The 47,192-nt window shown below is 37.3% G+C and carries 41 protein-coding genes, 2 rRNA genes, 2 pseudogenes and 1 riboswitch; of the genes and pseudogenes, 7 read left to right on the top strand and 38 right to left on the bottom strand.

The genetic code is table 11. The annotated features are described in order from the left end of the window. Positions 1-863 precede the first annotated feature (863 nt). Together QQZ16_RS12080 and QQZ16_RS12085 are read left to right on the top strand one after the other, a co-directional pair. Positions 864-1,163, top strand: a complete 300-nt coding sequence (locus QQZ16_RS12080) for a type II toxin-antitoxin system RelB/DinJ family antitoxin (protein ID WP_031537205.1) — start codon at positions 864-866, stop codon at positions 1,161-1,163. Between the two features lie 3 nt (positions 1,164-1,166). Further along, positions 1,167-1,502 (top strand): type II toxin-antitoxin system RelE/ParE family toxin, encoded by a 336-nt coding sequence (locus tag QQZ16_RS12085; RefSeq protein WP_251627763.1) that lies wholly within the window; start codon positions 1,167-1,169, stop codon positions 1,500-1,502. A gap of 377 nt (positions 1,503-1,879) precedes the next feature. On the opposite strand, the gene rlmD is transcribed toward QQZ16_RS12085, so the two are convergent. From rlmD to QQZ16_RS12115, 6 genes are all read right to left on the bottom strand, one after another. Next, the gene (gene rlmD / locus QQZ16_RS12090) at positions 1,880-3,247 is read right to left on the bottom strand and encodes a 23S rRNA (uracil(1939)-C(5))-methyltransferase RlmD (protein ID WP_284561366.1); all 1,368 of its coding nucleotides are present in this window, start codon (positions 3,245-3,247) and stop codon (positions 1,880-1,882) included. A 140-nt stretch (positions 3,248-3,387) separates the two neighbouring features. Next, positions 3,388-4,347, bottom strand: a complete 960-nt coding sequence (locus tag QQZ16_RS12095; RefSeq protein ID WP_048718937.1) for a diacylglycerol kinase — start codon at positions 4,345-4,347, stop codon at positions 3,388-3,390. Between the two features lie 425 nt (positions 4,348-4,772). Then, complete coding sequence (locus QQZ16_RS12100; protein ID WP_051640972.1) at positions 4,773-5,690, bottom strand: hypothetical protein; 918 nt, start codon at positions 5,688-5,690, stop codon at positions 4,773-4,775. Between the two features lie 89 nt (positions 5,691-5,779). Continuing rightward, positions 5,780-6,865 carry a hypothetical protein gene (locus tag QQZ16_RS12105; RefSeq protein WP_031538067.1) on the bottom strand — a complete coding sequence of 362 codons (1,086 nt, stop codon included), beginning with the start codon at positions 6,863-6,865 and terminating at the stop codon, positions 5,780-5,782. Beyond that, a complete protein-coding gene (locus QQZ16_RS12110) occupies positions 6,862-7,332 on the bottom strand; it encodes a hypothetical protein (RefSeq protein ID WP_031538068.1) in 471 nt (156 codons plus the stop codon). Before QQZ16_RS12110 ends, QQZ16_RS12105 begins: the two co-directional genes overlap by 4 nt. Further along, positions 7,329-7,910, bottom strand: coding sequence for an RNA polymerase sigma factor (locus QQZ16_RS12115; RefSeq protein WP_331280227.1), 582 nt, complete (start codon positions 7,908-7,910; stop codon positions 7,329-7,331). The genes QQZ16_RS12110 and QQZ16_RS12115 overlap by 4 nt, the downstream gene beginning before the upstream one ends. Positions 7,911-8,073: 163 nt before the next feature. Between QQZ16_RS12115 and QQZ16_RS12120 the strand changes: the two genes are divergently transcribed. Both QQZ16_RS12120 and plsY read left to right on the top strand, forming a co-directional pair. Continuing rightward, on the top strand, positions 8,074-9,753 hold the full coding sequence (locus QQZ16_RS12120) for a hypothetical protein (RefSeq protein WP_031538071.1): 1,680 nt from the start codon (positions 8,074-8,076) through the stop codon (positions 9,751-9,753). A gap of 164 nt (positions 9,754-9,917) precedes the next feature. Continuing rightward, entirely contained in the window at positions 9,918-10,538 is a 621-nt protein-coding gene (plsY, locus tag QQZ16_RS12125) for a glycerol-3-phosphate 1-O-acyltransferase PlsY (RefSeq protein WP_031538072.1), read from the top strand. Between the two features lie 245 nt (positions 10,539-10,783). Here the strand turns inward: plsY and QQZ16_RS12130 are convergent, their stop codons facing one another. From QQZ16_RS12130 to QQZ16_RS12150, 5 genes are all read right to left on the bottom strand, one after another. After that, positions 10,784-10,918, bottom strand: coding sequence for a hypothetical protein (locus QQZ16_RS12130; protein WP_284561367.1), 135 nt, complete (start codon positions 10,916-10,918; stop codon positions 10,784-10,786). A 34-nt stretch (positions 10,919-10,952) separates the two neighbouring features. Beyond that, on the bottom strand, positions 10,953-12,380 hold the full coding sequence (gatB, locus tag QQZ16_RS12135; protein ID WP_031538074.1) for an Asp-tRNA(Asn)/Glu-tRNA(Gln) amidotransferase subunit GatB: 1,428 nt from the start codon (positions 12,378-12,380) through the stop codon (positions 10,953-10,955). Positions 12,381-12,392: 12 nt separating this feature from the next. Then, the gene (gene gatA, locus QQZ16_RS12140) at positions 12,393-13,850 is read right to left on the bottom strand and encodes an Asp-tRNA(Asn)/Glu-tRNA(Gln) amidotransferase subunit GatA (protein WP_031538076.1); all 1,458 of its coding nucleotides are present in this window, start codon (positions 13,848-13,850) and stop codon (positions 12,393-12,395) included. A 14-nt stretch (positions 13,851-13,864) separates the two neighbouring features. Then, positions 13,865-14,155, bottom strand: a complete 291-nt coding sequence (gene gatC / locus QQZ16_RS12145; RefSeq protein ID WP_031538078.1) for an Asp-tRNA(Asn)/Glu-tRNA(Gln) amidotransferase subunit GatC — start codon at positions 14,153-14,155, stop codon at positions 13,865-13,867. Between the two features lie 249 nt (positions 14,156-14,404). Further along, positions 14,405-15,232: a VanW family protein gene (locus tag QQZ16_RS12150; protein WP_031538080.1), complete on the bottom strand. Its 828-nt coding sequence runs from the start codon at positions 15,230-15,232 to the stop codon at positions 14,405-14,407. Positions 15,233-15,448: 216 nt separating this feature from the next. Between QQZ16_RS12150 and QQZ16_RS12155 the strand changes: the two genes are divergently transcribed. Beyond that, positions 15,449-15,880, top strand: coding sequence for a MarR family winged helix-turn-helix transcriptional regulator (locus tag QQZ16_RS12155; RefSeq protein WP_031538081.1), 432 nt, complete (start codon positions 15,449-15,451; stop codon positions 15,878-15,880). An 84-nt stretch (positions 15,881-15,964) separates the two neighbouring features. Here the strand turns inward: QQZ16_RS12155 and QQZ16_RS12160 are convergent, their stop codons facing one another. The 11 genes and pseudogenes from QQZ16_RS12160 to QQZ16_RS12210 all read right to left on the bottom strand — a co-directional run bounded on the left by QQZ16_RS12160 (position 15,965) and on the right by QQZ16_RS12210 (position 29,965). Beyond that, on the bottom strand, positions 15,965-16,393 hold the full coding sequence (locus tag QQZ16_RS12160; protein WP_031538082.1) for an organic hydroperoxide resistance protein: 429 nt from the start codon (positions 16,391-16,393) through the stop codon (positions 15,965-15,967). Positions 16,394-16,571: 178 nt separating this feature from the next. Further along, on the bottom strand, positions 16,572-17,030 hold the full coding sequence (locus tag QQZ16_RS12165) for a YueI family protein (protein WP_031538084.1): 459 nt from the start codon (positions 17,028-17,030) through the stop codon (positions 16,572-16,574). Positions 17,031-17,306: 276 nt separating this feature from the next. Continuing rightward, a complete protein-coding gene (locus tag QQZ16_RS12170) occupies positions 17,307-18,422 on the bottom strand; it encodes a CamS family sex pheromone protein (protein ID WP_235252053.1) in 1,116 nt (371 codons plus the stop codon). Next, complete coding sequence (ligA, locus tag QQZ16_RS12175; protein WP_031538087.1) at positions 18,419-20,443, bottom strand: NAD-dependent DNA ligase LigA; 2,025 nt, start codon at positions 20,441-20,443, stop codon at positions 18,419-18,421. The genes QQZ16_RS12170 and ligA overlap by 4 nt, the downstream gene beginning before the upstream one ends. A 17-nt stretch (positions 20,444-20,460) precedes the next feature. After that, a pseudogene (locus QQZ16_RS12180) lies at positions 20,461-22,008 on the bottom strand (3'-5' exonuclease); the annotation flags it as partial. A 96-nt stretch (positions 22,009-22,104) separates the two neighbouring features. Next, positions 22,105-23,907, bottom strand: coding sequence for a group II intron reverse transcriptase/maturase (gene ltrA, locus QQZ16_RS12185; RefSeq protein ID WP_081836656.1), 1,803 nt, complete (start codon positions 23,905-23,907; stop codon positions 22,105-22,107). Positions 23,908-24,731: 824 nt separating this feature from the next. Next, a pseudogene (locus QQZ16_RS12190) lies at positions 24,732-25,415 on the bottom strand (UvrD-helicase domain-containing protein); the annotation flags it as partial. 54 nt (positions 25,416-25,469) lie between these two features. Beyond that, on the bottom strand, positions 25,470-26,162 hold the full coding sequence (locus QQZ16_RS12195) for a heptaprenylglyceryl phosphate synthase (RefSeq protein WP_284561368.1): 693 nt from the start codon (positions 26,160-26,162) through the stop codon (positions 25,470-25,472). 487 nt (positions 26,163-26,649) lie between these two features. Further along, positions 26,650-26,964 carry a YerC/YecD family TrpR-related protein gene (locus tag QQZ16_RS12200; RefSeq protein ID WP_031540068.1) on the bottom strand — a complete coding sequence of 105 codons (315 nt, stop codon included), beginning with the start codon at positions 26,962-26,964 and terminating at the stop codon, positions 26,650-26,652. A 76-nt stretch (positions 26,965-27,040) separates the two neighbouring features. Further along, entirely contained in the window at positions 27,041-28,081 is a 1,041-nt protein-coding gene (locus QQZ16_RS12205) for a DUF3048 domain-containing protein (RefSeq protein ID WP_284561369.1), read from the bottom strand. Positions 28,082-28,219: 138 nt separating this feature from the next. Next, positions 28,220-29,965 (bottom strand): adenine deaminase C-terminal domain-containing protein, encoded by a 1,746-nt coding sequence (locus QQZ16_RS12210; protein WP_048718924.1) that lies wholly within the window; start codon positions 29,963-29,965, stop codon positions 28,220-28,222. A gap of 171 nt (positions 29,966-30,136) precedes the next feature. Here QQZ16_RS12210 and QQZ16_RS12215 point away from each other — a divergent pair, with 171 nt between their 5' ends. Next, the gene (locus QQZ16_RS12215; protein WP_081836731.1) at positions 30,137-30,514 is read left to right on the top strand and encodes a YgaP-like transmembrane domain; all 378 of its coding nucleotides are present in this window, start codon (positions 30,137-30,139) and stop codon (positions 30,512-30,514) included. 111 nt (positions 30,515-30,625) lie between these two features. Continuing rightward, entirely contained in the window at positions 30,626-31,510 is an 885-nt protein-coding gene (locus QQZ16_RS12220; protein ID WP_031540073.1) for an SDR family oxidoreductase, read from the top strand. Between the two features lie 891 nt (positions 31,511-32,401). Here the strand turns inward: QQZ16_RS12220 and purD are convergent. From purD to QQZ16_RS12300, 16 genes are all read right to left on the bottom strand, one after another. After that, the gene (purD, locus tag QQZ16_RS12225; protein ID WP_048718347.1) at positions 32,402-33,658 is read right to left on the bottom strand and encodes a phosphoribosylamine--glycine ligase; all 1,257 of its coding nucleotides are present in this window, start codon (positions 33,656-33,658) and stop codon (positions 32,402-32,404) included. A 28-nt stretch (positions 33,659-33,686) separates the two neighbouring features. Next, positions 33,687-35,225 carry a bifunctional phosphoribosylaminoimidazolecarboxamide formyltransferase/IMP cyclohydrolase gene (purH, locus tag QQZ16_RS12230; protein ID WP_031539685.1) on the bottom strand — a complete coding sequence of 513 codons (1,539 nt, stop codon included), beginning with the start codon at positions 35,223-35,225 and terminating at the stop codon, positions 33,687-33,689. 68 nt (positions 35,226-35,293) lie between these two features. Further along, positions 35,294-35,878: a phosphoribosylglycinamide formyltransferase gene (gene purN / locus QQZ16_RS12235; protein ID WP_031539688.1), complete on the bottom strand. Its 585-nt coding sequence runs from the start codon at positions 35,876-35,878 to the stop codon at positions 35,294-35,296. A gap of 16 nt (positions 35,879-35,894) precedes the next feature. Next, positions 35,895-36,926: a phosphoribosylformylglycinamidine cyclo-ligase gene (purM, locus tag QQZ16_RS12240; protein ID WP_031539691.1), complete on the bottom strand. Its 1,032-nt coding sequence runs from the start codon at positions 36,924-36,926 to the stop codon at positions 35,895-35,897. A 139-nt stretch (positions 36,927-37,065) separates the two neighbouring features. Continuing rightward, a complete protein-coding gene (gene purF / locus QQZ16_RS12245; protein WP_048718351.1) occupies positions 37,066-38,478 on the bottom strand; it encodes an amidophosphoribosyltransferase in 1,413 nt (470 codons plus the stop codon). After that, positions 38,463-40,679 carry a phosphoribosylformylglycinamidine synthase subunit PurL gene (gene purL / locus QQZ16_RS12250; protein WP_284561370.1) on the bottom strand — a complete coding sequence of 739 codons (2,217 nt, stop codon included), beginning with the start codon at positions 40,677-40,679 and terminating at the stop codon, positions 38,463-38,465. Before purL ends, purF begins: the two co-directional genes overlap by 16 nt. Beyond that, on the bottom strand, positions 40,663-41,349 hold the full coding sequence (gene purQ, locus QQZ16_RS12255) for a phosphoribosylformylglycinamidine synthase subunit PurQ (RefSeq protein ID WP_284561371.1): 687 nt from the start codon (positions 41,347-41,349) through the stop codon (positions 40,663-40,665). The genes purL and purQ overlap by 17 nt, the downstream gene beginning before the upstream one ends. Then, a complete protein-coding gene (purS, locus tag QQZ16_RS12260; RefSeq protein ID WP_016205034.1) occupies positions 41,346-41,600 on the bottom strand; it encodes a phosphoribosylformylglycinamidine synthase subunit PurS in 255 nt (84 codons plus the stop codon). The genes purQ and purS overlap by 4 nt, the downstream gene beginning before the upstream one ends. After that, complete coding sequence (gene purC / locus QQZ16_RS12265; RefSeq protein WP_284561372.1) at positions 41,593-42,312, bottom strand: phosphoribosylaminoimidazolesuccinocarboxamide synthase; 720 nt, start codon at positions 42,310-42,312, stop codon at positions 41,593-41,595. The genes purS and purC overlap by 8 nt, the downstream gene beginning before the upstream one ends. Positions 42,313-42,449: 137 nt before the next feature. Then, entirely contained in the window at positions 42,450-43,742 is a 1,293-nt protein-coding gene (gene purB / locus QQZ16_RS12270) for an adenylosuccinate lyase (RefSeq protein WP_048718358.1), read from the bottom strand. Positions 43,743-43,745: 3 nt separating this feature from the next. Then, the gene (gene purK / locus QQZ16_RS12275; protein ID WP_284561373.1) at positions 43,746-44,900 is read right to left on the bottom strand and encodes a 5-(carboxyamino)imidazole ribonucleotide synthase; all 1,155 of its coding nucleotides are present in this window, start codon (positions 44,898-44,900) and stop codon (positions 43,746-43,748) included. Further along, positions 44,887-45,375 (bottom strand): 5-(carboxyamino)imidazole ribonucleotide mutase, encoded by a 489-nt coding sequence (purE, locus tag QQZ16_RS12280; protein ID WP_048718360.1) that lies wholly within the window; start codon positions 45,373-45,375, stop codon positions 44,887-44,889. Before purE ends, purK begins: the two co-directional genes overlap by 14 nt. Positions 45,376-45,499: 124 nt before the next feature. Beyond that, positions 45,500-45,601, bottom strand: a riboswitch (purine riboswitch). Positions 45,602-45,708: 107 nt separating this feature from the next. Continuing rightward, a complete protein-coding gene (locus tag QQZ16_RS12285) occupies positions 45,709-45,906 on the bottom strand; it encodes an NETI motif-containing protein (RefSeq protein ID WP_048718362.1) in 198 nt (65 codons plus the stop codon). Beyond that, positions 45,899-46,444, bottom strand: coding sequence for a DUF2179 domain-containing protein (locus QQZ16_RS12290; protein WP_048718364.1), 546 nt, complete (start codon positions 46,442-46,444; stop codon positions 45,899-45,901). The genes QQZ16_RS12285 and QQZ16_RS12290 overlap by 8 nt, the downstream gene beginning before the upstream one ends. Positions 46,445-46,857: 413 nt before the next feature. Then, a 5S ribosomal RNA gene (gene rrf / locus QQZ16_RS12295) occupies positions 46,858-46,975 on the bottom strand. A gap of 92 nt (positions 46,976-47,067) precedes the next feature. Beyond that, positions 47,068-47,192: ribosomal RNA gene (locus tag QQZ16_RS12300) — 23S ribosomal RNA — on the bottom strand; the annotation flags it as partial.

Raw genomic sequence — 47,192 nt, forward strand, 5'->3', positions numbered from 1 at the left:
GTCAAATACAAAAACTCCAGATTGAGTAGCTTAACTTGGTTTTACCAACTGAAAAAAATTTAAATTTCAGTTAAGGGGAGAAGTCTGCCTAAAAATAGGACATTTCCAATGGGAAATAAATTAATTAGATTTTAAAGGTTAGAAAATGTTCAATCTTATAAAAAGATAGAAAACTCTCACCTGCATTTTAGAAAAACGTGCATCTTTTAAAGTGCTATGAATATTTCAGGTTTTAATACATTAAAAACAGAATCTGGTATATCCCCTTTTTGTTTTAGAAAAACTTCTGCAAATCCGACTGTCCTATCATTAAAAACGATTTAATCATTTTTTTCATCCTTTCTTGCTATTTATATTTAATCATTGCCTTCCATTCTTTTGATTCAGCATTTGATTAATTCTTTAATAGTATGGTTGTTTGAAACTAGATTTTGTAGACATTCCGTGAATGCAAAGTCTACCAAAAAACGATTAGTCTAATTAGACAGCGAAGTGTATTCTGGCTGCGGGTCATAGCAACAAACTTTACGAAAACAGCCAAGAAAAAAGACTGCAAACTCCTGTATTTGAGCAAGGTTTTTACAGTCTTTTCTGCAATCATTCGGCAAAAGTACTGTTAGAAGTGAAAGGTAAACTTCCCAATCCAATACTACTTTCGTTACTTTTTTCATTCTAATTTTTGTTTTTTGGGTATGCCCCTTTTATTTCTGCAATTTTCCGCACGAAATGGGGCGCCGGTCTTTGGGGTTTTGGCTTGTAGAGATTCAGACCGCCCCTACTCTTTCTTGTGGAAGTTTTGGTTTTGTATTGCTAACCGTTATACAAAAGCATACAATAAAGAAAAAAGAAAGGTGGAATGATTTATGGCAGCTAAAACTGCAAATGTCCTCGCTCGTGTTGAACCAGAAATAAAAGAAAAAGCTGAAGCAATCATGTCACAATTAGGAGTGCCTGCTTCTGTTGTCATCAATATGCTTTACAAACAAATCATCATGACAAAGAGCATCCCATTCTCTCTCTCCATTCCCACTGCACCTATTGCTCTCGATGAAATGGATGCAAAAGAATTCAATGCCATGATGCATGCTGGGTTTGAAGATGCAAAAGCGAACCGTTCTCGTCCTGTAGCCGATGTATTTAATGACTTAAGACGGGAATTATAATCGATGGCTGAAACCTACGTTGTAAAAATCACAACACAGGCACAAGAACAGCTACAACAAATTACACACTACATTGCTTCTGAACTAAAAGCCCCAGATACAGCACTGCATCTATTGGATACGTTAGAGGATGCGATTTCCTCTCTCTCCGAATTTCCACAGCGAATTGCCCTCACTGAAGAAGAACCATGGCACAACTACGGAATTCGTAAAATGCCTGTTAAAAATTTTCTAGTCTATTTCTGGCTAGACGAGGATCATTTAATTGTTCAGGTAACCGCTGTTGTTTACGGAAAACGTGATCTGATTCGTCAGCTTTCACAAATGGATATGGAATAAAGTGAATATAAAAAACCCTTTCAACGCTAACTTGAAAGGGTTTCTATTTATTTCCTCATAAAGCATTCATAATCTACCTTGAAACAAGGTTTGACTCTTCATAATATCTTTTTTCGTGATGGGGAAGTGTTTTCAGTATTTGAACTCTTGGAATCTGTCCTCAGTCATTGTCTTTCTATCTTGGCACGACTTACATAACGGTTGCCAATTGGTTTCATCCCAAAACAATTCTTAGTAACCTAGATGGCGAACACTATGGTCGACACCCATGTAAAGTTCTTGTTCTTTTTTGTTCATAGCTACTTCGATACGATTACTTATTTTCTCTGACATCTTGAGAAAATCCACAGCTTTCATAGATATACAAATATCAGAAATCAGATCGACTCCAGCAGTGCCACTGCCTCCACATGCATTGTCTGCGGAAACATATCCACAGGCTGCACTTCTTCTGTTTTGTAGCCCCCGTCTTCTAATATCCGCAAATCGCGAGCTAAAGTTGCTGGATTACAGGACACATAGACAACTTTTTTCGGCTTCATATCAAGAATAGTCTGTAGTAATGCTTCATCACAGCCTTTTCGTGGTGGATCTACTACTAAAACGTCTGCTTCATTTCCTTCTTTATACCAGTTGGGGATAACTACTTCTGCCTCTCCTACTGCGAATTCCACATTGTGGATATCATTTAGGCGTGCATTGTTTCTAGCATCTTCAATCGCTTGTGGAACAATTTCAACACCGAATACTTGGCTAGCTTTTTTTGCTAAAAATAATGAAATGGTTCCAATTCCACAGTAAGCGTCTATTACTTTCTCTTCCCCATTCAAATTTGCATACTCCAATGCCTTCTCATAAAGCACTTTTGTTTGTTCTGGATTTACTTGGTAAAAAGAGCGGGCAGAAATAGCGAATTTCACATCGCCAATATAATCGGTAATGGTTTCTTCTCCCCAAATCGTACGCGTTATATCTCCCATTATTACATTCGTTTTTTTGTTATTCACATTGTGGATAATTGATTTGATATTTGGCACTTTTTGCACAATTTCATCAACAATTGCTTTGCGATTGGGGATATCCTGTGTACGAGTGATTAATACAACCATTACTTCCTTCGTAACGAGCCCTCTTCTCGCCATAATATGACGTAACTCTCCTTTATGGCGTGCTTCGTCATAGGCGCGAACTCCATATTTCGAGCAAATAGCTTTTACTGTATTGACGACATAATCATTTTCCTCTTGCTGAATCATGCACTGTTCCATATTAATGATTTGGTGGGAGCGCTGTTGATAGAATCCGCCAATAAGGCCACCCTCCTGCTCACCGATTGGAACCTGTGACTTGTTACGGTAACGCCAAGGATTTTCCATGCCTAGGGTTGGATGAACAGTCGTATCAATTTTGCCAATCCGCTCAAGAACATCTTTCACATGCTTATGCTTCGTTTTCAATTGCCCTTCATAGCTTAAATGCTGTAGTTGACAGCCCCCACATTCCTTGTAAATAAGGCATGGAGCTTCTACACGATAGGGACTTCTTTCTGTTATCTCCATTAAACGGCCGAAACCATAATTCTTATTTGTCTTAATTACTTTTACTTTTGCTTTTTCACCTGGCAATCCATTGGGGATAAATAGTGGATAACCATCTACTTTTGCTACACCTGAACCATCATGTGTTAAATCTTCAAAAACTATATCTATTATATCGTTCTTTTGAACGGGTAATGTTTTACTCATTATCGTCTTCCTTTACATCGATATTTCCGAAAAAAATAAGCGTGGTAATTGTACCATATTATCAGGAAAGCGCAAGCTTCTTCACTATGGAAAAATTAAAGGAACTAAAAAACAAAAAGTGAGGGGATTTCTTCTTCCTCTCACTCCTCGATATTGTCTGTTTGTGATGCTTCTTTATAATCCTTCAGTTCAGGTCGGTCTTCCTCTCGAATTTCTTCAATTGGCACAAATAACTCAAAATGGCGATATAAATTTATAAATTCGGCTGGTAATAAGCCGCCAAATTCTCCATCAAGATTTAATTGAACCTTATCGTCAGAGCTAACTTTAATATGATTCGCATTCGTATAAATGACGTTCGGGTCATTTATATGTTCCCCACGAAGAGCAAGTGTAGCGATTCGAATGAAATCTGCAAGGTTTGCCTTTTTTAATATTAGCAAGGAGAAAAGACCATCATTAATCGAAGCTCCAGGAGCTAACTTTTCAAATCCACCAACTGAATTGGTAAGGCCAACTAGAAATAACATAGCTTCCCCTTCAAATAGCTTCCCATCATATTCGATTTTGACATGCGTTGCTTTAATGAAAGGCAGCATTTCCACACCTTTTAAATAGTATGCAAGTTGTCCTAACATCGTCTTCAGTTTACTCGGAACCTCATAAGAGATTTCCGTTAAATGTCCACCACCACTTATGTTGATGAAATATTTATCATTCATTCTTCCAATATCAATTGGAATTGTATCGCCCTTTGCGATGACTTCCACCGCTCCCATAATATCTCTTGGAATATGCAGCGCTCTTGCGAAATCATTTGTCGTTCCTACTGGAATAATCCCAAGCTTGGGGCGATATTCCTGCTCAGCCATCCCATTTACCACTTCATTGATGGTTCCATCCCCACCAGCAGCAATAACAAGATCATATCGTCTTTCTACCGCGACTCTTGCTGCATAGGTTGCATCTTCCGGACCAGTTGTGGCATGACAGGAAGTTTCATATCCTGCCTCTTCTAATCTTTTTAGCACCTCTGGCAAATGTCTTTTAAAAGCTTCTCGACCTGAAGTAGGATTATATATTATCCTTGCCCTTTTCATTTTTCATCATCCTATAATCAAAATTCATTTTTTCCATAGCCACTAACATCATATACGATAGCACTTGCTTAGGCAATTTTTAACTCTAGCTACTACCATGTTATGTGACAACTTAGAGTAAGTGTCCAAGATTAGCATTTCTTCCCACATTATAACCCAATCTATTCGTTCACCATACTTTCCTTTCCACTATTGCTTGATTTTTTCTATTAATCAAACGTTTGATTAACTTTTTTCCGACAGCATGAGTCAATATTTTATGACTATTGGGAAAATCTGCAACAAAATGGGACATGGTTCGATAAGTTTAACTAAGGTTCCATAAAAGGATGATTTTCCTCAGAAATGCTTTATTCTTTGAGGCAAATCTATCCCTTTTATCTTCTTTAATGGTAAAAGCAAACATGGATAGATGTTTTACCTTGTTAATGATTTGTTAAATCTAATGATCCACTGTTAAAAACATGGATAGCAGGACTTCCTTTTCCCTTTTGTAAAATCGCAGTTGTCTCACTTTCCGCCTTTTCATCCTCTGTACTTGTATATTCCCATTTCTCTCGATCTCGATTGTTAATGATTGTATCATTGACAGAAACTTTAACATTTGCTGTTTCATCTAATATTAAATCAATTTGCGAAACATTGTTGACTGTCCAATTGCTTTTTAATTCACGGGGATTTAAGGTAATATCATTATTCAAATCAATAATATCTAACTTCTTATTTGTTGGCACAAGTATCGTGGTATGTATAGAAGAATAGTCTGTATAAAATTCAGACATTCGATAAGGCAGTTGTTTTATACGTACAAATAGAGTATCTCCCTTTTGAGACACATTTAGATAATCCTCTGGCTTCGAAACTTCCATTTCCTTCGATTCTACGGTACGAAAAGTTCCGAATAATGATAGAACATTTTCATTTGTTCCTTCTATTGTAATCGGATTTTGTTGACTTTCTGATTCTATAACAATTCTTTTGATGTTATCCTTCATTGCATAATTAAATTCTGGCAAATCTTTTGTTACTTCTTCTCTTTTTAACCCTTGTTCTACAATATCCAAAATACCTGTAGATTGCAGGAAGACCATCGATATTCCTGCAGTACCAATGATACCAACGATAATAATACTGAATAGATCAAAGCTTAAATAAGGTTTTTCTTGCTTGGAGGAAAACAAGTATAATAAAATTTCCATTCCAAGAATAACTAAAATAATTGGCCACCAAACTTTTAATACAGTGATAATCTGCCAATCAAAAAACTGTGTAAGTAATAGAAAAACTCCTAGAAATACTAAAGATAGGCCCATTGAAAAAGTGCCGACCCGCCATTGTCTCATTCTATTCTCTCCTTATGTAGCCATTGGCCATTTGATTGGAATAATCAAATGCCAATAGCATAATCTATCTTTTTATTTTCACGAGATTTTTACATTTTTTTCTTTTTTGTACCCTTTAATAAATGAATTCCACCTAATATAAGAACAAGACAAACAATTCCTGTCTGAAAATATTGGTAAAAAAAGAAACGTATATCAATATTTATTGTTTCTCTAATGATAGGCGAAAATATTGGTAAGATAATATTAATCAATAAATAATAGAGACCAATAACGAGTAGTCCAATTCCAAACCATTTCTGGTAGTTAATTAGATAGGCAATGACAGGTACATCCTCTAGCTCTTCTTCTCCTATCTTTGACGCTTTTTGCAATCCATCAAAGAAACTATAGAACCAAATAATCGGGATAACGAATAAGAAGAGACCTAATCGTAGTTCATTGAGAATAAAGATAGAGAACAAGAAAGCTGCCATTAGCTGAATCCCTCTTTGCTGCAGACCTAAATATAAATGACCCGCACCTGGAAATACAGATAAGAAGGTGGCGATAAATTTACTTTTCTTCCCTTCTTCCTGATTCTTTTCAAAATCTTGAAAAATAGTAATGTCCTCAAGCTTTTCCCCTTTCAGTTTCTTATTAAACTGCTGGGAAACATCATAAAATCCGTAAATCCAAATAACCGGTAAAATTGCCAAGAATAATAGAAATTCATTCGTATAGGTTAGAAATGTGATAAATAAAATCATAATTCCTAGACCTAGAAACGCCGTCAATAAAGTTATTCCACGGTATACTAATCCTAATTGAATATGCCCTAAACCAGGAATAAACGATAAAACAATCGTATAAAAACGCTCGGACTCGGTTGTTTTTACTAATACAGGTGCTGCCTCTCCAGCTTCCGTATGATTAGAAAAATTCACCCGCTCTTTTAAATAGCTACTGGTCGTTATTAATGTATCGAGAAAACTAATACAATAGATAATAAAGCCAATAACAATTACAATAAATGTCCACTGGCCGTAATACCATGAACTTTGAATGATGATGGACATAAATGCTAGTCCAAATACAGCAAGCCCATATAAAAAGCCTCGTAGCTTTTTCCCAATGTAGAAAAGACCTCCGCCTGGAAAAAATGCTAAGATTGTTGCAACAATCGGGTTTTTCATTTCTTAAAATCCTCCTTTTTACTACCATCGAATGAATCCATCCAAGCAAATGTCTTATCCACTAAACCGCCGGATTTTGGCTCTTCTTTCAAAGATACTTCCGCTTTTTGGATTGTTTCTGTATGTTTTATAATCGATTGAAAGAATCCTGCCGACATCAGTATCAATGTGAGACTCGCGGCAATGGCATAATGGAATATGGATGATTGATAAAAAGGACGTTTCTTTTTCGCGTCTTTTTTCCTATCCATATTTTCATTGGTTATTTGCTCCATAATATCATTCATAAAGGCTACTTCATCTGAAATTGAAGGAAGTTTCTCCTCTTTCATGTCTACTGCATCTATATATAATTCTAAGCATTGATCGCATGTATACAAATGATCTTCAAGTAGAATTCTTTCTGTCTCCTTTAATTCATCCCTTACATACTTCATCCAATAGTCTTTAGAATAATGTGTTGTCATAAAAAGTCTTCCTCCTTCCAATGCGTTTTGATCCAAAGCCTTGCGCGATATAGCTTCGTTTCAATCGTTTTCACTTGCACATTTTGTTCAGAAGCCATTTCTTGATAGCTTTTTTCTTGAATATAAAAACCGTAAATGACATCCCTATAATTAGCAGGTACTTCCTTAAGCCTTTGTTGGACAAGCTTTTGTCTTTCCCGCTTTATCACTTCTAATTCTACATCATCAGCAAGTGAGCCTCCTATGTGAGATTCCAATTCTTCTGCCATCTCTTCTTTTCTTCTTTGCTTCTTTCTTCTCATATCAATGGCATGATTGACAGCAATTCTTGTAATCCATGTTTTAAAACCTTGATTCTCATATTTGGGGAGAGAGGTATAGATTTTAATAAACACTTCCTGCGCCGCATCTTCCGCTTCTTTCTGATCCTTCAAAACACTGTATATGGAACGAAACAAATAGTCTCGATGCTTTTCTACTAACAGTCGAAATGCGTGATCATTTCCTGCCTTTACTTTATCAATTAATACTTGATCACTAATGGCCTCTCCCCCCTTTCTTAGCCATTCTATAATAATAGACGTAAACGGATTGTCATCCCCCTACACTCTTTTTATTATTTTTGCTTGCTTCTTCCTTTTATTTGGATTGCTCTCCTTTGTAATAGTACCATTATTACTTGAAACTTTTTACCACTTCTTTCGTATTTACTCTATAGCAAATTATTAAAGGAGAATGTGTATGCATTATTTATTTGCGTTACTGGCTTTAACACTAAATCCATTCCTATGGAAAAGCCATCTAAAAAAACAAAGATTTCTCATTTTTCAAGTTATACGATTGCTTGCTGGGCTTTTAATTATTTTTTGTCTTGATTATTTTCAGCTAATCGATCATTCCTTACAGGCTCTATTTAAATATGGTGCTATTTATATTGCTTTCTTCTTATTTTTAGATTTACTTTTTGGAAAAGTAAAGGGATATAAAATAACCGGAATTCTATTTTTATACTTTGTCTTATTTAGTCTTTACGTCCAATTTATCTATCCATTAACTATTACCGGCGATAAATATCGATTTGTACAAGAAAAAGCAACTGTTATCGACAAAGAAGCTGTATCTACAAATGAGAAGCATATCGTCGTTGTACCGGAAAGCTATGCACGTTATCGAAGTGAGAAAAAACTTGGGGAGCTTGCCCATCCTTCTTATTATGATTTAGGAAATTCCACTCTACAAAAGATCGATGATCATCTCTATTGGGTAACGCCGATTGAATACACAGGATTTTTCAAATGGGTAAAAGGAAGTGACGTTCCTGGCTTTATTAAAATGAGTGCAGAGGATGAAAACGAGGATGCCATCTTAGTTCAATCATCCATGAAGTATGTTCCGTCTGCATACTTTAACGAGGATTTAAAAAGGCTAGTCAGAAATAAGCATAAAGATATGATTCTGCTTGAGGCAAGCTTTGAACCCGATGATAACGATAAACCTTATTATGTTATTCCGTATGGTCAATATAATAAATTCCGAGAAATTATTGATATTAAAGGGATTTATATCATTGATCCAGCTACTGGAAAAATAGAGGACTATGCTATGAACAATATTCCTGATTTCATTGACCATGTCATTCCTACAAGTGTTGCTGAGGACTGGAATGAGTGGTATGGAAAATATATTCATGGTTTCTGGAACACTCTTTTTGCAAAAGAAGACATGAAATTGCCAACTGCTTGGGAAAATGTAGACGAAGTAAATGGTGTATTTAATGAAGACTTACAATTGCATTGGTTTACTGACTTCACTCGTCCGAAATCAGACAGTGGTAGTATGGTTGGTTATTCTATGATTAATGCTCGCACTGGTGCTCTTACTTTTTACACCGAAGCAAACGGCTCTTTAAATGGTAAATCTGCTATCAATGTAGCGGAAAAAACCTTCCGCGCCCAAAAATACGAAGCTGGCACTCCGCTGCTTTATACAATTTATGGGCAATTCACATGGGTTGTCCCGCTTATGGACAGCAATCATGTATTAAGAGAAATTATGTTGATTAATGCAAAGGATGAAAAGGTGTATAGTTATCATACTGAAAAAACAAAGCTTTTTAATGATTATAAATATGCTCTTGTCACCCTTTTAAAAAATGATAAAACTGTCCCTAATAATATTGCCGAACAAAAGACAGTAACGGGAACGGTCAGCTATGTATATAAATCTGAAGTAGAAAATAGCACGATTGTAAAATTCATGTTAGATGGAAATAAAACCATTTTCCAAGTTTCATCAAATGATTTTCCTTATAGTATTTTCCTAGAAAAAGGGATGCAGTTAACTATAGATTATGTGGATACAGAAGAAGTGATTGTTACGGTTGAAAAATTGGTAGTAAAAGAACAAGATTTAAATCCATAACATTTATTTATAAAATAGACTTTTAAAAATTAAATAAAAAACAGCATCTTTTATTTATAATATAGGGAGAAGGAAACAATCTTCTCCCTTTTGCTGCATAGAATAAAAGAAGAAAAAAAAATATTGTTTAATTCTAGTAAACTTAAGATTATGTCAAAGGAGAAATGCACTTGATTATTATTATCCTAGCTTCTTACTTAATCGGTTCTTTTCCAACTGCCTTAATTATCGGCAAGGTTTTTTATGGTATAGACATTCGTAAACATGGCAGTTTTAACCCAGGAGCTACTAATTCTATTCGCGTGTTAGGCAAAAAAGCTGGGATTGCCGTTTTACTACTTGATGTCGGAAAAGGAGCGCTAGCCACATGCTTACCATACTTGCTAATGGTAGATATAAATCCGTTATACACTGGATTAGTCGCTGTCATTGGTCATTGCTTTCCAATTTTCGCTAGATTCCGTGGTGGAAAAGCAATTGCAACTACAGCAGGGACCCTTCTCGTTGCCAATCCAGCTTTGTTTTTCATTACCTATTTTGCATTCTTCGCTGTTATTTTTATAACAAAATATGTATTCTTGGGTAGTATTTCAGTAGGAATAATCATTTTTTTATATGCGCTATTATCTCCTACCATCCAACATGACTGGCTCTTTTTCTTGTTTTTAATACTATTAATCTTTTTACATCGCTCTAATATTCTTAATTTTATTCATCATCAAGAACCTAAAATTAATGATAAAAACATAAAAAAGGATCGAATTAACCCGAAGAAAATAGGCTGATTCCCCTTAATTGGACAAGCTTTTCAGGAAATTGTTGATTACGGACTTTTCCTGGGAAATACTGTCGAATGAATGGAAATCAAAATAAAGAAGTTGCTCTTTTAAGAGTTGCTCCTTTATTTTGATTTTGGAGGTTGTGGAGGGAAGTGCTGGGATGGGGATGGTGGTTTGGCTGATTTATCGCTAGTTCGGCTGATTTCCTTCTTACTTTGGCTGATTTATCGCTGGTTTGGCTGATTTCCCTCCTACTTTGGCTGATTTATCGTTGGGTTGGCTGATTTCCACGTTCGACTAGAATATATACCACTATCCAAGCTAGTTTTGCCATCCTCCCCCTCTTTTCCCATTAAAAAAGCTGCCAGCAAAGTCGTTTTCAACATTTGCTGACAGCTAAAGGGGAGATAGATCCCCTTCTTATCTTTTATTCATTTCTTCGACTAATAATTTATTAACCATTTGTGGATTTGCTTGTCCCTTTGTCGCTTTCATCAATTGACCAACAAGAAACCCAATTGCTTTTTGTTTTCCATTTTTAAAGTCTTCAATGGATTGAGGATTGTTATCCAATACTTCGCCGATGATTTTCAGCAATGCACCTTCATCAGAGATTTGCACTAGCCCTTTCTCTTTAACAATCGCTTCCGCATCTCCGCCATTTTCAATCAACTCTTTAAAAACTTGTTTTGCAATCTTACTGGAGATTGTTCCATTTCCAATGAGCTTTATCATACCAGCAAGATTTTCTGGAGTTAGCTTTACTTCTGCTAGCTCCTTTTGCTCTGCGTTTAAATAGGCAGAAACATCGCCCATTACCCAGTTAGAAGCAAGCTTTGGCTCCGCTCCATTTGCAACAGTGCCTTCAAAGAAATCAGCCATTTCCTTCGTAACGGTTAATACTTTCGCATCGTACTCTGGTAAGCCCCATTCTTCCATATAACGCTTTTGTCTTGCATCTGGTAATTCTGGAATTTCCGCACGAATTCTTGCTTTCCAATCTTCGTCGATATACAAATCTGTTAAATCTGGTTCGGGGAAATAACGATAATCATCTGAACCTTCTTTAACACGCATTAGCAATGTTGTACTTGTTGCTTCATCAAAGCGGCGTGTTTCTTGATTAATGACACCACCTGAAGAAACAACCTCTCTTTGTCGTTGTTCTTCATACTCTAATCCTTTGCGAACAAAGTTAAAGGAGTTTAAGTTTTTCAGCTCCGTTTTTGTTCCAAATTCCTCTTGTCCTACAGGACGAATCGAAATGTTGGCATCACAGCGCAAAGAACCTTCTTCCATTTTACAATCAGATACGCCTGTATATTGAATGATGGATTTCAATTTTTCCAAGTAAGCATATGCTTCATTTGGTGTACGAATATCTGGCTCAGAAACGATTTCAATTAATGGCGTTCCTTGACGGTTGAAGTCCACTAATGAATATCCTTTCTCATGATTCAGTTTTCCTGCATCCTCTTCTAAATGCACACGGGTAATCCCAATTTTTTTCTTATAGCCATCTACTTCAATTTCAATCCAGCCATGCTCTCCAATCGGTTTATCGAATTGTGAGATTTGATAAGCTTTTGGATTATCTGGATAAAAATAGTTTTTACGGTCAAATTTCGTCTCCGTCGCTATTTCACAGTTTAATGCCATAGACGCTTTCATGCCATATTCTACAGCTTTTTTATTTAAAACAGGTAGTACGCCAGGATAGCCTAAATCGACTACTGTCGTATTTGTATTCGGCTCAGCACCGAAGTGATTGGGACTTGCTGAGAATATTTTTGATTGTGTTTTTAACTCTACATGGACCTCTAGCCCAATGACTGTTTCAAATTCCATCTTTTTCACCCCTTACAGCGTTGGTTTTTGTTTATGATAATCTGTAGCTTGTTCAAACGCATAAGCCACTTTATATACAGATGCTTCATCAAAGTGTTTACCGATAATTTGTAAACCAAGTGGCAAACCGTTAGAGAAGCCGCAAGGAACCGATATACCTGGTACGCCAGCTAAGTTCACTGGAATCGTTAATATATCGTTTGCATACATCGTTAATGGATCATCCACATTTTCTCCTAACTTAAAGGCTGGTGTTGGAGTAGTTGGTCCAATAATAACATCATACTTTTCAAATACATCTTCGAAATCTTTTTTAATTAATGTACGTACTTTTTGTGCTTTTTTATAATAAGCATCATAATAGCCAGAGCTTAAAGCAAAGGTTCCAAGCATAATTCTGCGCTTCACTTCATCGCCAAATCCTTCTGCACGTGAACGCTTATACAGATCGATTAATGTTTCCACATTATCCGCACGATAACCATATCGTACCCCATCAAAACGAGAAAGGTTTGCAGATGCTTCTGAAGAAGATAATAAATAATATGTAGCAAGGGCATATTTACTATGTGGCAAGGAAACTTCTTCCCATGTTGCGCCTAATTTTTCTAATACCTTTAATGCATCTAAAACAGATTGGCGAACTGTTTCGTTTACTCCTTCTGCTAGATACTCTTTCGGCACAGCTATTTTCATGCCCTTAATATCTCCCGTTAGGCCTTTCGTAAAATCAGGAACCTCTACATTTGCCGAAGTAGAATCCATTGGATCTAAACCAGAAATAGCATTAAGCAAGAAAGCATTGTCTTCTACCGTACGTGTAATTGGTCCAATTTGATCAAGTGAGGATGCGAACGCAACGAGACCAAAGCGAGAAATTCTTCCATATGTAGGTTTTAAGCCGACAACCCCACAGAAAGCTGCTGGTTGACGAATGGAGCCACCAGTATCTGATCCAAGGGAAAATAGTACTTCACCCGCTGCAACCGATGCAGCAGATCCACCTGATGATCCACCAGGAACTGTTTCAAGATTCCATGGATTTTTCGTTTTTTGGTAATAGGAATTTTCCGTGGAAGATCCCATAGCAAACTCATCCATGTTTAGCTTTCCGATTGTTATAGCTCCAGCTGCTTGCAGCTTGTCCATAACTGTTGCATTATAAATCGGTTGGAAATTCTCTAAGATTTTACTCGAACAAGTTGTTCTTAAATCCTTCGTAACAATATTATCCTTTATCCCAATCGGCATTCCGAATAGGCTCCCGGAATGTTCCCCATTTACAAGCTTGCTATCTAGTACGCTAGCTTGTGATAAAGCATTTTCTTCATCTAATGTTAAAAATGCTTGTACTTTCCCATCTACGTCTTTTATGCGATTATACGATTCTTTTACTAAATCTGTAACAGATATCTCTTTCTTATGTAATAGTTCCTGTAAATCCGTCATCTTTTGATCAAAAAGACTCATATGATTTCCCCTCCTTACTCAATGATAGATGGCACTTTAATTTGTCCATCCTGATGGTCTGGCGCATTGCGTAAAACTTCCTCAACAGGTAAGCCCTTTGTTGGTACATCTTCACGTAATACATTTTTCATATCTAATACATGGGAAGTTGGTTCAATTCCCTCTGTGTCTAATTCATTTAGTTCTTCTGCAAAAGAAATAATAGCATCCAATTGCTTTTGAAAATGCTCTGCTTCCTCATCCGATATCGCAAGTCTAGCTAGATTCGCAACATGCTTTACTTCTTCCTTTGTAATTCTTGACATATATATGTCACCTCCATCGTTATACGTACAATACAATAATCTGATAATAGCAAACAAATCATTAGGAAAGCAACCGAAAGTAAGATTATATCTTGTAAGAAAGCCGTTTCTTTATAAATGATTGTTTTTCCTTGAAAAATGTTTATCCATATTAAATGTACATAGTCTTTACAATTATACCATTTTGATTTAGTTGGTCGCTCCGTTCATTTCTATTTTAAAGTAAAAAATAGAGGGACCTCCCTCTTTTTATCGGTTATTCTCCAGCGAGGAAAGGAGTGGCTCATACATCATTAACGCATGATTTTCTGTAATATACTCTTCCTCCAATAATACACCTCTTCTATTAAATTTTTTTCGATAAATTTGATTATGGCGAATATAGCCGCCGAAATAGGCTGGTGTGATTTGATGCTCCTTTTCAAACACTTCATAATGAGATAAACTAGGTGCTGCCCCTAGCCATTCCCCTTTTAAATGGGTATCTGTTACTTCTAAGCATAATTGAAAAGTAGTATCTGTTTCATTTTTGATTTGTAGGTCTAAATAATTGTAGGAACAAGTCGCGCCACTACCGAATGGCTGTGTTCGGTTGGAATCAGGGAAAACATCATAACTATGGCGATGCCTTTCCACCACTGTTAACGGAGTATGTAATGTCATCCAATAAATCAGATTAGAAAGCTGGCACAGCCCTCCTCCAACTCCAGTACGATAGCTCCCAGAATACAGAACCATCCCGTCTACAAAACCCTTTTTATAAGTGGGCTTGCCTATTGTTCTCCAATAAGAAAAGGTTTCTCCTGGTTCTATGACTATCAAATTTATTTTTGAAACCGCCACTTTTAAATTAATAATTTTGTTATACTGCAGCCTCATATCAACATCCTTTAATTCTCTTAGTAGCATTGTTTTATGGGTAAAATAAGAATGGGGTAGTAATGCCTTTTGCTTTTTCTTTGCATAGTGTTTTCTCGCTATCATCCATTGCATATATCTCTTTGTGGTATAATATTTTTTCCCGAAATAAAGACGTAGGGCTGACCTTTTTTTGGGTCTTAACGCTGTAATATTCATAAATACGCTCTCCATTTTTTCCCTTTTCTCCTTTATTTCGCTAACTATTTCGTAAATCCTTCTTTTTTCTAAGAGGGTTGTTAAGCAGTAAAAATCCCTTATACCCGAGACAGAAATTGCTTTATTTTTCTCATTCTTGGCAAATAGATAGGAAATTCACGCAAAATCCGATACAATAGTTAATATTTAGAAGACTAAAAAGCTAGGTGACGAACAATGAATGAATTAGACTCTTTAAAATTAGAAAACCAACTTTGTTTTCTTTTATATGCAAGTTCACGGGAATTAACGAAAAAATATAAGCCCTTGTTAGAGGAGCTAGATGTAACCTATCCACAATACCTAGTTCTTTTACTTCTATGGGAGCATAAAAGTCTTAGTGTGAAGGAAATGGGAAATTACTTATACCTCGATTCTGGTACACTAACGCCAATGCTTAAGAGAATGGAACAGCAACAATTACTCCAACGTAAGCGATCCCTTGAGGATGAGCGTTCCGTACTCATTACCTTAACGGACAAAGGTGCTTCTCTACAGCAAAAAGCAGCATGTATTCCAACCGAAGTTTTCAAGCTTTTTGGAAAATCAGACGAAGAAATCACTGAATTAAAGCAATCACTATTAAAGCTTTTGCAAAACCTCACGTAATGCACCATGATTTAAAATAGGATAGACATAAAGAGAGCAGATAAAAGTTTAGGTACTTTCATCTGCTCTCTTTTTATGCTTCTATTAAGCTGTAACCACTTCTAATTGAACATCAATATTTCCTCTAGTTGCTTTAGAGTAGGGGCAGAAGTTATGCGCTTTGTGTACAAGCTCCTCTAAAACATCCTTTTCAATTCCAGTTCCTTTTACAGATAATTTTACAGCTAATTTAAAGCCTTGATCTGTTTCATCCTTTAGTAAGCTAACACTAGCTGTTGTTTCAGAGTCAAAGTTTACTTTTTCTCTTTGTGCCATTAATTGTAATGCACCATCAAAACATGCCGAATATCCAGCTGCAAATAATTGCTCAGGGTTTGTCGCATCCTCCAATTCCTTTGCTCTTTGAGTTCCTGGCATCGCTGTATCAAATTGAATAACATAGTCTTCTGACTCTACTCGACCTTCTCTTCCACCAGTTGCTGTAACAGATGTTGTAAGAATTGTATCGCTCATGATTATTCCTCCAATAATTTATTATTTTCCACATATACATTGTACGCAATATAATTTCACAAAACAAATATTTTGCACTTTCTTTTCATATTTACCCTTTTCAAAAAAAGTAAACATGCCTACAACAATTATTTTAAACAAAAAGGCCCAAAAAGATTTCTCCTTTTGAGCCCTTTTCTTACTTACTAAACCATTTTCCAATAGTCGTAAATAATCCCTTTTTCTGACTATCTTGCGAAGATTCCTCTTCTACTGTATCGTTTGTTTGTTCCCCGATATAAATATCTTCTTTATTAATCGCATGATCATAAGCAATTAATAAGCCAATTTCACTATCTGCCTCTTTATTGGTTACAATCGTGTATTCCATTTTGGCTTGATTAGCTTCCTTAATATATTTCGATAAGTATGAATAGTCTAAATGACCATTTAAATATAACTTCGCACCTGTATTCTTTTTCATCGCATCAAGTATTTCTTTGTAGGGCGATGGTTCAATTACTTGGGATTGATTTAGTGCAATCACAACTCTTTCTCTTAGAGTACCAAGAAATTTTCTTCGTTCCTCTGGCTTTGTTTCCTTTGCCCCATACATTCCCTTTTGCATATAATCATCTAAGTTAGGGTTTGATGACATGTTCACAACTCCTTCAAATAGATTCCTTTTCTCATACTATACTCTACTCTGCTGATAAAAAACCTTGTACCTTTTTGAAATTTTTTTGTCATGATACAAAAAGAGAGAGTTAGGCATCAGTTATTCCACTTTTCAAGGGAAGCATGATGATTAACTCTCTGACATTATCCTCTTAACCTTCAGTAAGTACACCGTTAGCTTATAAAATTCGAGGAAGAAGGTGTTCAACTAACCATAAACGAGAGATCAAGAGTTCCCATTTATGGAAGTATCCCTTTATTGATAAATATGAATAAATGGTTCTTCTGCATCAACATCACGAACAATTAATGCTTCAGGGCCATATACGGAGGTAATGCTAACCTGCACAGAAGAGGTATTATTTGGCGGAAAATGTTCCATAACCTTCCCTGCAACAAATTGAGTGAAGCCGAGTGCTTCTGCTTCTCCATAAAACTGAATCGGAATCTCAATGCTTAAATTCTGCATTTCATCATTCACATAGAAAGCTCTTCCGACAACTCCATTAAAGTTAGGAAAATAATTTTCAATGTCCTGCTTAAAATAAGAAAATGCATCCGCTTCTGACTTATATTGCGTATCTGAGCTTGGGAATAAAATATATTTTTCATTAATCTCTTCCCAGTCCCCTATACTTTTGCTATCACCTGCAACCTTAGCATATGAAATAAAGTTTCCAGGAACAACAGAGGAGCTTTCTTTCTGCTCAAAAAGAGAAATAATGATTGGAACCTTTTCAAGTCCTTCCACTTCTCTAATTCTTTTTACTACCTCTATTGCCATTTTTTTCCCTTCTTTTTCAAGCTTTGTTCGATCTATTTTCAGTTCTTTTGCCGCTCCCTTTTCTACATAGGAATAGACTGAATTCATAGCCAAACCAATTGAAATTCCACCAAGCTTTAAACTATTATCATCGGTTTTCACTAAATAATCATGTTCGAGGATATGAGCTAAATAAATGGGCTCTTTGCCATTTTCCTCGCCAGCTGGATTTAACCCCTTTGCATTCTTGCTAGACTTTCTCCCAAGCCAATTGGTGATTAAACTGCTATCTAAATACTGGCCTTCTTGGAAAAAGTATTGTTCTGGATCATATGCATTTTGTGCAATTCGCATTAATCCTGTTTCAAATTCAGCAATGTCATAGCGGGTATTTAAATTATTTACAACCAATCCCCTTGCTTCAGAAGCTTTGAATGGAACAACTACCTTATAATAATCGTCAGAGATTTTATAATTTGGTATAATCGCTGTTTCTGTTGTATTACTATCTACGTCTTCTGTCTTTACTTCTTCTTCTTTATTAAAGTTAGGTGCACAAGCTGATAGGACTAATATTAGTCCAAGCACCATCATTACGTGTTTTTTCATTCACCAAACACACCTTTGTTCTTCAATTCTTCCATAAGTTTTTCCTCATCCCATACTTCAAGACCTAACTGTTCCGCTTTTGTTAATTTACTTCCTGCATCATTTCCTGCAATGACTAAATCTGTTTTCTTGCTGACACTTCCTGTTATTTTACCACCTAATAATTCAATTTGTTCTTTAGCTTCATTACGAGAAAGTTGTTCTAACTTTCCTGTTAAAACAATGGTTTTTCCAGCAAATACGGAATCAGCATCTTCTGTCGTTACTGGTAATGGACCCGTATATTCCATGTTAACACCATAGGTTTTAAGTTCATTGATTAATTCCAGCACTTCTTCCTGTTCAAAAAAAGTGACAATGGAGTCAGCCATTTTTTCGCCAATTTCATTAATAGCCGTTAACTCTTCTTTTGATGCTTTAACAAGCTGGTCCATATGTTTGAATTCCATTGCAATTGTTTTTGCTGCTTTTGCTCCCACATGTCTAATTCCTAAGCCAAACAACAGCCTCTCAAGGGAATTTTGCTTTGAAGCTTCTATTGCGTGCAATAAATTATTCACAGACTTTTCGCCCATTCTTTCTAATTGAATGAGTTGCTCATAATCTAATGTGTATAAGTCCGCAACATCTTCAATTAGTTTTTCAGAAAATAATTGGCTCACTACTCGCTCACCAAGCCCGTCAATATTCATAGCATTTCTAGAAACAAAGTGAATTAAGCCTTCCCTAATTTGCGCAGGACATTTTGGATTAATACAGCGCAATGCTACCTCTTCCTCTAATCGAACAAGTTCACTATTACATTCAGGACAATGAGTAGGCATTAGAAATTCTTCTTCTTCACCGGTTCTTTTTTCCACTAAAACATTCACTACTTCTGGAATAATATCACCAGCTTTTTTGACAACAACCATATCGCCGAGTCTAATATCTTTCTCTCGTATTAAGTCCTCATTATGTAGTGATGCTCTTCTCACCGTTGTTCCAGCAACCTTTACGGGTTCTAATACAGCAGTTGGCGTCACAACACCTGTTCTCCCCACATTCAGTTCAATGGCAAGAAGCTTTGTCATTACTTCCTCTGCGGGAAATTTGTATGCTATCGCCCATCTCGGACTTTTTGCAGTTGTTCCAAGCTGCTCTTGCTGAGCTAAACCGTCTACTTTTATTACAATTCCATCTATTTCATAGGGCAAGTGTGGACGTTTTTCCTGCCAGCCTTCAATATACTGTAAAACATCCTCAATTGTTTGACATTTTTTTCTTTCTTTGTTTGTTTTGAATCCAAGTGTATCGAGTAAATCCAGTCCTTCACTATGGGATTGAACACCTGTCTGACCAACATCCCCAATGGCATAAAGGAAGATATCCAAGTTTCGAGATGCCGCAATGCGTGGATCTAATTGACGTAAAGAACCAGCTGCAGCATTTCTAGGATTGGCAAATGGCTCTTCCCCATTTTCATCCTTTATTTTATTAAGTGCCTCGAAGGATTTTTTCGGCATAAATGCTTCGCCACGAACCTCTAAACTGACCGGTTGATTTAAACGTAGGGGAATAGAGCGAATCGTTTTCAGATTCGCCGTAATATCCTCTCCAGTTGTTCCATCCCCTCGCGTTGCTCCTTGTTCAAATAAGCCATTCTCATATCGAAGGGAAACAGCAAGCCCATCTATCTTTAATTCACAGACGTATGAAAAGTCTTCCCCAATAGCCGCACGAACCTTTCGATCAAAATCGCGTAAATCCGCCTCATTAAATGCATTCCCTAAGCTCAGCATCGGTTTTTGATGCTGAACCTTTGAGAACATATCCAGTATTTCTCCGCCAATTCGCTGTGATGGAGAATCATTTGTTCTTAAGCTCGGAAATTGTTCTTCCAAACGGATTAATTCATTTAATAATGCGTCATATTCCGCATCAGGAACAGAAGGATTGTCCAGAACATAATATTCATACCCATACTGATTTAATAAATTATGCAGTTCTTTAACTCGCTTCTCTGCAAGAGTTTGTTCCATATATCCTTTTCCTTTCCTTATCCTTTTTGAATCGGTGCAAATTTAGCTAATAGTCGTTTAATGCCTACTGGGCTTGGAAAAGCAATGTCTAGCTCTTTTGAATCGCCTTCTCCTTTAACACTAACAACCGTCCCAGTACCCCATTTACCATGGACTGCTTTATCGCCTACACTCCATCCGATTCCTTCTCCACCTGTTGCGACTGTAGCAGGACGGATAACTGCCTTTCTCGTTGGCTGCTGTTGGGAATAAGAAGTTCGAGAGCCGCTTTGTGCTGGTGACATTCTTTGTCTATTCGAAACAGGATTCACACCTTCAAGCAAATCTTCCGGAATTTCTTTTACAAACCGAGAAGGTGGATTCATATTGGTACGTCCAAATAAAGTTCTCATCTGGGCATTTGTTAAATACAATTGCTTCTCTGCCCGTGTAATTCCTACGTATGCAAGACGGCGTTCCTCTTCCATCTCTCCTTCTTCCATTAATGAACGAGAATGTGGGAAAACTCCTTCTTCCAAACCAATTAAGAAAACAATTGGGAATTCTAAACCTTTTGCAGAGTGCAATGTCATTAAAACAACAGAATCTGCTTGGTTTCCATCATCATCCAATTTATCAATGTCGGCAACCAATGCTAAATCTGTTAGGAAAGCAATTAATGATTTATCGTCATTAGCATCTTCAAAGTTTTTCGACACAGACATAAATTCTTCTATGTTTTCTAATCTACTTTGAGCTTCAATGGACTTTTCCGCTTTTAACATGTCTACATAGCCGGATTTATCAATAACTTCTTCGACAAGTTCTGTCACAGATAAATATTCCTGCATTCTTGTATAATTTTGAATTAAATCACGGAATTCACTTGCAGCCTTCGTAATCTTTGGACTTAAGCCAATTAATTCAACGGCCTCTAATGCTTGATACATGGACATATCATGCATTGCTGCGAAATTAGCGATTTTATCAACTGAACTAGAGCCAATTCCACGCTTTGGAACGTTAATGACCCGTTGGAAGCTAATATCGTCATCCGGATTTGCAATCAGACGAAGATAAGCAAGTGTATCTTTAATTTCCTTTCGATCGTAGAACTTTATACCTCCAACAATCGAATATTCAATATTTGACTTAAGAAGCATTTCCTCCATTACACGTGATTGTGCGTTTGTTCGATAAAGGATAGCTATATCCGATAAGTTAAGAGATGTTTCTCTTCTTAATTCTTGAATTTTCCCAATAACAAATTGCGCTTCCCCTTGCTCACTATCAGCTCGGTAATAGTATATCTTGTTGCCATCTTCATTTTCTGTCCATAAATTTTTATCTTTACGACCAGAATTATTGGCAATGACCTGATTCGCGGCTTGCAGAATTCGTTTTGTGGAACGATAGTTTTGTTCCAGCATTACTACTTTTGCATTTGGATAATCCTTTTCAAAAGAAAGGATGTTGGATATATCTGCACCACGCCATGCATAAATAGACTGATCAGAGTCCCCAACTACACAGAGATTGCGGAATCGGCTTGCTAAAAGTTTTACTAGCATATATTGTGATCTATTCGGTTGCGATAGGTAAGACTTTGAAGTAATCTCCATCTTTTCCCCCGCTTAGCACCGTACGTGAGACTTTCACCTCATACGGCGCCCCATCAACTACTAGCTCGTTACATTATCAATTACACAGTTTCCCACTTTTTTACGAAGAGTGTTAACTTTACTCAGTTGTTCTTCATTAAGATTCAGTACATTAAGATACTTATTAATGGTGTTTTCTTTTACCGCATGGATTAACTTATGAATTTCCTTACATATAAATATAAGGTTTCGATAAGCGTCTGTTCCGCCTAAATTTCTTGGCTTCTTATGATGAAGTTCCATTTCCCCAATAATTAAGTCTTTACCAGTTATTGCACATTTACCTAACTGTGCAATGTACTTGGAGAGTCGATTGTCATTGTATTCCATACTCTCCGATTTTATTGGGTTTTCCATCAAATAATGTACCATGAATGGCGATACAGCTTCTTGGCTATTATGAACCAAGATTCGACCACTTTCGGTATAAGAGTTTTTCTCCTGAGTAAAGTTCAAAGGGCTTTTGTGTTTCACCCCATCTATCGGGAATAAAATCATGCCACACGCAAAGAATTTCTTTTTATTAAGATAATCTTTATATGCTTTTTGAAAGAATGGTGTGATAACTCCCTTTGAACTCTTTGCTTTTTTAAGCTTGTTATACAGGATTCGTTTGACTGAGTAAGAAATTTCACTGAAATCCTTTGTCGTATGTGTCGCATACCGATAATAATTGTGAATTCCCAAGATAGTTGAGTTAAATTTAGTTACTTCAGCCTTATTCGGTTTTCTTCGAATAAATTCAGCTTTTGTTTTTATTTTCTCAATTACCTTGCGTCGTGATTTATCTGTCATATGCGATTTAACAACACGCTTTTTGCCTTTTGGTACTACTTTGAACTTAAACCCTAGAAACTCAGAATAGTTCTTACGTAAATTGACTACTCTCGATTTCTCATTGCTGATTTCAAGGCCTAATCTTTCCTTTAACCACTGCTTAGAAGATTCAAATATAATAAATGCGGTTTTGTGGTCTCGACAAAAGATTTTAAAGTCATCTGCATATCTTACAATAAACATTTCCTTTAACTTGGTATACCTTTTAAGGGTGGCGTATTTTACCGTTTGGTCAAACCGCTGTTTTCCACCAATTACACGTATCTTTGTGTAATCCTTTCTCGTCTTAATTGTTTCCCACTGATTACTTATCCACCAGTCGAATTCATTCAATACTACATTTGAAAGTAACGGAGAAAGAATTCCTCCCTGTGGAGTTCCCTTAGTAGGTTTCCCAATTCCTTTAACCTCAGCTTTGAGCATCTTACTTATAATCGAAAGAATACGTTTATCCCTAATTCCAATCGTCCATAGTTGTTTAAGCAACTTCCCATGATCAACGTTATCGAAGAAACCTTTAATATCAACATCTACTACATAATGTAGTTTGTTTTTGTTTGCTAATGTTACAGCCCTTGAATATGCGTGGATTTGACTCCGATGAGGTCTGAATCCATAGCTATGTTTATGAAAGCGAGCCTCGCATATAGGTTCAAGAACTTGTAATAGGCATTGTTGAATAAGTCTATCTTCAATAGTAGGAATTCCTAAAGGACGAATGCCGCCATTTGGCTTTTGGATTTCCTTACGTTTCACTTTATGAGGTTTATAATCATCTAGGCGTTTTTTAACATATTGTACAAGCATATCAGGGCTTCTAAGTCCGATTTCGAATATAGTGTTTTGATTCACTCCCGCTGTCTTACTTCCCTTGTTTTTCTTGATGTTACGAAAAGCAAGTTTAACATTTGCAGGGTGTAGAACTAATTCATATAACTTATTAAAAGTTTTTCCTTCCGAACTTAGCTGATATAACTGGTCAAACATGTCTTGTGTGTTGTAATACTCATTGTTTCTCAGCTTTTGACTTTTTAACTTCTTCGGCTTCGCATGGGTTTCAGTCAATTACTCACCTCTTTACATTCCCAAATTGGGTTTGTAATTTCAGCTTTCATTTCTCTTAGTCATACTCGAACCTGAAATTTCTGTTTTAATAATGTCGTCTTCTAACAGTTGACTAATGGCTATCCCTCCACTGTTTGTTATAACAGTTTCTTTGGTACTGTGCCATTACCTTCACCGACATAAAAGAGGTTATACATATACACTTTCGACATATATGCTTTCCCTGCTACCGCTTCATAGAATGCAAACTCTCCACGTTATCGGCTTACCACGTTCCAAGAATCCTATCTGTTCATTCACAATCCGTAGGTGATTCCTCTAGCCCTGTTAGCTGGATGATGCCTGTAACATCATAAGGTATTTCATAAAGACAAATTTTACTCTACCTCACTAACCCCGACATGCGGGACTATCCGTTTCGAATAGCTATATCTCTAGAGCCGTACATTCGGAATTTCGTCAATAGATGGCTGTGACATCTAATTTCTCACCATAGATTGTCTTGTAGAACCCCGGTCTATCAGCCATACCCCCTGCCTCCAGAGAGCTTTCCTCGTCTTTCTCGTTAGGATGACCTTCAACCGACTTCACCGAGCTTATAACCCTCAAGTGTTTTGCACCACCTGAACGCTATTCGGAGGATTAGGCGAGCCTTTCAGGGCGTTACCCCATCATTCGACTCTTCAGATTCTTAGTTCTCCTAGCATTACGCTAGTGTCTAACCTTTTCAGTTAGAAACGTGTCGCACTATCCTGATACTCATCTACATGAATATATTGAAACTTACGTTGATAGTATTCTAAAACTTCTGGTACTCTTTGAAATAGATGGATTGTCTGCATGATTAAATCATCGAAATCCAAGGCTTGGTTTTTGCGCAAGCGCTTTTGATACTCTGTATATACATCACTAACAATTTGTGAAAAGTAATCGCCTGCAGTCTTCGCAAATTCTTCTGGAGTAACAAGCTCATTCTTTGAAGAACTAATACTTGCTAGAATAGCACGGGGATCATATTTCTTCGGATCAATGTTTCGGTCTTTCAGGATGCCTTTAATAACAGACTGCTGATCTGTTGTATCCAATATCGTAAAGTTTCGGTTATAGCCAATTCGATCAATATCTTTTCTTAATATCCGCACACACATCGAGTGAAAGGTTGATATCCATATATCCTCACTTGCTCCGCCTAAAACAGCTGCTATTCTCTGACGCATTTCCTTCGCCGCTTTATTTGTAAACGTAATTGCTAAGATATTGTATGGATTAACCCCCTTTTCCACCATAAGATAGGCAATTCTCTGTGTTAAAACTCGGGTTTTTCCACTTCCTGCACCTGCCATAATTAATAAAGGACCCTCTGTCGCTTTAACGGCTTCCTTCTGTTCAGGATTTAATCCATTTAGTATTTTATCTGTTAAAAATTGCATCTTTTCACCACCATAAGAACATATATTCTATTTTAACCTAGCTTCATTGATTATTCAACGATAGCTCTTTTTTATTTTGACCGTTCGCAATGCGGCAGATATGTCTGTGTAAATTATATTTCCGACAACAATTACATCTGCATAATTTGCCATTTCCTCAGCCTGTTCGACTGTTTCAATACCTCCACCATAGAACAGAATGGTTTCACTTAATTGACTCTTTGCAGCTTTTACAATCGAAGGTTCTCCATATGCTCCGCTATATTCCAAATAAAAAATGGGCAAATGAAACATCTTTTCTGCCATTAAGGCATATGCTGCGATATCTTCTTCGGATAATTCTGTCTGAGCATTTGTTAATTCCGCTACTTTACAGTCTTTATTTAACACACAGTAGCCTTGAATCAAAAATTCATCCCAATCCATAAGCTCGCCATATTCCTTCACTGCTTCATGGTGAAGACCAGTTATCCATTTTGTATCCCTGCTATTTAAAACAGTAGGAATAAAATATAAATCAAATCCGGGTGAAACCGAATCTATTGTTGACACTTCTAATATACAAGGAACAGTGTAGCGACGGACACGCGCCATTAGATTTAGGACATTATCTAATGTTATGCCATCCGTTCCTCCAATGATGATTGCATCTGTACCAGATTCACATAAACGATCTAGCGCTTCATCTGAAATTTCCTTATTCGGGTCTAATTTAAATACATGACGCCATTCGCGCACATCATACATGCAAACTTCCTCCATTCTAACCTTTACATCATTTCATTATAGCATTAGATATTCCATCAAAAAAGAAATCCTTCCGATTAACTGCTTGTAAATATTTCTTGGTGATTAGAAAAGCGGAGGACACCCGTTTAGGAGCGTGTGAGGTGGACCAACCTTTCCTGAGATATAGGAAAAAACATGGTCAACTCTAGTGAACCGATGTTAACTGATCGTAAGGAAAGGTTGTGAAGCCCATCAATCCTAGGTGCCCGGAGCTGGACACCAAATCAACTTCATAAACTTATGCTTTCTTAACTCTTAAAAGGAATGGAGGAAACCCCTCTCTTTTCTATTGGACGAAAAGGAGGAAGCAATTGTTTCATTTCTCACATAGTAAATTAATCATTGTTTTCATCAAAAACTGTCTAGAATTCAAAAATAAAAGGGTTGTCCCGAAAAAGAAAATCGTTCAGATTTAATCTTTTTTGGGACAATCCCTTTCGCAATCTTATTCTTCTATTTTAGTTGGATCTTCTTTCTTAATTCGTGCTAACGCTAATTCATATGCATCATTTCCATAATTCAGGCAGCGTTTAACGCGGGATATAGTTGCAGTGCTTGCACCTGTTTCTTTTTCAATTGTATGATACGTATTTCCTTCCCTTAGCATTCTTGCTACTTCTAACCGTTGGGAAAGGGATTGAATTTCATTGACTGTACATAAGTCATCAAAAAACTGATAGCATTCTTCCAATGATTCAAGGGAGAGAATGGATTCAAATAATTGATCCAACTCTCTTCCTCTTAATTTATCAATTTGCATAGGAAACCTCCATTTTTTATCCATTATTTTTATCAAAGGCAACATTTTTAGTAATCAGCCTTACCAATAGTCATCATTATTTCAACGTTACGGCGCTCTTTAGTCCAGGAGTCGAAGGGATTATATTAATCCACGTTTTCCCAGGTACAAAACCTAGCTGTTTATCTCCTTTAAATGGGAGAAGTCTTCCTTCAACATTTTCCCAATGAACTTCCTGCCATTTTCCTTGCTGCAACAAATAGGCGTTGCCGCCAGATGTTAAATCAATTTCTTTTCTTCCTTTATTATCAATAACCTTATGACTAGTTTCAATTATAAACACATTATCTACTGCCACGGATGCATTTGTTTCATAATCAACTGTTTGTTCCCCATTAGAGAATCGAATATATTTCTGGATATCATCTTCATATAAAAACTGTGAATTAAAGCTTGGATTCGTACCATAATTAATAGTGACAGAGGTTGCCTCTTCGCCCTCTATTTCCTCTAGTTCTTTTGTTTTTAAAAATAGTAATGGTTCTGGTGCTCCTGATAACGAATAATTATTCTCCTTTGCACCCTTCTCAATGTTGGCAAAGCTTATGTAAGAATTATGCGGAGCAACTCGATCAGAGGACCTTTTAAAGAGGGTTCCATCATACTCCATGCCGTTTAAATTATCAATATAACCGTTTGTAAGCAGTTTTTTTGCTTCTGGACTATAGCCATGTGCAATATACAAACTATTATAACCCTTTGCAAGCTCGATATAATAGTCTCGTGAACTACGGACAGGCCCAACTACTGTAGGCTTTGTACTTTGAAAAACCGCTAGAAACCGAGTAACTTCACCTTCTGCTAATACTTCATACACAATATCTGCATCTGTCAGTCCTGTTTGTGGTCTTGCATCAGGATGATTATTAACCATAACAGTAACTGCACGGTCTGTACTTTCTGTATTGCTAGGCAAACCAGTTAATGGATATAAAGTAGCAAGGTCTGTTAATCCCTCTTCTTCCTTAGCACCATTGCCGGTTTGATTACCATTATGTTTTCCTACATCCTTCGGTTCGCTGTTGCAGGCCGTTAAGGTAAGAAGCAGAAATAGAAAAACAAACCATCTTTTCTTCATAGTCCCCTCCTAGTAATCCATCAACATGATGTTAAATGGTCTGTGTCGTTTATAACATCTACTCCCTTTAAGGGAGTAGATCCTTACTTAATTAATATATCAGAATATTCTAATTAAACAATAGAACTCTTTTATATTTTAACGCATTATCGCTGGAAAGAGTATACTTTTATTCATTACATCAAATAAACCTTTTTGCGTAATCCGAATATATGGCAAATGGGTAGAGGTGAAAAACACAATGGTGTAGATAGGATCCTCATACTGGTAGCCTCTATCTTTAATATACTGCAGTAATTCCTTCTCTTTTTTAATAAGCTCCTCCATTGGCATAGCAGCCATCATTCCTCTTAATGGCAATGGAATTTCAATGTCTACCTTTCCGTTTTTCACTAGAACAATGCCTCCACCTATCTCCTTTAAGCGATTAAATGCGGTTATCATATCAGCATGGCTTTTTCCTAATAAAACTATATCTCCATCTCCTGTATAAGAGCTAGCCATTCCGCCAATTTCCTTTGTAAATCCCTTCAATAAAGTGTTTATTCGCCATTCTCCCTCTCGATCTAAGAGCATAAAATAACATTCATCGTGTTCCTCTGTAAGAATTGCATCAGAAACGTTAATCGAGATGGAATATGGTTTGGTAATCACTGCATTCTCTAATCTTATTCCAAAGGGCATCGAAAATTGCATGTCAAGGCTATTTACATTCCATTTTATATCAAGGGGGGTTAAATTAAATTGCTCCCACTCAACCGTTGGATAAGCTTCCTTTATTTCTTTTCCATCTTTCTTCACCCAAATTCCTTTGGCTAACACAGAGAGAGGCGTTGGATTATCTTTCGCCTTCAGTAAGTTGATATTCGCAACTCTCCCTGTTGCAATGTTGCCATGTAAATGTTCAATTCCATGAAAGTTAGCGATATTAATGGTTGCCATATTATAAGCATCTACTAATGGTACACCATGATTCATTGCTATTCGAATGAGTTGATCAATATGCCCCTTTTCGTAAAAGGAGGACGGAGATCCGTCTGTTGTTAGCATTAAACGATCATACTGATCAATTCCCAATTCTTTCATTTCCTTTAGCAATTTAGGCAAATCTGGTCGGATAGAAGAGTACCTAAGACTTACTTTATACCCTTGAAGCAAACGATTCAGCACCTCTTTCCCTGTCATTGCTTCATGATCACTATCTACTCCCAGAAGCATTAATTTTGCGAGCGTTTTCTCAGATGCTCCCGGAAAATGTCCCTCGATTCGCTTTCTCAGACGCTTTGTCTCCTGCATCCAGTGAAGCATCATATCATCACCGTCTAAAAGTTTCGGCCAGCCTGTTAATTCTCCACCTTGAATTACTGCATCATTCTCTATCCAACTTTTTACATTTCCATGGGAAAAAACTTGCTCTTCATCTTGTAGCTCTGTTTGTGCATCATATCTACTCCACCATAATATCGTAGATGGAATGTCCTTCATAAAGTTCAAAAAAGTAAACGCTTTCTTTTTTTCTAACTGCATAGCCAAAACAAGGTTATCATTCACATATGTAGTTGTACCAAATTGTGATGTATATTGGGCTAAGGTTAGGGGATTATATATTTGAAAAGGATGAGCATGTGGTTCTATATATCCTGGAACTAAAAAAAGTTCTGTGCAATCAACAATTTCTGCTTGATCTATTCGGATGGGCATGTCATTGCCCACATAAATGATTCTATCTTGATATATCCAGATATTTGCTATAAGCCACTTGCGTAATATCTGATTTAAATAAGTTGCATTTTTTAGAATGATTGTGGGGGATTTTTCACCATTCAAAATGGATACATGGTCACGCAAAACTTTGTTTTTCCATCGATATCGCTGAGCTAACACTACGCTTCCTCCCTTTTCATGGTCTGTCTCATGTATATAAAAAATGGAACGATTTTTCTTTGAATATATTAGGAATTGCTATGTAATTTCCTAAGATTAACATTATTTTACCATATAAAGTATTAATTCATATTACTGTTTTGTTAAATTTATGTAGGAGGAACGAAACTTATGAATCCAAAACAAAATATAAGTTTAATTAATGCGCTTATTCGTATTACTTGTGGTTGTGCATTCCTTGCATGGAGCACAGCAAAAATGGCGAAGAAGCCTTATCGACAATCATATTTTCTAATTGCATTGCTAGCTGGGATGAAAATCGCAGAAGGAATCGTCCGTTATTGTCCATTAGTTGCGCTTTATGGAAAAAAGGATGAAATGATGCCTAAATTCCAGCACAAACACACGCAAAATCAAAGCTCTCACAGTCCATCACCATCTTCCCACGATTCCGAGGCAAAAGATTCTTCTTCCTCTCATGGAGTTGCAGAAATGATGGAACAGTTTAGTCCAGAGAAAATATTTTCTCCAGACGATATGAAAAAATAAAACATTGCTATGGGCTATCCAATATATCGGATGGCCTTTATCTTGTTTATGTTTAGGAATGCCTTAAGGTGGTAAATGCAATAACATAAAATGAACGAAGGAGCTGATAAAATGGCAAATCCAAAAAATCCATTGGATCTATATTATAATGATGAATTTCCAAAACAATATCAGGAGCCTCCAGGTGTACAAGCTAAAATGGATCCCCAGCCTGATTGTGGGGAAACAAGCTATAAGGGCTCTGGAAGATTAAAAGGACGAAAAACATTAGTAACTGGTGGCGATTCTGGAATTGGTCGTGCAGCCGCCATTGCTTATGCCCGTGAAGGTGCTGATGTAGCAATTAATTACTTACCAGCTGAACAAGAAGATGCTGATGAAGTAAAGAAATTAATCGAAGCAGAGGGACAAAAGGCAGTGCTGATACCTGGAGACTTAAGTGATGAGAGCTTCTGTAAAGAATTAGTGGATAAAGCTTATCAGGAATTAGGTGGACTAGACGTATTAGCTTTAGTAGCCGGAAAACAACAAGCTGTTAATGATATTCTAGATTTATCAACAGAGCAGCTCCGAAAAACCTTTGAAGTAAACGTATTTTCTTTATATTGGGTAGTGAAAGCGGCACTTCCATACTTGCCAAAGGGAGCTTCTATTATCACAACTACCTCTGTTCAAGGCTATAATCCAAGTCCAAACTTATTAGATTATGCCCCATCCAAATTCGCCATTAACGGCTTTACTCGAGGCCTTGCCAAACAATTGGCCTCTAAAGGAATCCGAGTAAATTCTGTTGCACCGGGCCCTATTTGGACAGCCTTACAAATTACAGGTGGACAGCCAAGTGAAGCTATTCCTTCATTCGGCCAGCAAGCACCTTTGAAACGTGCTGGACAGCCAGTTGAATTATCAAGTACTTATGTATTTCTGGCATCTGATGAATCTAGCTATGTTACTGCTCAAATATATGGTATTACCGGTGGGATTGAATTGGCTTAAGTTTAAATGGGGGAAGTGTCTCTGTTACCTAGAGGTTGGATTTTTTATGTTGTTGGGCTTAGAGGAGGAGTCTCTGTTACCTCGAAGACGGCTTTTGCTTGATTTTGGGCTCAGAGACGACTCCTCTGTTACCTTGAAGGGCGCTTTTGCTTGATTTTGGGCTCAGAGACGACTCCTCTGTTACCTCGAAGGGCGCTTTTGCTTGATTTTGGGCTCAGAGACGACTCCTCTGTTACCTCGAAGGCGGCTTTTGCTTGATTTCGGGCTCAGAGACGACTCATCTGTTACCTTGAAGGGCGCTTTTGCTTGATTTTGGGCTCAGAGACGACTCCTCTGTTACCTCGAAGACGACTTTTGCTTGATTTTGGGCTTAGAGACGCTTCCTCTGTTACCTTGAAGGGCGCTTTTGCTTGATTTTGGGCTCAGAGACGATTCCTCTGTTACCTCGAAGACGGCTTTTGCTTGATTTCGGGCTCAGAGACGACTCCTCTGTTACCTCGAAGGGCGCTTTTGCTTGATTTTGGGCTCAGAGACGACTCCTCTGTTACCTTGAAGGGCGCTTTTGCTTGATTTTGGGCTCAGAGACGACTCCTCTGTTACCTCGAAGACGGCTTTTGCTTGATTTTGGGCTCAGAGACGACTCCTCTGTTACCTCGAAGACGGCTTTTGCTTGATTTTGGGCTCAGAGACGACTCCTCTGTTACCTCGAAGGGCGCTTTTGCTTGATTTTGGGCTCAGAGACGACTCCTCTGTTACCTCGAAGACGACTATTGCTTGATTTTGGGCTTAGAGACGCTTCCTCTTCCTCTATTACCACACCATATACCATTAACAAAAGAATCCCCATATGCAATCATCGACTAAATCAATGCTACATACGGAGATTCCTTCTTATTTTATCGCTTTAAAGCCGATGTCATTTCGATAAAAAACGCCATCGCTCTCTAATTTCTCTAGCTCTTTATATACTTTATCCTGTGCATCTTTTAAAGTATGGCTCTTGGCAGCAATTAATAAAACTCGACCGCCATCAGTTGTAAATGCCCCTGCTTCATTTAAGTTCGTTCCAGCATGAAAAATAGAGACATCTTCCATTTTGTCTAAGCCATGGATAACAACGCCTTTTTCATATGCCTCCGGATAGCCTTTTGACGCAATAACTACTCCTAGCATTTCCTCTTCATACCATTCAATAGTTGGAGTGTCTCCATTTAATACAGACAAAATAACTTCCACTAAATCGGACTTCATGCGCGGTAAGATAACTTGTGTTTCTGGATCACCTAGTCTTGCATTAAATTCGATTACCTTTGGCCCTTTATCTGTAGCGATTAAGCCAGCATATAAAATGCCTGTAAATGTTCTGCCTTCTGCTATCATCGCTTTTGCAGTTGGTTTGACTATTGTTTCAATTGCCGTTTGCACGATTTCTGGATCGATGTGTGGAACAGGAGAATAAGCTCCCATCCCCCCTGTATTTGGCCCTTTATCTCCATCAAAGGCACGTTTATGATCTTGGGCAATTTCCAAAGGTATTACCGTATCTCCATCCACAAAGGACATTAAAGAAAATTCTTCGCCAGCTAAAAATTCCTCAATAACGACTGTTGCAGAAGCACTTCCGAATTTTTCGCCAACAAGCATTTCCTGGATGCTCTCTAGAGCCTCTTCCATGTTCATCGCAACAGTTACACCTTTTCCTGCTGCTAATCCGTCTGCTTTAATAACAATCGGTGCACCTTTTTCCTCAATATACGCTTTCGCCGCCTTATAATCAGAAAAAGTTTGGTATTCTCCAGTTGGAATTTGATATTTCTTCATTAAGTCTTTAGCGAATGATTTGCTTCCTTCTATTTCAGCGGCACGTTGATTTGGGCCAAAAACTTTTAAGCCAGCAGCTTGAAACTGATCAACCACCCCAAGAAGTAACGGTACTTCTGGACCTACAATAGTTAAATCAATCTTTTGCGTTAAGGCAAAATCGACCAGTTTCGCTACCTCTGTTTCTTCTATCGCAATACGTTCTGCGACATCGGTCATTCCAACATTTCCTGGCGCCACAAAAACAGTGTCCACTTTTTCACTTTCCCTTACTTTTGTACAAATTGCATGCTCCCGACCACCGCGGCCAATAACGAGTACTTTCATTCTCTTATATCCCCCAAGCTTAAAGATATTAATGTTTGAAATGTCTTACTCCTGTTAATACCATTGCAATTCCATATTCGTTTGCTTTTTTGATGGAATCTTCATCACGAATACTTCCACCTGTTTGAATAATCGCTGTAACTCCTGCTTTGGCAGCCGCTTCAACCGTATCATCCATTGGGAAAAATGCATCAGATGCTAACACTGCACCCACTGCTTTCTCACCAGCCTGTTCTAAGGCAATTTTTGCAGACCCGACGCGATTCATTTGGCCAGCACCAACCCCAAGTGTCATTTCTTTGTTATTCACTACAATTGCATTTGATTTAACATGCTTAACGATTTTCCAGCCGAATTTAAGAGCTTCCCACTCTTCATCTGTAGGTTTCTTCTCTGTAGGGATTGTAATCGTTGCATCATCTAAAGAATAGCGGTCAAAATCTTGTGTTAATAATCCACCCTCAATAGAAGTGAATTTCATTTCTTTGCTGCCACCTGTTCCAAAAGGAATTGTTAATAAACGAATATTTTTCTTTCCTTGTAAAATGTCTAAAGCCTCTTGGGAATAAGAAGGGGCGATGACAATTTCCAAGAAAATTTCATGTAGTTTTTGAGCTGTCTCTGCATCTACTTCTCTATTTAACGCAATAATCCCACCGAAGATAGAAACTGGATCTGCTTCAAAAGCTTTTGTGAAAGCAGTAAAAATATCTTCTCCTGTTCCAACTCCACATGGATTACTATGCTTAATCGCAACTGCAGCAGGCTCTGCAAACTCTTTTACAATTTGGATTGCTGCATCTGCATCGTTGATATTGTTATAAGATAGTTCTTTTCCATGTAATTGAGTTGCATTAGCAATCGAGAAATCAGATCCAAGTGGTTTACGGTAAAATGCTGCCTTTTGATGTGGATTCTCTCCATAGCGCAAGGATTGCTTCAACTCATATGTAACTGTTAATTTTTCTGGTGTTTCTTCTTGCGTAAGCTCTGTCATATATTCTGCAATCATAGCATCATAAGCTGCTGTATGACGGAATACTTTTGCTGCAAGTCTTCGTCTCGTTTCAAACGATACTTCCTTATCTTGCTTTAATTCAGAAATAACGGTTTGATAATCAACAGGATCTACCACTACCGTTACATACTGGTGATTCTTTGCTGAAGCACGAAGCATTGTTGGTCCGCCGATATCTATATTTTCAATCGCATCTTCCACCGTTACATCTGGCTTAGCAATCGTTTGTTGGAAAGGATATAAATTAACACAAACGATTTGAATTGGGTCAATTTTATGCTCTTCTAATTGGGCAATATGGCTTGGCTCATTAAATTTCGCAAGCAACCCACCATGAATATACGGATTTAATGTTTTCACTCTTCCTTCTAGAATTTCAGGAAATCCAGTGACCTCGCTAACACTCATTACAGGAATCCCACTATCTTGAATTGCTTTTTTTGTTCCGCCTGTAGAAATTAACTCAAATCCTAATTCATGTAGCTCTTTTGCAAAATCTGTAATACCTGTTTTATCAGAAACACTAATTAACGCTCTTTTTTTCATCATTATTCCCCCTGATATTTCATGCCTGTTGATATCTTAAGTATGATGGTCTTTTTAGTTTATCTGTTCGTCTATTGATGGAATACTTCTTTTTTATGAAGTAAGTGTTGTATAACGCTTGGATAAAGTCGGTGCTCCAATGCTTGAATTTTTTCCTGAATGCTTTCTCTTGTTTCTTTGTCTGACAAAGTAATGGCCTCTTGGGCAATGATGGGGCCTGTATCCATTCCAGCGTCAACGTAATGAATCGTGATGCCTGTTTGCGAAACTTTAGCCTTTAATGCTTGGCCAATTGCGTCCTTGCCTGGAAAAGCTGGCAATAGCGACGGGTGAATATTGATAATTTTTCCAGAATAAGCTTGTAAAAGTGTTTCACCTATTAATCTCATATATCCTGCTAGAACAATTAAGTCAACTTCATTTGCTTTTAAATGCTTTAAAATCTCTCGTTCATAGTTTGCCTTTTCCTGATAATTCTTCGCTGCAAAAACAAAGGTAGGTATTTCTTCCTTCATCGCTCTATCAATAACAAAAGCTCCCGGTTTATCAGAGACTAATAGGGTAATAGAGGTATTTAGCTCCTCTCGTTTTACCGCATTTACTATTGCCTGAAAGTTTGAACCATTACCAGAAGCAAAAACAGCAATCCGCTTCATATACATTCCTCCAACACTATTTGAGGATGATATTTATTTCCCCGTCATCTGTTACTTTACCAATTGTATACGCCTTTTCCCCAATACGAGTAAAATGGTCAATTACTTGCTCCTCTTCTTCTTTGCTGACAGCAAGCACCATTCCAGTGCCCATATTAAAGATGTTATACATTTCTTTACGATCGATTTCACCAATTTGCTCCATTTTTTCAAAAACAGCTGGTACTTCCCAGTTTGATTCATCCAGTTCCATTCCGAAGCCTTCTGGAAGCATTCTTGGAATATTTTCGATAAAGCCGCCGCCAGTAATATGAGCAAGACCTTTAATCTCAAATTCCTTTAAAGCAGATAGCACTGATTTGACGTAAATTTTAGTCGGCTTGATCAATTCTTCTCCTAACGTACAACCGAATTCCTCGATATAATCAGATAGAGACATATTGGCTTTGTCAAAAAATAATTTTCGGACAAGAGAGTAGCCATTGCTATGAATTCCATTTGATGCTAGGCCAATCAATACATCTCCAGCTTGGATTTTTTCGCCAGTTACTAGCTTTTCTTTTTCACAAGCTCCGACAGCAAATCCTGCTAAATCATATTCTTCCTCATCATACATTCCTGGCATCTCAGCAGTTTCACCGCCAACTAAAGCACAGCCGGCTTGTTCACAGCCATCTGCAATTCCTTTGACAATCGCCTCGATTTTACTAGGGTCTGCTTTTCCACAAGCAATATAGTCAAGGAAATAGATAGGTTCTGCCCCTTGAACGACAATATCGTTCACACACATTGCCACAGCATCAATTCCAATTGTGTCATGCTTATCAAGCATAAAAGCAAGCATTAACTTTGTTCCTACTCCATCTGTCCCTGATACCAAAACAGGATTATTTAAATGAAGGACAGATAAATCGAACATGCCGCCAAATCCGCCTAATCCACCCATAACACCTGGACGAGTTGTTTTTTTCACATGCTTTTTCATTCTTGTCACTGCTTCATAGCCTGCCTCTATATTAACTCCTGCTTGTTTATAAGCTTCAGCCATTTTATGCCTCCTAAAATATCGAAAAGTCTAGTTTGATTCAGGTGGAAAAGCGACATTTATTCATGCCGCTTTTCTTTTATTTTTAACAGTTACAGAAGTATAATTTTTTTCATTCCATTTGGATCTTAGCTTCTTATCTTTATACTTTCTCGTATGGATGATCCGCGTTGGGATAAATTTCTGTTGGGTACCTACCAGTAAAGCAAGCAAGGCAATGTCCTCTATTTTCCCCATCATCTGTTCTGCCAATTGCATCAATCATTCCTTCTGTGCTTAGGAAGATAAGAGAGTCAGCTCCAATTAATTCACGAAGTTCTTCTACTGAATATTTCGATGCAATCAACTCTTCTTTTGTTGATGTATCAATTCCATAGAAGCAAGGATTTTTAATTGGTGGGGAACTGATTAGGACGTGCACTTCTGTTGCTCCTGCTTCTCTTAACATAGTCACAATACGTTTACTTGTTGTGCCACGAACGATTGAATCATCGACCATAATTACTCTTTTTCCTTCTACTACTCCGCGTACAGCAGAAAGCTTCATCTTAACACCTTGCTCACGAAGAGACTGGGAAGGCTGAATAAATGTTCGACCAACATAGCGATTTTTAATCAAACCAAGCTCATACGGAATACCAGTAGCTTCCGCATATCCGATTGCTGCTGAAATACTAGAATCCGGTACTCCAGTTACTACATCTGCTTCAATAGGTGCCTCGATTGCTAATCTTTTCCCAAGATTTTTACGAGCAGTATGCACATTGATTCCATTTATATTGCTATCCGGTCTAGAGAAATAAACATACTCCATTGTGCACATGGCAATATTAGAAGCGACAGAGAACATCTCTGAACGGAAGCCGTTGTCATCAATGATTAAAAGTTCGCCTGGTAAAATATCACGAACAAACTCCGCTCCGACTACGTCAAATGCACATGTTTCAGATGCAACAACATACGCATCTCCTAATTTTCCTAAAGAAAGGGGACGCATGCCATTTGGATCTAGGGCAACCATTAATTCTGTTTCCGTTAAGATAAGAAAAGCATACGCTCCTTTTATCATTGTCAGCGCATTTTTCACTCTTTCCTTAAATGCCGAAAAACCGCCTCTTCTAATTAAATGGGCAAGAACTTCTGTATCAGAGCTTGTTTGAAAAATACTTCCTTGTGCTTCAAGCTGGCTTTTTAAAGCTGTCGCATTTACCAAATTTCCGTTGTGGGCAAGTGCCATGCTTCCGCTTTGGAAATGGAACAGAAGAGGCTGGACATTTTCATATCCTCCGCCTCCTGCTGTTGCATAACGTACATGCCCAATTGCAGCTTTTCCAGACAATTCTTTAATTGCTTCTTGGGTAAAAATTTCGGAGACTAACCCTTCTCCTTTAATTCCTTTTAATTTTTCCCCATCTGTTGCTACAATACCAGTTCCTTCTTGGCCACGATGCTGTAGGCTATGCAGTCCATAATATGCTAATTGAGATGCATCCTCATGTCCCCAAACACCAAAAATGCCACATTCTTCGTTTAACCCTCTTATTTCAGCAAGCATGGAATTGCTCCTCTCCAGGCATCCATTAACGAATCAACCTGTTCATTTACTAGAATAGTTTCCCCTTGGCTTATGGTAAGAACGGCTGTATCTGTAACTTCTCCTACTAGTGTAGCAGGAACTAATTTTTCAAAAGTCTCTTTGTTTTCTGGTTTAATAGAAAGCAAGAAACGTGATTGTGATTCACTGAAAAGTGCTGTTACTGCATCTTCTTTAACATTAACTTTTGCTCCTAAGCCTTTTGAGCTAATTAAGCTTTCTGCAACAGCAACTGCCAAACCACCCTCAGCTAAATCATGAGCGGACTCAACAACGCCTGTGCGAATTGCTTCTAGAACTGCTTGTTGATAAGCTTTTTCCACTTCTAAGTCTAAGGAAGGTGCTTTTCCAGAAATAGATCCTTCTAGCATTTTTTGCAATTCACTTCCACCAAACTCTGCTTTTGTTTCTCCGAGCACATAGATTAAGTCCCCAGCTGCTTTAAAACTTTGTGTAGTGATATCTTTCGTATCTTTTACTAATCCAACCATTCCAATAACAGGAGTAGGGTAAATAGCTGTTCCATTCGTTTCGTTATATAAAGAGACATTCCCGCCGATTACTGGTGAATTTAATGCTAAGCAAGCTTCGCTAATTCCGTCTGCTGCTTTTTCAATTTGCCAGAAAATCTCCGGTTTCTCTGGATTTCCAAAATTCAAGTTGTCAGTAATAGCAAGTGGTTCTGCACCAGAACATACGATATTGCGAGCTGCTTCTGCTACTGCAATCTTGCCGCCTGTTTCTGGGTCTAAGTATAAGTATCTCGCATTACAGTCTGTTGTCATTGCTAAAGCTTTTTTCGTTCCGCGAATACGTACTACTGCTGCATCAGAACCTGGTGCAACTACTGTATTAGTACGAACCATATAGTCATATTGATCATAAACCCACTCTTTGCTTGCAATAGTAGGCTGCTTTAATAGATTAATAAGTGTTTCCCCATAGTTCTTTACAGTAGGAATATAGTTTTCCATCACTTGGAACTCCCGGTAATAAGCGGGTTCACTAGATGGCTTATGATAGACAGGTGCATCCTCTGCTAAAGCATCTGCTGGAACATTTGCTACTACTTCTCCCTTATGAAGAAGACGAAGCATTTTATCATCTGTTACAACACCAATTGCTACTGCCTCTAAATCATATTTATGGAAAAGATCTTTGATTTCCTGTTCTCTTCCTTTTTTCACAACAATCAACATACGTTCTTGTGATTCAGAAAGCATCATTTCATAGGCAGTCATTCCTGTTTCACGCTGTGGAACTAAGTCTAAATTCATTTCAATACCAGAACCTGCTTTACTTGCCATTTCTGCACTAGAGCTTGCCAGTCCTGCAGCACCCATATCTTGAATACCAACTAATGCATCTGATTGAATCAATTCAAGACACGCTTCAAGAAGAAGCTTTTCCATAAATGGATCTCCTACTTGAACAGCAGGACGCTTTTCATCGGAGTTCTCTGTTAATTCTTCAGAAGCAAATGTCGCACCATGAATACCGTCACGACCTGTTTTTGCACCAACATACATTACCGTATTACCAACACCGTGTGCCTGGCCTTTTTTAATATCCTCATGATTAATTAAACCAACACACATTGCATTAACAAGCGGGTTGCCTGCATAGGAATCATCAAAAGCAATTTCTCCGCCAACTGTCGGAATACCAATACAGTTACCATAGCCAGCAATACCAGCAACTACTTCTTTAAATAGATATTTCGTACGTTCATTATCCAATTCTCCAAATCGTAAAGAGTTAAGAATAGCAATTGGTCTTGCCCCCATCGAGAATACATCACGGATAATTCCACCTACACCTGTTGCAGCTCCTTGATATGGTTCAATAGCTGATGGATGGTTATGGCTTTCGATTTTAAACGCTACCGCTTGGCCATCGCCGATATCTACAATCCCTGCACCCTCACCAGGTCCTTGTAATACTTGAGGTCCTGTTATCGGAAACTTCTTTAATACAGGCTTAGAGTTTTTATAACTACAATGTTCTGACCACATAACGGAAAATAACCCGATCTCTGTATAGTTAGGAAGGCGACCAAGAATTCCTTCTACCATCGCAAACTCTTCATCCGTCACACCCATTTGTTTGTAAATTTCTTCTGATTTAATTTGTTCTGGACTTGGCTCAAAGCTGAACGACATTTGCTTCCCTCCACTGACTAACGATTGATTTAAATATTTTCAGACCATCTGCTCCACCTAATAGCTCATCTACTGCTCTTTCTGGATGTGGCATCATGCCAAGGACATTTCCTTTTTCATTTGTGATTCCAGCAATATTTTCTAAACTTCCGTTTGGATTTGTACCATTATAAGTAAAGACAATTTGATTATTTGCTTTTAAGTTGGCTAATGTTTCTTCATCACAGTAGTAATTGCCTTCTCCGTGCGCAATCGGGACAGTGATTACTTCGTTTTCCTTATATGCAGAGGAGAACATCGTATTATTATTTGCTACCTGTAGTTCAACTGGCTTACAGATAAACTTTAAACTTTCATTTCTTCTCATTGCACCAGGCAGTAAACCTGCTTCTAATAATATTTGGAATCCATTACATACACCAAGAACTGGTTTGCCTGCTTCTGCTGCTTTCACTACTTCTTTCATTACATTACTGAATCTTGCAATCGCTCCTGTACGAAGATAGTCACCATAAGAGAATCCTCCAGGTAGCAATATTCCGTCAAATCCTTCTAAACTATCTGTATCATGCCATACATATTCTACTTCTTCTCCAAGCTCATCCTTTACCGCATGGAACATATCAACATCACAATTGGATCCTGGAAATACGATTACTGCAAACTTCACTGTGCAACAACCTCCTCCACCTCATAGCGGTAATCCTCAATTACTGTATTAGCAAGTAGCTTTTCACACATTTCCTTCACTAGCTCATCTATATTTCTTTCTGATTTATCAATTGTTAATTCTAGGTATTTACCGATACGTACATCTTCTACTTCTTTATAATTTAACGAATGCAAAGATCCCTTCACTGCATTACCTTGTGGATCTAATACACTTTCTCTCAATGTGATATATACTTTAACCTTAAACATGTTGACTTCCCCCTAGTCTCGCTAAAATATTTTCGTATGCATCTGTTAGATTACCTAAATCACGACGGAATACATCTTTATCTAATTTCGCATTTGTTTCTTTATCCCAAAGTCGGCATGTATCTGGCGAAATTTCATCAGCAAGAAGAATATTTCCATCTTTGTCTTTTCCAAATTCTAATTTGAAATCCACTAAGTTAATTCCCAGTTCACCAAAAAATTTGCTTAATACTTCGTTTACTTCTAGTGCCTTTTTCTTTAAAAATGCAACTTCCTCTGTTGATACAAGCTTTAATTCTTCGATATGGTCTTCCGTAATCATTGGATCCCCTAGTGCATCATCCTTGTAGTAAAATTCAACCAATGGCTTTGATAACGGATTGCCCTCTTCTATTCCTAATCTTTTTGAAAAACTTCCCGCTGCTAGATTACGAACAACTACTTCTAATGGGATAATATCCACTTTCTTTACAAGCTGTTCCGTTTCGGACAATTTTTCGACAAAATGTGATGGAATACCAAAGTCTTTTAACTTTAAGAATAGTAAACTAGTAATCTCATTGTTTAATCGACCTTTGCCTGTTATAGTCGCTTTCTTCTCACCATTAAAGGCAGTAGCGGAATCTTTATATTCCAGCCAAACAATATCCTCATCTGAAGTTTTATACACTCTTTTTGCTTTTCCTTCATACAATAAAGCTCTCTTTTCCATTTGAAGAGTCTCCTTATCAAAAAAATTAGGGATAAAACGAAAAATTCTTACTTGCGCTATCTTGCTTAAAATTCGGTATATTCAGTTTCCACTGTTTGTAGTAGAGCTGTCATTTTATGTGACAGCTCTTATTTTTTTTATAATCCAAGACGATCAAAAATCGTATCAACATGTTTAATATGGAAGTGATAATCAAAGCAATCATCAATTTCTTCTTTTGTTAACTTAGAAGAAATTACTGCATCGCTATCTACTAGCTGACGGAACGGTACTTGCTTTTCCCAAGATTCCATTGCCCTAGGCTGTACAGTGTCATACGCTTCTTCTCTTGTAAGCCCCTTATCAATTAGCGCAAGTAATACTCGTTGTGAGTAAATTAAACCAAGCGTACGATCCATATTACGCTTCATGTTATCAGGGAATACAGTTAGGTTTTTCACGATATTGCTGAAACGGTTTAACATATAATTCAATGCGATCGTTGCATCTGGAATAATGATACGCTCTGCAGAAGAATGGGAAATATCTCTTTCATGCCATAATGGGACATTTTCATACGCTGTTAGCATATAACCACGAATAACACGTGCAAGACCTGCCATGTTTTCTGAACCGATTGGGTTACGTTTATGCGGCATAGCAGAAGACCCTTTTTGTCCTTTAGCGAAAAATTCTTCTACCTCTCTTGTTTCACTTTTTTGCAATCCACGAATTTCCACTGCGAATTTTTCAATAGAAGTAGCGATTAAAGCTAGAGTAGACATATAATCCGCATGACGATCACGTTGCAACGTTTGCGTAGAAATCGGTGCTGGTTTTAATCCTAATTCTTCACATACATATTGCTCCACAAATGGATCAATATTAGCATAAGTTCCTACCGCACCGGAAATCTTGCCATATTCAATTCCTTCAGCTGCTGCTTTAAATCTTTCAAGGTTACGTTTCATTTCTTCATACCATAGGGCAAGCTTTAGGCCAAAAGTAGTTGGTTCAGCATGAACTCCATGTGTACGCCCCATCATAACGGTGTATTTATGTTCTTGTGCTTTATTCTTCAAAACTTCAATAAAGTTCTCTACATCTTTTAATATAATCTCATTTGCTTGTTTAATTAAGTATGAAAGTGCTGTATCAACAACATCTGTAGAAGTTAAACCATAATGTACCCATTTTCTTTCTTCTCCTAGTGTTTCAGATACTGCTCTTGTAAATGCTACAACATCATGTCTTGTATCTAGCTCAATTTCTTTAATGCGCTCGATATCAAACGAAGCATTTTCGCGGATCTTTTTAACATCTTCTGCTGGGATTTCACCAAGCTTCACCCAAGCTTCACATGCCAAAATTTCTACTTCTAACCATGCTTTAAAGCGATTTTCCTCTGTCCAAATGTTTCCCATTTCTGGTCTTGTGTAACGATCGATCATTGTTTATCCTCCGATTTTTTCTGTCTGCACATTCCATACGTTTGTATTCTCGATTTCATCTAATGCTATTTCAACAGATGAGCGAAGTAAGGTTGCATGCCCCATTTTCCTATTTTCCTTTGGTTCCAGTTTTCCATAAAGATGAATTTTCCAATCCTGTAAATCAGGAATCCTATCAATCATCTGTCCTTGATGTTGACCGAGAATATTAACCATGACAGCAGGTCTTAATAGTCTAGTGCTCGCTAACGGCCAATTACACACCGCACGGATATGCTGTTCAAACTGTGAAGTCTCGCACGCCTCAATTGTATAATGCCCAGAATTATGTGGTCTAGGAGCCAACTCATTAATATAAATCTCTTCGTCTTCTGTCAGGAACATTTCTACTGCTAGTGTTCCTACTAAATGTAGATTCTCAGCAAGCTTACTTGCTTTTTCAATCGCTAAGTCTTTTGCCACGTCGCTAATTCGAGCCGGAACGATTGATTCATGCAAAATATTATTAAGATGGATATTTTCACTAACTGGAAAAACAGTAGCTTCTCCCTTTCCACTTCTAGTGATAATAACCGATATTTCCTTATTAAAAGGAATCCATTTTTCTAATACACAAACTCCATTGTTTAAAAGCTTTTCCGCTTCTGTTATTTGACTGCTTTCTTTAATAACATATTGGCCTTTTCCATCATAACCTCCACGGGCTGTTTTTAAAACAGCTGGATAGCCTAATTGTGCTAAACCACTATAAATATCACTTGTTTTTTCAACAACTACATATGGAGCTATCTTAACTCCAGCTTGCTCTATTGCTTTTTTTTCCTTTACTCGATCCTGTGTAATTTCAAGAAGAGCAGAACCTTGTGGAACGTTAGCATTATTGGTTAACCAATCTAGACAAGCTGCATCTATATTTTCAAATTCATAAGTTATTACATCACTTACTTCTGCTAATTTTTTTATAGCTGATAAACTATCATAGGCATCGATAATTTTATAATCAGCTACTTGCCCACAAGGAGAATCTTCGGTTGGATCTAATACTGCAATTCTAAACCCTTGTGCTTTTGCAGCGATTGCCATCATTCGTCCTAACTGACCGCCACCTATAATACCAATTGTTTGACCTGGCAGTATTACTTTATTAGACAAGCTCATCACTACTTTCCATTACTTCTTTTTTTGTTCTTTCTCTCATGGAAAAAAGTCTTTCTGCTAATTCTAAGTCTGTAGCACCTAGTATTTGGGCTGCAAGAAGTCCTGCATTCGTCGCACCAGCTTTACCAATTGCTACAGTAGCAACTGGCACTCCACCAGGCATTTGTACAATTGATAATAGAGAATCCAGTCCATTTAAAGCTCTTGATTGAACAGGAACTCCTATAACAGGCAAAGTTGTCTTAGCCGCAATCATGCCTGGAAGATGTGCCGCTCCACCTGCTCCGGCAATAATTACTTTCATTCCTCTATCTCTCGCGCTTTCGGCATATTCAAACATTAAGTCAGGAGTACGATGAGCAGAGACCACTTTTTTCTCGTAATCTACTTCCAGTTGATCTAATATTCCACACGCATGCTTCATTGTTTCCCAATCTGATTTACTCCCCATGATAACACCAACAGATGCGGTCATGTTCTCCCTCCTGATTCCATTTAAAAAGCCCTAGCCAGAACACTTTTCTACACTAAAAGAGAGAAAGTATCTGTCCAGAGCTTAAATAAACCTGAATAAAGTATACTCTACTTTTTTCAGCTCGTTTTCATTCACTTTCCCTCATAGTCCAGTATTTTACGGTTACCGGGTAGAAACTTATGGGCCATATTCCCATTATTATATGAGGGCTATTTAATTTATTTTATTTCCGTCTTTTTTAATTAACACTATACCATCTTAACAAGCATATTTATATATTGTCAACAGTAAATGTCGAACAATTAATATAAATATGATTTTATTGTTCGTGATTTAACCTTCTAGCTGTATTGCTTCAAAGATAATTTGTTGTGATACTGGCTCATAAGACATTTGACCATTCACCTTTATTTCCTTAAAAACCGGCTTTTCCATCCGTTTTATTGGCGTATAACCTTCCTTCTTCATTCTTTCTAGACAATCATTAATCGTCTCATTTATTTGTACTTCAAATCTTTTTTTCTTACTCATTAAACAATTTTCCTTTCTTAACACTTTTCACCCAGAATCCACCATAAATCGCTTTTGGCTCATATGCAATTATAAATGCTTTTGGGTCCAACTCTTTAATTGTCTGATATAATTTTAATTCATATTTTCGAGGAGTCAATATTTGCAAAGACATACGATCGCCTTCTAGCCCCTGTGCAGCCCAAGTTGTTACACCATATCCTTTAGTTCTTAAAGAATTAGGCAAATCTCTATCATATTCCTTTGTTATAACATTAACTGTTATATATCCTAAAGCTAGCTTCTCCTCAATTTTCATTCCAACAATTACTCCTATACCATATCCGATAGCATAGGCAACTAAGTTCTGAATTTGATCCAAATTATCCAAAACCAACCCTAAACCTATAACATAAATGACTACCTCTATCATGCTGATAAATGCAGCTAAATAACGTTGGCCCTTTAAAGTTAAAATCATTCGTATCGTAAAAAAAGAAACGTAGACAATATTGATTATGAGAATAATCAATACCATCGTAACACTATTTTCAAGCATGTATTTGCTCACTCCCATATGTATTTACTATTCCAATATTATACTTATAATTACCTAATAAGAAAGAAGTAAACAATTTTATATTCTTCAATAAAAAACAGATAAATCTGAAAATATATATAATAGAAGAAAGTCGGTTTTTTTTTGAAAAAACTCACTAATATTGTGGCTGATTTCTTCATTTATTTTAGTAAGGAGATATATAATTGTTAACTCCATTATTTGATGTTTAAGTACGAAGTAATAGGATGAATTAGCGAAATGAAGTAGCTATGTCCCCAATTTAATATATTGTCTAAAGTCACAAAGATATAATCTATTACTCATCACTAGTTAGCGCATCTGTTCTGATTTAGTATTTTATTTACGTAAAAAAAGACCTAAAAGCAATAAAGCTTTTAGGTCTTTTAGTGGCCTGGCGACGTCCTACTCTCACAGGGGGAGAACCCCCAACTACCATCGGCGCTTTAGAAGCTTAACTTCCGTGTTCGGTATGGGAACGGGTGTGACCTTCTCGCTATCGCCACCAGACTATTTAATTTTTGAGAGTTATTCCCTCAAAACTAGATTATGAAGTAAAAGAAAAGAAACAAGTAATCTCACTTAGCTTACGCTAAGTTTTTTTAGTTAAGTCCTCGATCTATTAGTATCAGTCAGCTCCACATGTCGCCACGCTTCCACCTCTGACCTATCAACCTGATCATCTTTCAGGGATCTTACTAGCTTACGCTATGGGAAATCTCATCTT

Origin of the sequence: Bacillus sp. T2.9-1, assembly GCF_950097965.1 — a bacterium.
Taxonomy (GTDB): Bacteria; Bacillota; Bacilli; order Bacillales; family Cytobacillaceae; genus Niallia; species Niallia hominis.

What these genes read in the sequence shown, in the direction of transcription:
- QQZ16_RS12080 (WP_031537205.1), top strand. Translation starts at nt 864, where the DNA reads ATGGCAGCTAAAACTGCAAATGTCCTCGCTCGTGTTGAACCAGAAATA.
- QQZ16_RS12085 (WP_251627763.1), top strand. Translation starts at nt 1,167, where the DNA reads ATGGCTGAAACCTACGTTGTAAAAATCACAACACAGGCACAAGAACAG.
- rlmD (WP_284561366.1), bottom strand. Translation starts at nt 3,247, where the DNA reads ATGAGTAAAACATTACCCGTTCAAAAGAACGATATAATAGATATAGTT.
- QQZ16_RS12095 (WP_048718937.1), bottom strand. Translation starts at nt 4,347, where the DNA reads ATGAAAAGGGCAAGGATAATATATAATCCTACTTCAGGTCGAGAAGCT.
- QQZ16_RS12100 (WP_051640972.1), bottom strand. Translation starts at nt 5,690, where the DNA reads ATGAGACAATGGCGGGTCGGCACTTTTTCAATGGGCCTATCTTTAGTA.
- QQZ16_RS12105 (WP_031538067.1), bottom strand. Translation starts at nt 6,865, where the DNA reads ATGAAAAACCCGATTGTTGCAACAATCTTAGCATTTTTTCCAGGCGGA.
- QQZ16_RS12110 (WP_031538068.1), bottom strand. Translation starts at nt 7,332, where the DNA reads ATGACAACACATTATTCTAAAGACTATTGGATGAAGTATGTAAGGGAT.
- QQZ16_RS12120 (WP_031538071.1), top strand. Translation starts at nt 8,074, where the DNA reads ATGCATTATTTATTTGCGTTACTGGCTTTAACACTAAATCCATTCCTA.
- plsY (WP_031538072.1), top strand. Translation starts at nt 9,918, where the DNA reads ATGCACTTGATTATTATTATCCTAGCTTCTTACTTAATCGGTTCTTTT.
- QQZ16_RS12130 (WP_284561367.1), bottom strand. Translation starts at nt 10,918, where the DNA reads ATGTTGAAAACGACTTTGCTGGCAGCTTTTTTAATGGGAAAAGAGGGG.
- gatB (WP_031538074.1), bottom strand. Translation starts at nt 12,380, where the DNA reads ATGGAATTTGAAACAGTCATTGGGCTAGAGGTCCATGTAGAGTTAAAA.
- gatA (WP_031538076.1), bottom strand. Translation starts at nt 13,850, where the DNA reads ATGAGTCTTTTTGATCAAAAGATGACGGATTTACAGGAACTATTACAT.
- gatC (WP_031538078.1), bottom strand. Translation starts at nt 14,155, where the DNA reads ATGTCAAGAATTACAAAGGAAGAAGTAAAGCATGTTGCGAATCTAGCT.
- QQZ16_RS12150 (WP_031538080.1), bottom strand. Translation starts at nt 15,232, where the DNA reads ATGAATATTACAGCGTTAAGACCCAAAAAAAGGTCAGCCCTACGTCTT.
- QQZ16_RS12155 (WP_031538081.1), top strand. Translation starts at nt 15,449, where the DNA reads ATGAATGAATTAGACTCTTTAAAATTAGAAAACCAACTTTGTTTTCTT.
- QQZ16_RS12160 (WP_031538082.1), bottom strand. Translation starts at nt 16,393, where the DNA reads ATGAGCGATACAATTCTTACAACATCTGTTACAGCAACTGGTGGAAGA.
- QQZ16_RS12165 (WP_031538084.1), bottom strand. Translation starts at nt 17,030, where the DNA reads ATGTCATCAAACCCTAACTTAGATGATTATATGCAAAAGGGAATGTAT.
- QQZ16_RS12170 (WP_235252053.1), bottom strand. Translation starts at nt 18,422, where the DNA reads ATGAAAAAACACGTAATGATGGTGCTTGGACTAATATTAGTCCTATCA.
- ligA (WP_031538087.1), bottom strand. Translation starts at nt 20,443, where the DNA reads ATGGAACAAACTCTTGCAGAGAAGCGAGTTAAAGAACTGCATAATTTA.
- ltrA (WP_081836656.1), bottom strand. Translation starts at nt 23,907, where the DNA reads ATGTTTGACCAGTTATATCAGCTAAGTTCGGAAGGAAAAACTTTTAAT.
- QQZ16_RS12195 (WP_284561368.1), bottom strand. Translation starts at nt 26,162, where the DNA reads ATGTATGATGTGCGCGAATGGCGTCATGTATTTAAATTAGACCCGAAT.
- QQZ16_RS12200 (WP_031540068.1), bottom strand. Translation starts at nt 26,964, where the DNA reads ATGCAAATTGATAAATTAAGAGGAAGAGAGTTGGATCAATTATTTGAA.
- QQZ16_RS12205 (WP_284561369.1), bottom strand. Translation starts at nt 28,081, where the DNA reads ATGAAGAAAAGATGGTTTGTTTTTCTATTTCTGCTTCTTACCTTAACG.
- QQZ16_RS12215 (WP_081836731.1), top strand. Translation starts at nt 30,137, where the DNA reads ATGAATCCAAAACAAAATATAAGTTTAATTAATGCGCTTATTCGTATT.
- QQZ16_RS12220 (WP_031540073.1), top strand. Translation starts at nt 30,626, where the DNA reads ATGGCAAATCCAAAAAATCCATTGGATCTATATTATAATGATGAATTT.
- purD (WP_048718347.1), bottom strand. Translation starts at nt 33,658, where the DNA reads ATGAAAGTACTCGTTATTGGCCGCGGTGGTCGGGAGCATGCAATTTGT.
- purH (WP_031539685.1), bottom strand. Translation starts at nt 35,225, where the DNA reads ATGATGAAAAAAAGAGCGTTAATTAGTGTTTCTGATAAAACAGGTATT.
- purN (WP_031539688.1), bottom strand. Translation starts at nt 35,878, where the DNA reads ATGAAGCGGATTGCTGTTTTTGCTTCTGGTAATGGTTCAAACTTTCAG.
- purM (WP_031539691.1), bottom strand. Translation starts at nt 36,926, where the DNA reads ATGGCTGAAGCTTATAAACAAGCAGGAGTTAATATAGAGGCAGGCTAT.
- purF (WP_048718351.1), bottom strand. Translation starts at nt 38,478, where the DNA reads ATGCTTGCTGAAATAAGAGGGTTAAACGAAGAATGTGGCATTTTTGGT.
- purL (WP_284561370.1), bottom strand. Translation starts at nt 40,679, where the DNA reads ATGTCGTTCAGCTTTGAGCCAAGTCCAGAACAAATTAAATCAGAAGAA.
- purS (WP_016205034.1), bottom strand. Translation starts at nt 41,600, where the DNA reads ATGTTTAAGGTTAAAGTATATATCACATTGAGAGAAAGTGTATTAGAT.
- purC (WP_284561372.1), bottom strand. Translation starts at nt 42,312, where the DNA reads ATGGAAAAGAGAGCTTTATTGTATGAAGGAAAAGCAAAAAGAGTGTAT.
- purB (WP_048718358.1), bottom strand. Translation starts at nt 43,742, where the DNA reads ATGATCGATCGTTACACAAGACCAGAAATGGGAAACATTTGGACAGAG.
- purK (WP_284561373.1), bottom strand. Translation starts at nt 44,900, where the DNA reads ATGAGCTTGTCTAATAAAGTAATACTGCCAGGTCAAACAATTGGTATT.
- purE (WP_048718360.1), bottom strand. Translation starts at nt 45,375, where the DNA reads ATGACCGCATCTGTTGGTGTTATCATGGGGAGTAAATCAGATTGGGAA.
- QQZ16_RS12285 (WP_048718362.1), bottom strand. Translation starts at nt 45,906, where the DNA reads ATGAGTAAGAAAAAAAGATTTGAAGTACAAATAAATGAGACGATTAAT.
- QQZ16_RS12290 (WP_048718364.1), bottom strand. Translation starts at nt 46,444, where the DNA reads ATGCTTGAAAATAGTGTTACGATGGTATTGATTATTCTCATAATCAAT.